We start from the raw sequence: 57,119 nt of genomic DNA, 5'->3' as shown, positions 1-57,119 counted from the left end.
CCGCATCCCGGTGACCGACCCCACACCCGTCTACCCGCACTCACTCCTGTGGCGCCGCGACAACCCTCACCCCGCGCTGGCCACCCTCCGCACCCACCTCGCCGCCACGGCGGCCGGCCACGGCGCCGCCGAGACCTGGGCGCCGGACTGGGTGATCCCGCGCTGAACGCCACCGCCCCGGCGGACCGGGAGGCGGGAGCATGGGAAACGCGCGGCGCGGGGCGGCTGAGACACCCCCCGGACACCCCGCTCGCGGCGCTCGCCGAAGTCAGCGGCGAGCACCGCGTACGGAAGGGGGGTCGCCGAGAACGTCAGGCCCGGCGGGCCACGGCGGCGATGAGGGGCTGGACCAGGCGAGCGGCCAGCGGGCCGAACGCCGCCAGGATCAGAACGTAGGCCGCCGCGAGCGGCCCGAGATCGGGATGTGCCCCGGCTGCGACCGCGAGACCGGCGATCACGATGTTGAACTCACCGCGTGGGATGAGCGCGATGCCGGCTCGCACCCGGCCTTCCCGTGCGATGCCCGCCTTCCGGGCCGCGTACGCACCGGTGGCCAGCTTGGTGATCATGCTGACGACGGCGAGCAGCGCGGCCAGCCCGGCGACCGGCCAGATCGCGGCCGGGTCGGTCTGCAGGCCGAAGAACACGAAGAACACCGCGGCGAACAGGTCGCGGAGCGGGGAGAGCAGCGCGCGGGCGTCCTCGGCCAGCTCGCCGGACAGGGCGATGCCCACCAGGAAGGCGCCGACGGCGGCCGAGACCTGCAGCTTCTGGGCGAGTCCGGCGACCAGCAGCGCAAGGCCGACCACCTTGAGCAGCAGGACCTCGGAGTTGGGGCTGCGCACGAACGCCTCGATGACGCGGCCGTACTTCAGGGCGACCAGCAGGACGACGCTGACGGTGGCGAGCGCGATGGCGACGGTGACGGCGCCCCCGATGAAGCCGACGCCGGCGAGCACGGCGGTGAGGATCGGCAGGTACAGCGCCATCGTGAGGTCTTCGAAGACCAGGAGCGACAGCACGACCGGGGTCTCCCGGTTACCGATCCAGCCGAGGTCGGACAGGACCTTGGCCGTGATGCCGGACGACGTCGCGTACGTGACGCCGGCCATGGCGATCGCCGCGACCGGGCCCCAGCCGAGCAGCAGGGCCGCCACCGCGCCGGGGGCGGCGTTGAGGACCAGGTCGACCAGCCCGCCCTTGGCGTTGCCGCGCAGGCTGGTGACCAGTTCGTCCGCGTTGTACTCGAGGCCGAGGGTGAGCAGCAGCAGGATGACGCCCAGTTCGGCGCCGACCGAGATGAAGTCTTCGCTGGTCGCGAGGGGCAGGATGCCGCCGGTGCCGAAGGCGAGACCAGCGATCAGATAGAGAGGGATGGGAGAGATACCGACGCGGAGGGCGAATGCTCCGAGCACGCCCAACGCGAGAACGACACCACCGAGTTCGACGAAGAGGATCGCTGTGTGCACCCGCTGCCCTACCCGTTTGCCATGATCTCGGCGACGGCCTCGGTGCCTTCTGAGCTTCCTACCACGACCACCACGTCTCCTGCCTGAAGCACGAACTCCGGTCCCGGGCTCGCGATCACTTGTCCGGCCCGCACCACGGCGACGATGGACGTCCCCGTACGGGTGCGCACCCGCGCGTCTCCCATCGGCCGCCCCGCGTACGGCGTGCCGGGCGCGATCGGGAGCTGCTCGCTGACGAGCCCCTCGACCTCCCGGTGAAGGGCGTTGAGCCGCTGTACGATCCGCGGCGCGCCCAGCAACTCGGCCAGGGCGTCCGACTCCTCGTCGTTCAGCTTGATCGCCTCGCATGCGCGGTCGGGATCAAGGCGGTCGTACACGATCAGGTCGCGGCGTCCTGTTCGGTGTGACACCACACCGATGCGCCTGCCTGCCTGCGTGACGAACTCGTGACGCAGCCCGATGCCGGGCAGCGCTGTCTGTTCGACCTCCACCGGTCTCCTCACTTCATGTCTGTCCGGGGCCTTTACCGTACCAATCCGGACAGCCTTCCTCGGTTGCACATTCGCCAGAAACCGAATCTTCCTCTGGAGCGGCGGTCTGGCTAGGCTGCGGCGCATGCCCCCCAACCAGACGTCCACCCACGAACCCGAGATCACCGCGCCGATCGATCTCTGCACCGCGGACGGGCGGCTCAACCCGGCCGCCGTCGGCTGGTCGCGCACCCCGCTGCACCGCTGCAACCTGCGCGGATGGGGCCGGACCAAGCGGTGGGAGTACTGGTGCGTGACGACGCCGACGCACCTGATCGCCGTCACCGTCAGCGACATCGACTATCTCGCGCTGAACAGCGTCTACTTCCTGGAGTACGGCGGGCGCGAATACGGCAAGACCGGCATGGCCCCGTTCGCCCGCGGGGTGCGGCTGCCGGCGAGCCTGCTCGCCGGCGACGTGGCGGTGCGCGGCGCGGTGTCCGCCGAGATCCGCCACGAGGAGGGCGGCACCCGGCTGCGGGCCCGCTGCGCCACGCCGGACGGGCCGCTGGAGGCCGACCTGCTGGTCGCGCTGCCGCCGGGGCACGAGACGCTCAGCGTGGTGATCCCGTGGAGCGAGCGCCGCTTCCAGTACACGTCCAAGCACACGGCGCGCCGCGCCGAGGGGACGGTCCGGATCGGCGCGGAGACGATCGACTTCACCGGCTGGGGCGTGCTCGACCACGGCCGGGGCCGCTGGCCGTACGACACCCTGTGGAACTGGGGCGCGGCCTCCGGGGAGACCGACGGGCACGTGGTGGGCCTGCAGTTCGGCGGCAAGTGGACCGCGGGCACCGGCATGACCGAGAACGCGTTGTGCGTGGACGGCCGGCTCACCAAGATCGGCGAGGAGCTGGAGTGGACGTACTCCACCGCCGACTACCTCGCCCCGTGGACGCTGCGGACGCCGGGCTCCGACCGGGTGGATCTGACGTTCACGCCGTTCCACGAGCGGGCCGACCGGACCAACGCCGGGCTGATCGCGACCGAGGGCCACCAGTGCTTCGGCCACTACAGCGGCGTGGTCCGGCCCGAGGGAGGTGCGCCGATCCGGGTGGACGGCCTGCTCGGGTGGGCGGAGCAGGTCCGCATGCGCTGGTAGGTCACGCCGGAGGTATGTCCTGTTTAGGAAGCCGTGACCGGTGAGCAATCTCCAGTAACTACTCTCCCACCCATGTCATCACACGTACGGCGGGCGCTCACGGTCGGCGCCGCCGCCCTGGCCGCCCTCGGCCTCGCCACCCCCGCGGCCCTCGCCACCCCCGACCACACGGTGAAGATCACCGTGATGGCCAGCTCCGACATCCACGGAAACGCCCTCAACTGGGACTACTTCAAGGACGCCGAGTACGACGACAGCGCGCACAACGACATCGGCCTGGCGAAGATCTCCACGCTGGTCAAGGGGATCCGGGCCGAGCGGGGCGCGGACCACACGCTGCTCTTCGACTCCGGCGACACCCTCCAGGGCACGCCGCTCGACTACTACTACGCCAAGGTCGAGCCGATCACGGAGTCCCGCGAGATCCACCCGATGGCCAAGGCCATGAACGCCATCGGGTACGACGCGGTGACCCTCGGCAACCACGAGTTCAACTACGGCCTGCCGCTGCTGGCCACCTGGATCAAGCAGATGAAGGCCCCGGTGCTGGGCGCGAACGCGGTGTCCGCGACGACCGGCCAGCCCGCGTACCAGCCGTTCATCATCAAGACGATGAACGTCAAGGGCGACAAGCCGATCAAGGTGGGCGTCCTCGGGCTGACCAACCCCGGCGTGGCCATCTGGGACAAGGCGAACGTCGAGGGCGAGCTGAAGTTCCTCGACCTGGTCGCCACCGCGAAGAAGTGGGTGCCGGTCATCCGCAACCAGGGTGCCGACGTGGTCCTGGTCACCGCGCACGCGGGCGACAGCGGCCTGTCCTCCTACGGCTCAGACCTCCCGGTGGAGAACGCCGCCGCCCTGGTCGCCGAGGAGGTGCCCGGGATCGACGCGGTCCTCTTCGGCCACGCCCACAACGAGGTGCCGCAGCGCTTCGTCGTCAACAAGGCCACCGGCAAGCAGGTGCTGCTGACCGAGCCGAGCAAGTGGGGCCAGCGGCTGTCCGTGGTGGACTTCACGCTGACCAAGCAGCGCGGCCAGTGGTCCGTCACGACCAAGTCGTCCACCACGCTCAACGCGAACACGGTGGCCGAGGACCCGGCGATCGTCACGCTGATGAAGTCCCAGCACGACGCGACCGTGGGCTACGTCAACCAGGTGATCGCCCAGTCCAAGGAGAAGCTGTCCGCGGCGGAGTCGCCGTACAAGGACACCGCGATCCTGGACTACATCCAGAAGGTGCAGACCGACCTGGTGAGCAAGGCGATCGCGGGCACCCCCGAGGCGTCCCTGCCGGTGCTGTCGATCGCCGCGCCGTTCAGCCGCACGGCCGTCTTCCCCGCCGGCCCGGTGAGCGTCCGCGACATGGCCGGCCTGTACGTCTACGACAACACCCTGCTCGGCGTCACGATGACCGGCGCCCAGATCAAGGACTTCCTGGAGTACTCCGCGAAGTACTTCGCCCAGGTGGCCCCCGGCGCGCCCGTGGACGTCGCCACGCTCACCAACGCGGGCGGCACGCCGGACTACAACTACGACCAGCTCTCGGGCGTCACGTACGACATCGACATCTCCAAGCCGGTCGGGCAGCGCATCGCCGGCCTGTCGTACCAGGGACAGCCGGTCGCCGCCGACCAGCGCTTCGTGGTGGCGATCAACAACTACCGGCAGTCCGGCGGCGGCGGCTTCCCGCACGTCACCACCGCTCCGGTGGTCTACAACGCGCAGGTGGAGATCCGGCAGGCGCTGATCGAGTACGCCGCCGCGTCCGGCACGATCGACCCGGCGACCTTCGCCGAGGCGAACTGGAAGCTGGTCCGCGAGGGCGTTCCGGTCTTCTGACCGATCCCGGAACTACGGCAGGACGCCGCCCTCGTCGAGGATGACCTGGGCGAGCGCGTCCGCGGCGTCGAGGCGGCCAAGTGACTTGGCCGCCCACGCCATCGCGGCGCGGTCGCCCGGGTTGCCCAGCAGGGCGTTCAGCTCGGCGAGCAGCAGGTCCGACCCCGGCCGGTCCTCCAGGATGGCCCGGGCGGCGCCCGACTCGGCCAGATAGCGGGCGTTCTGCCGCTGCTCGTCCCCGGCGGACGGCACCAGCGGGATGAGCACGGACGGCTTGCCCACGGCGGTCAGCTCGGCGATCGTGCCCGCCCCGCTGCGGGAGACCACGATGTCGGCGGCGGCGAACACGTCCGCCAGCTCGCCCCCGATGTACGGCACCGGGTGGTAGCGCCGCCGCAGCTCGGCGGGGAGGCGCGCGGCGGCCTGCGAGAGCTGGTCGATCCAGCCCGCGCCGCACTGGTGCAGCACCTGGGACCGGGTGAGCAGCGAGGGCAGGATCTCCTCGATCATCCTGTTGATCTGGCGGCTGCCCTGGGCGCCGCCGGTGACGTAGATGAGCGGCAGGCCCGGCGTGAGGCCGAAGTGCTCCCACACGGAGGCGGCGTCACCGTGCACGAGGTGCTGCCGGATCGGGTTGCCGGTGACCACGGCGCGCTCGCGGGCCCGCCGCGGCAGGTGGTCGATCGAGGACGGGTGGGTGAGCGCGATCCGCGAGGCGAACCTGGCCAGGATCCGGTTGGCCAGGCCGAGCGCGGTGATCTGCTCGTGCATCACCAGCGGCCGGCCGAGCATCCGGGAGGCCAGGCCGATCGGCACGCACACGTACCCGCCGGTGGACAGCACGACGTCCGGCCGGTAGCGGGCCGCGATGACGGCGGCCTGGGTCAGGCCCACCGGGATCCGGAACATGTCGGCGAGGTTCGACGCCAGCTCGCGGATGTTGGGTCGGCGGCGCAGCTTGCCCGCCTTGATCGCCCGGAACGGGATGCCGTTCTCGGCACTGACCCGGGCCTCCAGGCCGTCGGCCGTGCCCACCCACAGCACGTCGAGGTCGTATCCCGCCGCCGTGGCACGTTCCCGGACCGCCCCGATGGTGGTCAGCGCCGGGTAGGTGTGCCCGCCGGTCCCGCCCCCGGTGACGAGCAGCCGCAGGCTTCGTCGGTCTCCGGCCATCATCCCGTGTGTCCTCTCAACGGTGTCCACAATTGCGGAGCACCACTTTTCCACGAATGCGGCCATGCCCCGACATCAGAGACCGAACGGCCCCCGCGACTGCTGCTCCCTGAACACGCTCGGGGCGACCCCCACGCGCCGCGTGAAGAGCCGGGTAAAGTATCCGGGATCGTCGTACCCGACCCTGCGGGCGACCGCGGCCACCGCGAGGTCGGTGCCGGCCAGCAGCTCCTTGGCCTGGTTGAGACGGATCGCCAGCACGTACTCCTTGGGGCTGCACCCGGCGCTGCGCCGTACGGCGTCGCGGAGATCGTCGACCCGCATGGACAGGCGGCGGGCGTGCTCGGGCACCGACAGCGGCAGGCAGGCGTCCCTGGCCAGGCTCTCCAGCACCGGGTTGCCGTTGGGGTCGTGGTCGGCCCGGCTGCGGCGCAGGGTCACCAGCAGCTCGTGGACGGCGGCGGAGGTCTCGACCTCCATGTGTGGGCCGCCGCGGCGGCAGGCCGCGGCCATCTTCTTGACCACCAGGTGTGCGGGCTCCGCCGACGACAGCGGGACAACCGCCTCCTCCGGGTCGAGGAACCCCAACTCGCCATAAGCGGCGACGGATGGGCCGGTGAAGTCGGCGAAGCACTCCGACCAGCCCGGCTCGTACGGGCCGTAGTGGTGCTCCACGCCGGGGAACAGCCACAGGAGCACGGGGGCGGCCACGTCCACCGGCGGCCGGCCGTCCCAGGAGAACCAGCCCTGGCCGGACAGGACGATCACGGCGACGTGGTGGTCGAGGACGCGGGGGCCGACGGCGGGCAGCCGCCCCCGCTGGGTGCCGACCGCCAGGCAGGCGAGCCCCAGCCGCCGGTGGACCGGACTCGGAGTGAGGTAGTGCCACCAGTGCTCCCAGGGCTCCTGCCCCTGCACCCAGTCGACGGGTCCAACAGGACGCCGCGAATTGTCCATGGTCGCCCCCACCCGGCCCTCGGCAAGCTCGTGTCCCGGGGATCGTAATGAGGCTGAATGACGATCCCGTCACGAACCGAGGGGGATCGTCCGTGGGGACTTTCACAATCGAGGACGGCGTGTTCCGGCTGAACGGCGAGGAGTTCCGCCTGCTCTCCGGCGCCATGCACTACTTCCGGGTGCATCCGGACCAGTGGTCGCACCGGCTGGCGATGATGCGGGCCATGGGGCTCAACACCGTTGAGACCTATGTGCCGTGGAACCTGCACGAACCGCGTCCGGGCATGTATCGGCACCTGGACGACCTTGACCGCTTCCTTGGCGCGGCGGCGGACGCGGACCTGCACGCGATCGTGCGGCCGGGACCGTACATCTGCGCGGAGTGGGACAACGGCGGCCTGCCGTCGTGGGTGACCGGCCGGCTTCGGACGAGCGACCCGGAGTTCCTCGCCCACGTGGACCGGTGGTTCGCCCGGCTCCTCCCCCGCGTCGCCGAGCACCAGATCACCAGGGGCGGAAACGTGCTCATGGTCCAGGTGGAGAACGAGTACGGCTCCTACGGCACGGACGCCGCCTACCTGCGCCACCTCGCGGACGCCATGCGCGGGTCGGGGATCGACGTCCCGCTGTTCACCGCGGACGGAGCCGAGGACCACATGCTGACCGGCGGCTCCCTCCCCGGCGTGCTCGCCACCGCCACGTTCGGCTCCGACCCCGCCGCGGCGCTCGACACCCTGAGGCGGCACCGGCCGGACGACCCGCTGGTCTGCATGGAGCTGTGGATCGGCTGGTTCGACCACTGGGGGCGGGGGCGGGTCACCCGGGACGCGGCCGAGGCCGCCGCCGTGCTGGAGGAGGTGCTGGCGGCGGGAGCGTCCGTCAACATCTACATGGCGCACGGGGGGACGAACTTCGGGACCTGGGCCGGGGCGAACCGCGACCTGGAGACCGGCGCCTACATGCCCACGATCACGTCGTACGACTACGACGCTCCCATCAGCGAGAGCGGCGCGCCAACGGAGAAGTTCCGCCGGTTCCGCGACGTGCTGACGCGCTACAACCCCGCGCCGGAACCCCCTCCCGCGCTGCCCGTGCTTCCCCCGGCCACTGTGCGGCTGACGGAGTCGGCGGCGCTGCTGCCCGTGCTGCCCGCGCTGGCGGGACCGCCCGTCGCCGGCCCGACGCCCCCGTCGTTCGAGGACCTCGGGCTCGACCACGGCCTGGTGCGCTACCGGGTGGAGGTCCCCGGGCCGCGCGGGCCGTACCCGCTGGTCGTGGACGGCCTGCACGACCGGGCCCACGTCTACGTGGACGGCGTCCGCGTGGCCGTGCTGGACCCCGTGGGCCAGAAGGAACACCGGACGGTGGAGGTGTCCGGCCCGGCCACGGTAGAGCTGCTGGTCGAGTCGCTCGGGCGGTTGAACTACGGCCCGCTCATGGGCGAGCGCAAGGGCGTCACCGGCGGGATCAGGCACGAGCGACAGTATCTGCACGGCGTGACGGCGGAGGCGGTCCGGCTCGGCGACCTTCGGTTCGGCGACGCGGGCGAGGTCCCGTTCCGGTCCGGTACGGCGGCCGCCGTGCCGGCCTTCTTCCGGGGCACGGTCACGGTGGAGGAACCGGCCGACACGTTCCTCGCGCTGCCGGGGTGGGGGCACGGCTACGTCTGGGTCAACGGCTTCTGCCTGGGCCGCTACTGGTCGATCGGGCCGCAGCACACGCTCTACGTCCCCGGCCCCCTGCTGCGGACCGGGGACAACGAGATCGTCGTCCTGGAGCTGGATGTGGCCGGGGAGCCCGTCGTGGAGCTGCGGCCGGAGCCCGACCTCGGGTGAGGCCGGGCGTCGCGGGCACCGTCAGAGCTTGACGCTTCCGGCGGCGAGGTCGGCCTTCCAGAAGCGCTGCAACGACACGAAGGCCAGGATGACGGGGACGATCGAGATGAGAGCGCCCGTGACGACGGCGTCGCGCAGGAAGCCGGTGCGGATGCCGTGCCACTTGACCAGGCCCAGGGTGACGGGCCACAGGGCCTGGTCGTTCAGCACCATCATCGGCAGGAAGAAGTTGTTCCAGATCGCCACGAACTGGAACAGGAACAGCGTCACCAGCGCGGGCGCCATCAGCCGGATCCCCATGGTGAAGAAGATCCGCAACTCTCCCGCGCCGTCGATGCGGCCCGCCTCCAGCAGCGTGTCGGGCACCGCCGCCTCGGCGTACGCGCGGGCGAGGTAGACGCCGAACGGGCTGACCATGCAGGGCAGCAGCACGCCCCACATGGTGTTCAGCAGGCCGAGCCGGCTCTCCAGGAGGTACAGCGGAAGCGTGATCAGCGGGGCGGGGATGAGGACCGCCCCCATGACGATCGCGAACACGATGCCGCGGCCGCGGAAGGGATACTTCGCCAGCGCGTACCCCGCCATGGCCGCGAGCAGCGTCGCCCCGAGCGCGCCTCCCCCGGAGTAGATCAGGGTGTTCAGCAGCCAGCGGGAGTACAGACCGCCGTCCTGCGACATCACCCGGTCGATGTTGCCCGCCAGGTGGAGGTCGCCGCCGAACCAGAGGCCGGGCGTGTCGAACAGGTCGGCGGCCGACTTGGTGGCGGACACGACCATCCACCACACCGGCAGCAGGATGTAGACGGCGACGACGAACAGGAACGCGGTGGTGAGCACCTGGGCTCGCATGGACGTTCTCATCGGTCACATCACTCCGCGTCGGGTGAGCCAGGCGGACAGCCGCAGGAAGAGGAAGGACAGCGCGCCGGCGAGCAGGGCGAGCACGATGGCGATCGCCGACCCCAGCGCGTAGTCGTTGTTGTCCAGGGCGACCTGGAGCGACCACATCAGTGGCGTGTAGCTCTTTGAGACGGCGGTGGTGACGCCGCTCAGCACGGTCGGCTCGTTGAAGAGCTGCAGCGTGCCGATGATGGAGAAGACGCCGGTCAGGATGAGCGACGGGCGGATCATCGGCACCTTGATCGACCAGGCGATCCGCCAGGCGCTCGCCCCGTCCATCGCCGCCGCCTCGCACAGCTCGCTGGGGATCGCCCGCAACGCCGAGTAGATGACCAGCATGTTGAAGCCGGTCCACGTCCACGTGACGATGTTGCCGATCGACCACAGCACCACGCCGCCGTCGAGCAGGTCGAGCCCGAACGGCGAGATCTCCGGTGTGTAGAGGAACGACCACACGATCGCCGCGATGACGCCCGGCACGGCGTACGGCAGGAAGTAGACAAGCCGGAAGAACCGCTTGAACCGGGCCGCGTGGCCGTCGAGGAGCAGGGCCAGCACCAGCGCCAGGCCGAGCATGATCGGGACCTGCACGATCCCGAACAGCAGCAGCCGTCGCACCCCGGTCAGGAAGGTGTCGTCCCGGAAGACCGCCGCGTAGTTCGCCAGGCCGGAGAAGACCCGCTCCGGCGTCCCGAACCCGAGACCCGACCGCTTCAGCTTGTACAGGCTCTCGTTGACCGCGTACCCGATGGGGAGCACGAAGAAGACGACGAACAGCGCCCCGAACGGCAGGAGGAAGATCAGCGCCGCCCGGTTGGTCTTCCTGCCGATCACCGTCGTGCCACCCCGGCGGGCCGTCTCATGTTGCTGGACTGCCATGTTTTCGCTTTCTGGAGAGGAAACGTCCCGCACGGCGGCGCCGTACGGGACGTCTCACACGACCTAGCCCTCGGTGACGCTCAGGCCCTTGTCCTTGATGGAGGCCACGGCCTTCTCCTGGACGGTTTTGAGCGCGTCGGCCAGCGTGCCGCCCTTGCTCACCGCCTCACCCACGGCGGAGTTGAAGGCGTCGTTCACGGCGGGGGTCGTCGGGCCCCACGCGAAGGTCGGCGCGACCGTCGTTGCCGCCTCGGAGAACACCTCGAAGACCGGCTGGTCGCCGTAGAACGGCCGCGGCGACTTCATCGCGGGCAGCGAGGTGCCGCCGGCAGAGGTCGGGAACAGGCCGCCGTTGACCATCAGGTCGTCGAACGCGGCCTGGTCGGTGGCCAGCCAGGTGGCGAACTCCACGGCCTCCTTGGGGTGCGCGCACCCCTTCAGCACGGCGTTGGGCGAGCCGCCGACGTTGCCGGTGACCGTCGTGCCGGGCTCCCAGGAGGGCATCGGCGCGACCGCCCACTTGCCCGAGGTCTTCGGGATCGAGTCCTCGAGCACCTTGGTCATCCACACCGCGCCGACCAGCGAGGCGATCCTGCCGTCGGTGAAGTCCTTGAACCAGGCGTCCGACCAGGCGGGCTTGACGTCGACGAGCTTCTTGTCGAGCAGCCCCTGCCAGTAGTTCGCGACCTTGAGCGTGGGCTCGTCGGTGATGCTCACCTTCCACGCGTCGCCGGCGGTGGAGAACCAGCTCGCCCCGGCCTGCCAGGCGTAGCCGCTGAAGCCGTACATGTCGTCCGGGTTGAACGACGTGAGGAAGGCCTTGGGGTCGGCGGCGTGCAGCTTCTCGGCCGCGGCGGCGAACTCGTCCCACGTCTTCGGCACGTCAATCTTGTGCTTGGCGAGGATGTCCTTGCGGTAGAACATGCCCATCGGCCCGGAGTCCACCGGCACGGCCACCTGCCGGCCGCCGAAGGTGACCGAGTTGACCGCCCACTGCTGGAACTTGGCGTTCGACTCCTTGGCGTAGTCGGTGATGTCCTCCAGCGCCCCCTCGACGAGGAAGCTGGCCAGGGTCTCGCCGCCGACCTGGGCCAGGCAGGGGGCGTTCCCGGCCTTCACCGCGCCGAGCATCTTCTGGTAGCCGCCCTTGGCCCCAGGCTCGATCTGGGCGTACTTCACCTGGATGTCCGGGTGGGAGGCGTTCCAGGCCTCGGCCGCCTTGTCGTAGCCGGGCGCCCAGCCCCACCACTCGACGGTCACCGGACCCGCGGACGCGGCCGGTCTGTCCCCACCAGCGTCGGCGCCGCCACCACCACCGCCCCCGCACGCGGCGACCATGAGGATCGCGGCCACTCCGGCGGCCACTCCGGCGCTCCGCCTCGCCTGCTGTGTGACGCCCATGACGCTTCGTCCTCCCTAGCCCACGGTGATCCGGTCAGCCGCAACCTTCACTCCGAGAGCAGGGTCCGCTCCATGGACAAACAGCGGCCGGTCCTTGCACTTTGCGCACGGCGACTTCGAGGGTCACGGAACGCACATCATCTAGCATTGCCCGGAACATCACATTTCGGGGAGGCGTCCATGGCGACCGAGGCGGACCTGCGGCATCTGCACCGCTGCGTGGAGCTGGCGGCCGAGGCGCTGGAGAAGGGCGACGAGCCGTTCGGCTCCGTGCTCGTCGCGGGCGACGGAACCGCGCTGGCCGAGGATCACAACCGGGTCGCCGGGGGCGACCACACCCGGCACCCCGAGTTCGAGCTGGCGCGCTGGGCCGCCGCGAACATGACCCCCGAGGAGCGGGCGGCGGCGACGGTCTACACCTCGGGCGAGCACTGCCCGATGTGCGCGGCCGCGCACGGCTGGGTCGGCCTGGGCCGCATCGTGTACGCGGCCTCGTCCGCGCAGCTCGTCTCCTGGCTGGCCGAACTGGGCGTCCCGGCGGCTCCGGTGCGGGCCCTCCCGATCCAGGAGGTCGCCCCCGGCGTCGTGGTGGAGGGCCCGGTCCCCGAACTCGAAGAGCGGGTGCACGACCTGCACCGCCGCTTCCACACCGCGCGCTGAACAGGGCCGCGCCACCGGTACGGTCGGCGCGGCCCCGGAGAAACGGAACGGCGAGCGGGTCAGGAGTCGGTGCGGTACCGCTCGACCTCCGACCACGGCCCCCACATGCCGGCGAGGACCCGGTCGAACACCTCGCCGTGCCGGACGTACGCCTCGCGGGCGGGGCCGGGGCGCACGCAGAGGTCGTCCTCGTCGTTGACCGACCACGGCGCGACGTCGTGGCCGAGCGCGGCGGGCAGCAGCGACGCGACACCGCGCGCGCCCAGCTCGCTGGTGAGCTGGCGGCGAACCGAACGACCGAGCACGTCGGCGAAGATCTGCGCCCACACCTCGGACCTGGCGCCGCCTCCGGCGAGCCGCCACGGGCGGTCGCCGACGTCGGCGCCGCTGGCCAGGACCCGGTCGAGCTGCACCCGGTGGTACTGCGCGACGCCCTCGATGACCGCGCGGGTGAGGTGGCCGCGACGGTGCATGCCCGAGATGCCGAGGAACGTCCCGGAAGCCGCGGGGTGCTCAGGGGCGCCGTTCACGAAGGGCAGGAACAGCAGGCCGTCCGAGCCCGGCGGCACCGTGGCCGCCTCCGCCAGGAGCTCCGTGGCCGGGACGCCCCCGACCTGGCCGTGCGGCACCGACGAGGACGACAGCCACTCGAGGTTGGCGGCCGAGGTCGGAGCGACCTCCATGGCCAGCATCGTGGCCGTGTCGGGCATCAGCGCGCTGAGGGTGACCTCGGGCGCCGGGGTGCCCGCGGGGACGACCACGCCGTTGATGGCCCACGTGCCGACGATGATCGTCACGTCGCCGAGCGCGCGGCCTCCGGCGCCCAGGGTCGCCGCCACGCAGTCCATGCAGCCCGCGATGATCGGCAGTCCCTCGGGCAGGCCGGTCAGTTCGGCCGCCCGCGCGCTCAGCCCGGCGACGATCTCGCCGGACTCGCGCAGCGGCGGGAACCGCTCCAGGTCGCTCGCGGGCAGCCCGACCAGCTCAAGCGCGGTCGCGCTGTACTCGCGGGTGTCCAGGGCCACCATGCCGAACGCGCTCGCGTCGCTGTAGTCGGCGCTCGGCACACCGGTGAGCTGGCAGGTCACCCAGTCCTTGCACGACAGCGCCCAGCGGGTGGCGGCGTACGCCTCCGGCTCGGCGTCGCGCAGCCAGCTCAGCAGCACGCTGGGCTGGGCCGCCCACGGGATGGATCCGGTCTCGCGGGCCAGGCGGAGCGCGTCCTCCTCGGCGATCTCGTCCACGATGTGCTGGGCCCGGCTGTCCGACGACGCGATCGCCGGGGCGACCGGCCGCAGGGACGCGTCCACCGGGTACAGCCCGTTGCCGTGTGCGGCCACGCCGATGCCGGCCGGGACGTAGCCGTCGGCGGCCAGCTTGCCGGCCAGATCGGCGAGCAGCGACATGACGGTGTCGGCGAGCGCGACCATGTCCACGTCGTGCCGGTGCGCGGTCACCGCGGTGCGCGGCGTGCGGGCGTGGACCACGCCGATCTCGTTGCCCTCGACGTCGAAGGCGGCGGCCTTCGACGCGGTGAGGCCGACGTCCACGCCGATGTAGCAGGGGGTCGGGTCGGTCACGGGGTCCTCCTGTCGCTGCCGCTGGATGTCGAGGTGGCCAGGACTCGGGGGCGGAAGCGGCGCAGCTCCGCCTCGTAGTCGGCGACCTCGGCGCGCGCCCGCGCCTCGTCCCACCCGAGATGCCGTACGGCGACGTCGGCGCAGGCGGGGGCGGCCGACAGGCCCATGTCCGCGCCGAGCCCGACAAGGATACGTCGTAGCAGGATGTCACCCAACGTCACGGCCCCCTCCTCGCGGACGGCCATGACGACCTCGGCGGCCAGCGCGCCGGTCTCGGCGTCCACGACCTGCGCCAGCGACGGGTCCTCGGCGGCGAGTTCGAGCACCCGGCGGGCGCGCACGCCGTAGAGGGTGAGCAGGCGGCGCGACTGCCGGCCGGAGAGCGGCGAGGAGCGGATGAAGTCCTGGGCGAACGCCTTCCAGTCGGAGGTGTCCGCGCCGGGGAACGACCGCTCCCGGGTGAGGCATCGCCGCGGGCGGCGGCCGAGCACGCGCAGCACCTCGTCGGTGACGTCCTCGGCGAGCGCGCGGTGGGTGGTCAGCTTGCCGCCGATGACGGTGAGCAGCCCCTCGTACGCGGGGGCGTGGTTGAGCACCGTGTGCCCCCGGCTGATCTTGGCGTTGTCCGACACGCCCTCCGTGTACGGCAGCGGCCGCACCCCGGCGATGCTGTACAGCACGTCGGACGGCGCGAGCCGGGCGTCGGGGAAGATCCGGTTGGTCTCCGCGAGCAGGTACTCGATCTCGGCGTCGCTGGCGACGACCTCGTCCAGGTCGCCCTCGTAGGTGAGGTCGGTGCTGCCCATGACGTACCGGCCCTGCCAGGGGAAGACGAAGATCGGCCGCTGGTCGGAGGCGGCCTCGAAGAAGATGCAGGTGTCGGGGGCGCCGGGGAACGGGTCCACGACGATGTGGCTGCCCTTGGTGCCGCCGTTGAGGCGGCGGCTCTTCACCTGGCCGTCGAGGATGCGGTCGATCCACGGCCCGGCCGCGTTGACGGTGATGGCGGCCCGGATCTCGCTCCGCTCGCCGGTGGCGTTGTCCTCGATCCGCAGGCCGCGGACCTGGTCGCCCTCGACGATCAGCCCGGTGACCGTGGTGTAGGTGAGCACGCGCGCGCCGAGGCGCTGGGCGTCGAGCAGCAGCTCGACGCAGAGCCGCTCGGCCCATGGCACCTGCGCGTCGTGGAACAGGGCCGCGCCGCGCAGCCCCTTGCGGGACAGCGTGGGCCAGCGGCGGGCGACCTTGCGCACGGAGACGCTGCGGCTGATGCCGCGCCCGCGGTTCATGGCCATGACGTCGAACGCCGCCAGGCCGAGCCTGATCAGGGGGCCGGGCCTGCTGTCCCCCTTGTAGGAGGGGATGAGCATCGGGTAGTCCCGGACGAGGTGCGGCGCGGTGCGGAACAGCAGGTGCCGCTCGCGGATGGACTCGTGCACGAGCGTGAAGTCGTAGCGTTCGAGGTACTTCAGGCCGCCGTGGATCAGCCTGCTCGACGTGCTCGACGTGCCCGCGCCCACGTCGGCGCGGTCGACGACGACGACGCGCAACCCGCGGGCGGCGGCGTCTCGGGCTACGGCGAGCCCGTTGATACCGGCTCCGATGACGGCGAGGTCGACGACGTCGTCACGTCCGGCGTGGTGGTGCGGCATGGGGTTGCTCCCGGGAATGGCGGGCGGGGGTCCCCGCCGCGGCACTGCCGATGCCGCCCGGGGACCCGCGCCCTGGAAGGGTCAGGACGCTGCGGTGCCGGCGGCCGAGCGCTCCTTGAAGAGCTCCAGGGCCTCTTCCGGCTTCAGACCGTCGTGAACGACCGCGCGCACGGCGGCGAGCATGGCGGCGGGGTGCTCGCTCTGGAAGATGTTGCGGCCCATGTCCACGCCGGCGGCGCCCTCCTGGATGGAGCGGTACGCCATGGTCAGCGCGTCCAGCTCGGGCAGCTTCTTGCCGCCGGCCACGATGATCGGCACCGGGCAGCTCGCGGTGACGGTCTCGAAGCCCTCCGAGACGTAGTACGTCTTGACGATGTGCGCGCCCATCTCGGCGGTGATCCGGGTCGCCAGCCGGAAGTAGCGGGCGTCGCGGACCATGTCCTTGCCGACGGCGGTGACGCCGAGGACGGGGACGCCGTGCCGCTGACCGGCGTCCACGAGCTTGGCCAGGTTGGCGACCGAGCGGGACTCGTGCTCGCCGCCGACGAACACCTGGATGGCCAGGGCGTCCGCGTTGAGACGGACCGCGTCCTCGATGTCGAGCGCGATGTGCTCGTCGGACAGCTCGCGCAGGATGCTCGGGCCGCCGCTGGCGCGCAGCACGATGCCGGCGCCGGTGGTGGAGGGGATGCTGGTGCGCAGCGCGCCCCGCGTCATCATGATCGCGTCGGCGTCGGGCACGAGCGGCGCGATGTTGAGGTCGAGACGCTCCAGGCCCGCCATCGGCCCGACGAAGTAGCCGTGGTCGAACGCCAGCATTACCGTCCGCCCGGTGTCCGGCCGGAAGATGCGGGACAGCCGGTTCTGCAGCCCCCAGTCCTGCGCGTGCGCGCCCTTCACGTGGAAGCCGCCCGCCGGGGCCGCGGACGTCCCGAAGTCGCGGGCGTCGATCAGGCCGTCGGTGTCAGCCATGAGTGTTGTCTCCTGTTGTTGTGGTGGTAGCGGCCGCTGTTCGCGGCCGTCTTCTGAATCGGGAGGCCGTGCCCCCGGCACGGTCACCCCCGCCGGCGAGGAAGAGGACGAAGAGCACCAGGCCGCCCTTCAGCAGGTTCTGCGCGGCCGTGCTCCAGCCCACGAGGTTGACCAGGCCGTCGAGCAGGATGAAGAAGAGACCCGCTCCCCACACGCCCACCGGCACGGCCCGGCCGCCGGAGATGAGCGTGCCGCCGATGACGACGACGGCGACGGAGTCGAGCAGGTAGCGCGTGCCGAGGTCGGCGGAGGGCGCGATGTAGGCCGCGAGCAGGGCGCCCGTCAGTCCGGCGAGCGCGCCGCTCACGAGGTACGTGGTCGCGATGACGCGGGCGACCGGGATGCCGGCCCGCTCCGCGGCCCGGCGGTTCTGCCCGACCGCGAGCAGGGAGCGGCCGTAGACCGTACGGCGCAGCAGCACGATGACCAGCCCGGTCAGGGCCGCGACGGCCACGGCGAGGACGGGAATGCCCGCCGGGCGCACGTTGAGGAGCTGCCGCAGGCCGGGGTCGGGCACCGCGGTGAAGCCGTTCGCGAGGGACAGCGTGACCGACGAGGCGACGAGCCCGGCGGCCAGCGTGGCGATGATCGGCGGCACGGACAGGCCGAGGATGGCCACGGTGCTGATGGTGGCGACGAGGACGCCGACGCCGATGCCGGCGAGGATGCCGACGGTCGCCGACCCGGTCGAGGCGGCCACCCCGACCGAGACGAACCCGGCCAGCGAGATGATCGACGCCACCGACACGTCGATGTTGCCGGGGCCTGCCGTGATGACGAGCATCTGCCCGAGCCCGACGACGACGAGGTACGGCGCCAGGGACAGCGCGAGCGACACCGTCTGGCCGCCGCCCTGGCCTGAGATGGCCATGATGATCGCCCAGACGAGCACCGCCGCGGCGAAGCCCCAGATCCACGGGCGCGAGACGATCGTGCGGATGTTCATCGCAGCACCTTCCCGACCACGACGCGGCCGGCGAGCACGGCCAGGACGATCACGCCTTGCACGGCGGACTGCATGTTCGACGGCACGTCGAGCAGACTGAGGACGACGCTGACCAGTCCGAGCGTCACGCCGCCGATGGCCACGCCCCAGGGCACGGCGCTCCCGCCGAAGAAGGAGCCGCCGCCGAGGATCACCGCGGCCACGGTCATGAGCTGGTAGCTGGTGGCCGACGACACGTCCCCGCCGCCCGTCTGGGAGGCCAGGACGAGGCCGGAGAGCACGCCGAGCGCGCCCGCCGTCGTGTACGCGATGACGCGGGAGGCGAGCGGCCGCATCCCGGCCCGCTCGAGCGCCACCGGGTTGCTGCCCAGGCCGCGCATCCGCACGCCGAGCCCGCTGCGCGAGCTGAGCAGGTACACCACCAGGGAGACGACCAGGATCGGCAGCAGCGGCGCGGGGAACCCGGCGGGCGCCCACGAGCCGAACGACGCCAGCCACTCGGGGGTCGAGCCGCCGGGCGTCGGCAGGATGAACAGGCCGAGCCCCAGCCAGACGAACGAGGCGCCGAGGGTCGCGATCAGCGACGGCACCCGGCGCAGGTGGATGAGCGCGCCCAGCACCGCGTACGCGGCGACGAGGCCGGCCAGGGTCAGGACGCCGAGCAGCGGCGACGTCACCAGCATGGTGGCCGACACGACCGTGACCAGGCCGACGAAGTTGCCGATCCCGAGGTCGATGTCGCCGACCGACATGAGCGTCATCTGGGCTTGGGCCGCGATGACGAGCGGCACGGTCGCCGACAGCACGAGCGTCAGGCCGCCCACGCTCAGCACGTCCGACTGCAGCGAGGCACAGACCGCGACCATCGCGGCGAGGGCGACGGCGCTGACCACGGCGGGCGCCGTGCGGCGCATCCTGGCCCGGGACGGCAGGGCCGACGCGAGGAGCTCACTCATTGCTCTGCTCTCCATCCGACTCGGACTCGGCGAAGGAGACGGCGATGATCCGTTCCTCGGAGATCTCTTCGCCGACCAGCTCGGCGACCACGCGGCCGGCGCGGAACACGTAGACCCGGTCGCAGTGGGCCATCTCCGCGTTCTCGCTGGAGTACCAGACGACGCTCCGGCCCTGCGCCGCCTCCTGCCGGATCAGCGCGTACAGGTCGGTCTTGGTGTGCACGTCCACGCCGCGGAAGGGGTCGTCGAGCAGCACGAGCTCCGCCGTGGAGGCGAACGCCCGGGCGACGATGACCTTCTGCTGGTTGCCGCCGCTCAGTTCGGTGATGCCGGCGTCCGCGCCACCGCGGATCGCCAGCCGCTCGACCCAGTCGCCGACGGCCGCGCGCTCCTCGGCCGGGCGGCGCAGGCCCTGGCGTGCGAGGCCGCGCATGGCGGTGACGATGAGGTTCTCGGCGACGCTCCACAGGGGCAGCACGCCGGAGCGCTGCCGGTCGCCGGGCACGTACGCGCGGGTGCCGACCACCGTGGTGTCGCGCCGGACAGGGCGCCACAGGCGTTCGAGCACCTCCTGCTGGCCTTGCCCGGCCAGCCCGGCGAGGCCCACGACCTCGCCGGCGCCGACCCGCAGGGAGACCTCGCGCAGGCCGGGTCCGGTGGCGCCGCGCAGCTCGGCCACGACCGGCCGGTCGGCGCCGTCTCCGGCGGCTCGGGCGGCGGCGCGCTCCCGATCCGAGGGGACCGCGACATGCGCGCCCATCAGTTCCAGCACGTCCTGCTCGCCCAGCCCCTCGGCGAACCGCTCGGCGGTGACCGCGCCGTCGCGCAGCACGGCGACGCGGTCGGCCACCGAGAGGACCTCCCGGATGCGGTGCGAGATGAGCAGCACGGCGGTGCCCGCCGCGGTCAGCGTGCGGACGTAGTCGTACAGCGAGCGCGCCGCGTCGGGGCCGAGTGACTCGGTCGGCTCATCCAGGATGAGCAGGTCGAGCCGATCCACCAGGCTGGCCCGGGTGATCTCGACCATCTGGCGCTGGGCCAGCGACAGGTCCTCGACCCGGTCGCGCGGCGTCACGCCGTGGCCGGGGAACATCTCGTCGAGGCGGCGGCGCACGGCGTCGCTCGCGGCCCGCCGCCAGCGCAGGCGCGGGAGGCAGTGCCGCGACGACACCCAGATGTTCTCCGCCACCGTGAGATCGGGGCAGAGCGAGGTCTCCTGGTAGGCCATCCGCACCGCGCGGAAGTCCTGCGCGCGCGGTCCGGCCGCGCCGGAGACCTCCTTCCCGTGCACCAGGACCGCGCCCTCGTCGCAGGCCTCCAGTCCGGCGAGCACGCGCATCAGCGTGCTCTTGCCGGCTCCGTTGTGGCCGACGAGCCCGAGCACCTCTCCCGCGCGGACCTCCAGGTCCACGCCGGTGAGCGCCCGGGTGCGCCCGTACGTCTTGGTCACGCCCTTGGCGATGACGACGGGCTCGCCGGCCCGCGGTCCCCGGTTGTCCACGTGCATGCCCTCCTGTGCGTACTCCAGGTCAGCCGGCGGCCGTCGGGATCGGCGGCTGCACCGGCTCGCCGCCGGTCTTCACGGCCTCGACCTGCTTCTGGAACAGGTCGCGGGTCCACGGCCACGCCGCGTACTCGTCGGGCTTGAGCGCGGCGGCCCAGGCGTCGCGGTCCTTCTGCTCCACGAGGACGATCGGGAAGGTCAGCTGCTTCGGCACGTCCTTGCCGTCGAGCAGGTCGAGGGCCTCCCACAGGGCGGCGACCGACTGGCCCGGGTCGGACATGACCGCGACCGAACCGTTGTCGATCTTGTTGTCCTTCCAGTAGTTCAGGGCGCGTCCGTTGGTCTCGAACGTCACGGCGGGCACCGGCTTGCCGGCGGTGGCGAACGCCTGGGCGACGCCGTAGCCGTCGCCGCAGCCGATGACGCCGTCGACCTTGGGCACGCTGGACAGCACGCCGAGCACGGCCTTCTGCGCGGTGGCGCCGTCACACATGCCGGTCACCGTCGCGGCGGTCTTCACGTCGGCGTACTCGCCGAGGATCTTCTTGGTGGTGTCGAACATCTCGGCCTCGGGCTGCGAGCCGACGACGCCGCGGCTCACGATGACGTTGCCCTTGCCGCCGATGCCCTCGAGGAGCGGCTTCGCGGCGTAGGTGGCCCAGTCGACGAAGCTGTTCTGCAGCACGTACGCGCACGGGGCGTCGATCGCGGAGTCGAACACCACGACCTTGACGCCGGCGTCGCAGGCCTGCTGGATGACCGGCTTGAGCGCGGTCGGCGAGGACGGGTCGATCAGCAGCGCGTCCGGCTTCTGCAGGAGCAGGCTCTTGATCTGCGCGACCTGCTCGGTGGCCGAGTTCTCACCGGGCGCGTTGACGACCTTGTACTTGCTGATCAGGCCGTCCTGCTGCGCCTGCGTGGCCGCCGCCTCGAACTTGGCGATCATCGTCTGCCGCCAGCCGTTGCCGATGAAGCCGTTGCTCAGCGCGATGAACGGCTTGTCGCCGCTGCCGCCGGAGCTCGCCTTGTCACCGGAGGCGTTGTCGCCGGAGCCACAGCCCGTGGCCAGAACCGCGAGGGCGGCGATGGTCGCCGCGGAGGCCGCGCGCCAGGGCCGGCGAGAGGTACGGATACGCATCGTGTCTCCAGAGAGAGCAGGTCCGCCGTAGCGGGAGAAGTCGAAAGCCGCGGGAACGCATCACTCGCGAGAGAGCGGGATGTCATTACAGGCCTGTAGTGACAAGCAAACTAAGCCGACGTTACGGAGCTGTCAAGAGAGAGTTTCCTGGGCCACACGAGCTGGGCAATGCAGGATAATCTTCACGACAGGTTCGACAGCCTGTCATGACAGGCTGCCGGGCATGGCATGCTTCCAGAAGCTTGCCTCCAAGGAGGGGACCCGTGACGATCACCTATCCGCGCCTCAACCGCGACGGGGCGGAGCCGCTGTGGATGCAGCTCATGCGGGCCTTACGGGCGGAGATCGAGAGCGGCGAGCTGGGCCCGGACCAGCCACTGCCGTCCGAGGCCGAGCTGAGCGACATGTTCAGCGTGTCCCGCACCGTCGTACGCGAAGCCCTGCGGGAACTCGTGCAGCAGCGCCTCATCTACAAGATCAAGGGGCGCGGCGCCTTCGTCTCACCGCGCAAGACGGAGCTGCGGTTCGTCGGAACGACGTCCGGCTCCGCCGACGATCTGCGGGAGTCCGGACGCCGGGTGACCACGCAGACCATCCACCAGTCGCTGGGCCAGGCGGACGAGCGGGAGGCCGCCCTCCTCCGGATCCCGCGCGGCGAGGAGGTCGTCCGGCTGCGCCGGCTCCGCTGCGTGGACGGCCAGCCGTGGCTGCTCGTCGACACCGCGCTGCCCGCCCGCCTGGTCCCCGGCCTGGAGCGCGCCGTCCTGGAGAACCAGTCCCTGTACGACGTGCTGCGGCGGCGGTACGGCATCGAGCCGGCGGCCGCGGACCGCTGGATCGAGGCGGTCTTCCCCGACTCCGAGGACGCGGCGCTGCTGGAGGTCTCCACCTCGACGCCGCTGCTCGGCATCGAGTCGGTCGCCTGGCTGGACGACAACACCCGGTTCGAGGCGTACTACGCGCTGCACCGCAGCGACCAGACCCGGTTCTACGTCGGCATCCGATGAGGGGCGTTCGGCCGGGTCACTCCACCTCCACCCAGCCGAGCGCCCGCTCCACCGCCTTCTTCCACCCGGCGTAGCCCTCCGCGCGCTGCTCGTCCGTCCAGGTCGGCAGCCAGCGGCGGGCCTCGTGCCAGTTCTTCCTCAGGTCCTCGGTCGAGCTCCAGAAGCCCACGGCCAGCCCCGCGGCGTACGCGGCTCCGAGCGCGGTGGTCTCGGCCACGACCGGCTTGGACACCGGCACGCCGAGAATGTCCGCCTGGAGCTGCATGCACAGGTTGTTGGCGGTCACGCCCCCGTCCACGCGCAGCACGTCGAGGGCCACCCCCGAGTCACGCTCCATCGCCTCGACGATGTCGCGCGTCTGGTAGCAGATCGCCTCCAGGGCGGCGCGCGCGATGTGCGCGTTCGTGTTGAAGCGGGACAGCCCGACGATCACGCCGCGCGCGTCCGAACGCCAGTACGGCGCGAAGAGGCCGGAGAAGGCGGGCACGAAGTAGACGCCCCCGTTGTCGCTCACCTGCCGGGCCAGCGCCTCGCTCTGCGCCGCCCCCGAGATGATGCCGAGCTGGTCGCGCAGCCACTGCACGGCCGAGCCGGTCACCGCGATCGACCCCTCCAGCGCGTACACCGGCGGCTCGGCGCCGAAACGGTAGCCGACCGTGGTGAGCAGGCCGTGCCGCGACCGCACCGGGTCTCCGCCGGTGTTGAGCAGCAGGAAGTTGCCCGTGCCGTAGGTGTTCTTGGCCTCGCCGGGATCGAAGCAGACCTGGCCCACGGTCGCCGCCTGCTGGTCGCCGAGGTCGCCGGACAGCGGCACCTCCCCGGCGAGCGGCCCCCAGCGCCGGGTCATGCCGTACGCGTCCGGGTTGGACGACGGGAGGATGCGCGGCAGCATCTCGCGCGGCACGTCGAAGAACGACAGGAGCTCCTCGTCCCAGTCCAGCGTCTCCAGGTCCATCAGCATCGTGCGGCTGGCGTTCGTGGGGTCGGTGACGTGCGCGCCGCCGTCGGTCGCGCCGGTGAGGTTCCACAGCAACCAGGTGTCGGCGGTGCCGAAGATCGCCTCACCCGACCGGGCGTCCTCGCGCACGCCCTCGACGTTCTCCAGGATCCACTGGATCTTCGCGCCGGAGAAGTACGTCGCCGGGGGCAGCCCGGCCCGGCGCCGGATCACGTCACCCCTGCCGTCGCGGTCCAGCGCGGCCGCGACACGGTCGGTCCGGGTGTCCTGCCACACGATCGCGTTGTAGTACGGCCGCCCCGTCCGCCGGTTCCAGACCAGCGTCGTCTCCCGCTGGTTGGTCACCCCGAGCGCCGCAAGGTCGGACGCGGCCAGCCGCGCGCCGCGCAGCGCCGTCTCGATCACCGCCCGGGTACGCTCCCAGATCTCCGTCGGGTTGTGCTCCACCCATCCGGCGCGCGGGAGGATCTGCTGGTGTTCGAGCTGGTGCCGGGCGATCTCGTTCCCGCCCCGATCGAAGATCATGAACCGGGTGCTCGTGGTGCCCTGATCGACCGCTCCGACGAAGTCCGCCATGGCATGTCGCCCCCTCTGCCGCGCGCCTCACCAGGTCAGATGCCCTCGTTCTCGGTGGGGACACGGCCCACCTCCAGCCCCGTGACCGGCAGGAACCGGGCGATCAGGAGCCGGTAGAGGCCCGCGCCCACCACGCCGCCGATGAGCGGGGCCACGATCGGCACCCAGAAATAGAGCTCCCCGTATTGGTCCCGCCATGCCGTCGCGTACCCGGTGATGAACGACGCGAGGCGCGGGCCGAAGTCGCGCGCCGGATTGATGGCGTAGCCCGCGTTGGCGCCCCACGCCATGCCGATCGCCACCACGATCAGCCCGATGACGACCGGGAACAGGTTCGCCCCCGGCGCGACGTTCAGCTCGTCCACCACGGCGAAGATCAGGAACAGCAGGATCGCGGTGCCGATCACCTGGTCGCGGAACGCGCCCCACAGAGGCACCGGCAGCGACCCGTTGCCCGGCAGGGTCGAGAACACGAACTGCGTCTTGAGCGTGCGGCCCGGATCGACCGTGGTCAGCACCTCGTCGTAGTTCCACCGCACGAGCAGCGCGGCGACGAACGCCCCCAGCGTCTGCGCCGCCGTGTACGGCAGCACCTTGCGCCAGGCGAAGCCCTTGAACACCGCGAACGCGAGTGTGACGGCCGGGTTGAGGTGCGCGCCGCTGATCCGCGCCGCCGTGTAGACGCCGAAGGTGACGCCGAGCCCCCACGCCCACGAGACGCTGTCGTGGTTCCCGAGACCGGCGGCGACGACCTGCGCGACGACGCCCGTGCCGAACAGGATCAGGATCAGCGTGCCCGCGAACTCCGCGGCCAGCTCCGCGACCAGCCTCGGGGCCTTCGCGTGTGCAGCCACGTCTTCCCCTCCGGTTGCGGCGGCCCCGGCGCCCTCGCCCTCTACTGATCTCCGCGTACGAACCGGCGGACACGGCCCACCACCTCAAGAGTCCGTCCATATGGCATAAAAGTGAGAGACAAGAGACTCGGGAGCTCATGGGCACGGACGGACCCTTCTGGCGGGCCATCGCGGTGTACCGCGTCGCCTCGCTCGCGTACGCCGCGCTGCTGCTCGCGGCCTCGGGAGACTACCGGCGACCCGCCCTCGGGTGGCTCATCCTCGGCGTGATGGCGCTCTGGACGGCGGGGGCGACGGCGGCCTACCGCGTCGCGCGCGGCCGGGCGCTGCTGCTGATCGACCTGCTCGTCACAGTGGGCTGCCTGCTCGCCTCGCCGTACGCGCAGGGGCCCGAGGCCGAGCTCGGGGGCGTCGTGCCGATCACGGCGACCTGGATCGGCGGCCCCGTGCTGGCCTGGGCGGTGCACGGAGGACGCCGCGTCGGCGTCGCGGCCGGGGTCCTGCTGTCGACTGCCGACCTGTGGGTGCGCGGCCTGCGCGGCTTCGACCTCCTCGTCCCCCTCAACGGGTCGGCGCTGCTGATCCTGGCCGGGGCCGTCGTCGGCCACGTCGCCCGGCTCACCGAGCAGGCCGAGCGGCGGCTCCAGCGGGCGGTGGAGATGGAGGCGGCCGGCCGGGAGCGGGAGCGGCTCGCCCGCGGCATCCACGACTCCGTCCTCCAGGTGCTGGCCCTCGTACAGCGCCGCGGTCTGGAGATCGGCGGCGAGGCCGCCGAACTGGGACGGCTCGCCGGAGAGCAGGAGGCGGCGCTGCGCGAGCTGATCCGTGCCGACCCGTCCCCCGCCGGCGGCTCGGGACTCTCCGACGTCGGCGTCCTGCTGCGCCGGCTCGGCTCCGCCTCGGTGACCGTGGCCACGCCCGCGACACCGCTGCTCCTGCCCGCGAGATCGGCCGGGGAGGTCGTGGCCGCGGTCGCCGCCGCCCTGGACAACGTGCGCCGGCACTGCGGCGAGGGCGCCCTGGCCTGGGTCCTCGCGGAAGGGGACGGCGGCTCCGTCACCGTGACCGTACGCGACGACGGCCCCGGCATCCCCGCCGGGCGCCTGGCCGAGGCGGAGGCCGCCGGCCGGCTCGGCGTCGCCCAGTCCATCCGCGGCCGGATCGCCGCCCTCGGCGGCGCGGTGGACGTCTGCTCCGTCCCCGGGCAGGGCACCGAGGTCGAACTGACCGTGCCCACGGCCTCCACGGGCCCCGCCCGGCCGTCCTACAGTTACGGTCGTGAACGGTCTGCGGGTGATGGTGGTGGACGACCACCCGATGTGGCGCGACGCCATCGCCCGCGACCTCAGCGAGGCCGGCTGCGACATCGTGGCGACCGCGGGTGAGGGACGCCAGGCGCTCCGGGTCGCGGCGGCCGTACGTCCTGACGTGGTCGTCCTCGACCTGCGGCTGCCCGACCTGTCCGGGGTCGAGGTGGCCCGCGGGCTGGCCGCCTCCGCGCACCCGCCGCACGTGCTCGTGCTGTCGGCGAGCGGCGAGCAGGACGACGTCCTCGACGCGGTGAAGGCGGGCGCCTCCGGCTACCTGATCAAGTCCGCGAGCCGCGAGGAGTTCCTCCAGGCCGTACGGCGCACCGCCGAGGGCGACGCCGTGTTTACCCCTGGCCTCGCCGGGCTCGTCCTCGGGGAGTACCGCAGGCTCGCCACGCAGCCGCCGCCCGACGACGGCCCCCGGCTCACCGACCGCGAGACCGAGGTGCTGCGCCTGGTCGCCAAGGGGCTCTCGTACAGGCAGATCGCCGAACGGCTGGTGCTCTCCCACCGCACCGTGCAGAACCACGTGCAGAACACGCTGAGCAAGCTGCGGCTGCACAACCGGGTCGAACTGGTCCGTTACGCGATCGAGCGCGGGCTGGACGAGGAATGAGAGCCCGAGGTCACACGCCGTCCACCTTGTACGGGTCGTGCTCGGACAGGAGCTTCTCCAGGCGCGCCTGGTCCACCCGGCTGTGCATGTTGCCGAGCTCCTGCCGGTCGCGCACGCACTTGGCGAGCGCGAACGCCGTCGTCACCGTGTACATCACCCCGATCCCCAGGAACGCCCGCACCCACGGGCTGACCGGCAGGTACGCGATGCCGACCGCGACACTGGTGAGCGCGATCCCGAACGAGATGACGCACTGGGTGTAGTAGGCGGTCGTCATCGTGGGCTGGATGGGCTTGGTCTTCATGCCTCCGATGGTCCGCCCCGCCCCGGCCTCCGCGCCTGAGTACGACTACCCGACTCCGTCTGAGTACTTCACCCGGGCGTGGGTCGTTCCCGGCCTTCTGCCTGGGGAGGCGGCTGGATATCGTGGCTGGTCGTTCTGCCGGGCGACGCGGGCGGTCCAGTGGCGTGCCGGGGCTGCTCGGTGTCAGCAGCAGCGCTCTCCGACAACTTGAAGATCAACCACACCCCGGCGGGTGACGGCAGAAGTGGTCCCCACCTCGGCCGTCACCCATTCGACTCACTGGACGTCGTGTGCCCGTGAGGCGATGCGGTACGCGCGGATCACGGTCTGTTCGACGGTGTCGCCGTCGCCGTCGGTGGAGGTGGCGCGCAGGGAGACGAAGCCTTCCTTCCCCGGATGACGCAGGAGGACCCGGGCGCCATGGACCCTGGCCGGAACCCAGGTGGCGCCGTCATCGTAGGAGACCTCCACCTTCAGCTCGCGTGAGCCGGTAGCCTTGCTGCCCGGCTGGGGCTGAACGGTGACCGGGATGGTGAAGGCGACCCCGGCAGGCGCGGTGTTGAGACGGTCAAGGTCGGGAGAGAAACGCACAACCGAGATCGGCAGGCGCTCCTCCGCCTGGACGGCGCCTGAGGAGAAGGTCCACACGGCCGAGACCCGAGTGGAAAGCGTTGCCGGGGCACCGCGTTCGGCTTCGGCCTCCAGCCGGTATCGCGCCCGCCCGGGCGAGACGGGGAAGTCGGCCAGGAGGGACCGCTGGGAGCCGACGAGCACACCGTCGCGGTACAGGGTGGTGCGCTCAGCATCCGCGAACGACCAGCCGAGCGTGCCCCGCCCGTCGCCGAACATCCACAGGTCGGTGGAGATGACGTCCTCCCTGCGGATCAGCGCGTCGCGGAACTGCTCGCTGGAAGGTAGCGAAGGGCCGAACACACCCCGGTTCCATCGCTCGGTGGTGACGGTGCCGGGCCGGTAGCCAAGGACAGCGGATTCGAAGTGGTTGACGCGGTCCGGAGTCGCCTCCCACAGGAAGTGCTGCCAGCGGATGCCGCCATCAGTGTTGACGCGCACCCTGCGGACGGCGGGTATCGCGAAGTCCTCCGGGATCACGTCGGACGGGAAGGCGCTGTCAGGGGGCATCGCCCTCCCGGACGTGAAGCCGGTCGCGCCGGGCAGGTGGCCCGCGTAGTCCATGTCGACGGTCGCCAGGCTCTTCGGGTCCACCGCTCGCCGGAAGCCGGTGACCAGGCGTCCGGGTTCGAACCAGGCCGCCCGGTAGACGTCGGCGCCATCGGTCCAGGAGCCGGCCACCTGGGTGAGCATTCCGTCATAGGTATCGCCCGGCCCCAGCTGGGCGGTGAAGGCGCGGTCGAAGCTGCGGCTCATCCAGCCCCGGTGCCGTCGGCCGGTGGCCGTCTCGGTCCGGTAGACGACCTTGGAGTGGGTGGGGGTGGCGTTCGGCGTGGGTGGCGGCACCTGGATGGGCTTGCCCAGGCGGGCGTCGGCCTCGACGGTCCGCGGCGCGTCCAACCTCACCTGGGGATCGACGAGCAGGGTGACTCCGGCCTCGTCCACGATGGTGGTGTCCACCAGCCACGTCCCCTTGGGCAGACGCACGGTGTGGACACTCGGCCCGCCGAGGACGGTGATCGGCTCTTGGTCGGCGTCCAGCCGTCTGATCTCCATCTCGTAGTAGCTCGCCGGGTTGCCGGCCCGATCGGTCTGCCGGATCGTCAGGTCGTAGCTCTCGACCTCCTTCTCGACCCCGACCGGGGTGCTCACCTGGACGCCGTCGGCGCCGGTGGCCACGATGTAGTCGCTCACCAGGCCGTCGGATACGTCGGCGCGGGTGTCGGCGGTGACGTTCGCCTCGGCCTCACCACCCGGCGGCACAGTCAGCGTGGCCGGGCTGACGGCGAAGACCGTCCCGGTCCGGGCCCGCAGGCTGAGCGTGACCGGCGCGGATGTCGGATTGTGATAGACCACCTTCTTCGTGACCGGCTCGTCGTCGTGGTGCGGCCACCGCATCAAGCCGAAGCCCAGCGACGGCGGATGCGCGGTCAGCGTCTGCGTCGTGGCCCGATCGGCGTCCACGCGGCCCGCCCCCTGAGCGAAGACGCCGAGCCCGGAGTTCGGGCGGGCGGAGGCCATGAGCGCGGACTTCAGCGCCTCCCCCTTCCACTCCGGATGGAGACCCGCCACCAGCGCCGCGACGCCCGCCGCGTGCGGGGTGGACATCGAGGTGCCCGACATCGCCACATACGCGCCACTACCGGGGCTGTGCTGGCTACGCGCGGCCGTGATGTCCACGCCGGGCGCGGTGAGGTCCGGCTTCAGCCCGCCGTCCCCGGCCCGTGGCCCCTGGTTGGAGAACGACGCCAGCTCGTCGGAGGAGTCGACGGCGCCGACGGCCAGCGCTGCCTCGGCCGTGGCGGGTGAGCTGACTTTCCCGCCCTCGTTTCCGGCAGCGACCACGAAAAGCGTGCCGTACTGGGCGCTCAGCGCCTCCACCCCCTGCTCCAGCGGATCCTGCTCAGGCGTGTCCTCATGGCCCAGGCTCAGGTTCACCACCCGCGCGCCCTGCTCGGCCGCCCACTGCATGCCCGCAAGGATCGCCGAATCGCGGCACCACATCGAGCCGCACACCCGCCCGTCCAACAGGTCCGCGCCCGGGGCGACGCCCCGGTAGCGCCCCTGGGAGGCGGAACCGCTCCCGGCGATGATGGAGGCCACGTGGGTACCGTGGCCGACCAGGTCCCGTTCGTCGGGCTCATCGGTGAAGTCCTTGCGCAGGCTCACCTTGCCGACCAGGTCGGGGTGCGCCGCGTCGATCCCGCTGTCCAGGACCGCGACCTTCACCGCCGCCCCGGTCAACCCCCTGGCCCAGGCCGCGGGCGCTCCGATCTGCTGGACGCTCTTGTCCAGCGAGACCCGCCGCACCCCGTCCAGCCAAACCTTCCCCTCGTTCCCCAGGGTGGCGGTGAGCTGCGTCCAGAAGCTGACCGCCCGCGCCCGCTCCTCACGTACGGCATAGCCGTCAACCGCGGCCAGCGGCACTATCGCCGAACCCCCCGCCAGTGCCCTGGGCTTGGCCATCCCGGTGACGATGAGCGGCAGGTGGTCACGGCGGCCGTCGTGACCCGCCCGCAGCAACGCGTCGACGTCGAACAGCCGCGGATCCAGCCGTCCCGCCCCCAGCAGCGGCACGGCGTCGCTGGGAACCACCCGCCGCCGCCCGTTCTCCTCCTCGGTGAGGAAGGCGACGTCCTCCCGTCCTTCACCGGGGTCGATCATCACTCCGCCCCCGGACAGGACGGTCACCCGATCACCGGTGATCAGCGTGACGGCCCGCCCGTCCGGCCCCGTCCGCGCGCCCGCCGCGGGTAACGGATGGGCGGCCAGTATGACCAGGGCGAACGCTGCCGCCACCGTTGTTCTCAGTCGCATACGATGCTCCAGATCGCGGACAATGGATCACTACCTATCCGCCGATCGGCGAGATGTTCTTCGCATCAGGGCCCGGCACCGGGCGCGGTGTCTCGGGTGTGGGTCGTTCCCGGCCTTCTGCCTGGGGAGGCGGCTGGATATCGTGTCCGATGTGTCAGGACCCCGTACGCCTCTCCCCGCCGCCGACCTGGCCCGGACGGTCGTGTTCGCCGCCTTCATCGCGGTGCTCGGCATCTTCCCCGGGTTCTACGTCGGGACCTCCGGCGTGCCCATCGTGCTGCAGAACGCCGGCCCGCTGCTGGCGGGGGCCGTCCTGGGCGCGCGGCGCGGCGCCGCGTCGGTCGTGCTGCTGCTCGCGCTGACCGCGATCGGCCTGCCGCTGCTGTCCGGCGGGCGCGCGGGGATCGGCCCCTTCCTCGGCCCGAGCGGCGGTTTCCTGCTGGGCTGGATCCTGTCGGCGCTGGTCGTCGGCCTGATCGTGGAGCGCGCGGCGCGTCCCCGGCTGCCGGTGCTGCTCGCGGCGGGCGCCGCCGGGCTCGCCGCCGACTACCTGATCGGCGTTCCGTTCCTCGGCCTCTACACCGGCGACCTGCCCGCGGCCGCGACGCAGTCGCTGGTCTTCCTGCCGGGCGACGCGGCCAAGGTCGTGACGGTGGCGCTGATCGCCGCCACCCTGCACCGTGCCCTGCCCGGACGGCTGGCCGGATCGGCGCAGCGGGCTCGATGACCTTCGCCACGCCTCCGGTCCTCGGCCCGGCCCGGGTCCCGTACGCGCTGCTCGCCCGGGCGCACGGGGCCGCGCGGCTGCTGGCCGAGCGCGGGGTCGGCGCGGGCTCGCGGATCGCCGTCGACGTCGCGGACCCGTGGGACGCGCTGGCGTGGTTCCTCGGCGCGGACCTGCTCGGCGCCGCCACGCTGATGGTCGAGCCGGCGTGGACGTCGCGCGAGCGCGCGGCGGTGCTCGCCGACGCCCGCCCGCACCTCGTGGTCACCGGCACGCCGGCCCCGGCCGCCCACGGGATCACGCCCGCCGGGGACGACGACACCTTCTTCTACCTGCCGACGACCTCCGGCAGCAGCTCCCGGCCCAAGGTACTCATCCGCACCCGCGGGTCGTGGCTGCGCAGCTTCGCCGCGCTCGGCCGCCTTCCCGGGCCCGTGCTGATCCCCGGGCCGCTCAGCTCGTCGCTGTTCCTGTTCGGCGCGCTGCACGCGCTGTGGTGCGGCCACGACCTGCGGCTTTCGCCGCGCTGGGACCCGGAGGCCGCCGCCGGGGCCGCCCGCGACGCCGCCGCCGTCCATCTGGTCCCGGCCATGCTCGCCGGGCTGCTCGCCGCACTCGACCGGCGGCCGGACCTGCGGGCGGCCTGCGCGCTGCGCACGGTCGTCTGCGGCGGAGCGCACCTCGGCGCCGAGACGCGGGAGCGGTTCGCCCGGCTGCTGCCGGACACCGAGCTGATCGAGTACTACGGCTCCGCCGAGCACTCCCTGATCGCGATCCGCCGCGAAGACGACGGCCTGCGCCCGGTCCCCGGCGCACGGCTCGACATCCGTGACGGACTGCTGTGGGTGAACTCGCCCCTGGCGTACGGCGGCCGCCTCCGCGACGGCGAGCTCGAACCGGACGGCGCCGGATGGTCCACCGTGGGCGACCGGGTCGAACTGGACCCGTCCGGCTGCCTCGTGGTGCGCGGCCGGGCCGGGGCGGTCGTGTCCAGCGGCGGCCGGCTCGTGTCCGCCGAGGAGGTCGAGGCGGTGCTGCGCGGCGTCCCCGGGGTGGCGGACGTGCTCGTCACCGGCACCCCGCACCCGGCGCTCGGCGCGATCGTCACCGCCGTCGTCGAGGTCGGCGCGGACGCGCGCCCGGCCCTTCGTGACCTGCGCGCCGCCGCCCGGACCGCGCTCGAACCGGGCAAACGGCCGCGCCGCTGGCTGGCGACGCGCGCGCTCCCCCGCACACCGTCCGGCAAGCCGGCCCGCGCCGCGATCACCCGCCAGTTGCGGGACGGCACCCTCCCGGCCGAGCCGCTGCGATGAACGACGACCTCACCCCCGTGGTCGTCGCGGCGCGGCGCACCCCGATCGGCAACGCGGACGGCGCGCTGCGCCGGTACGCCGCCGACGAGCTGGCCGCCCCGGTGCTGCGCGCCGTGCTCGACGACGCGGGCTTGGACAGCGTGGACGACGTCGTCCTCGGCAACGTCTTCGGTCCCGGCGGCAACCCGGCCAGGATGGCGGCCCTGCGCGCCGGGCTGGGCGAGGGCGTCCCCGGGATGACCGTGGACCGGCAGTGCGCCAGCGGGCTCGCCGCGATCGTCCTCGCCGCCGCGATGATCCGCGCCGGGGAGGGGCGGGCGTACCTCGCCGGGGGCGTGGAGAGCGCCTCCACCGCGCCGATCCGGGCGTGGCGTCCCGAGTCCCCCGGCGAGCCGCCGCGCCCCTACGCGCGGGCGCCGTTCGCCCCGGCCGAGATCGGCGACCCGGACATGGGCCCGGCCGCCGACCTGGTGGCCACCGAGGCGGGCGTCTCACGCGAGCGGCAGGACGCCTTCGCCGCGCGCAGCCACGCCAGGGCCGTCGCGGCCGTACGGGACGGCCGGTTCGCGGCCGAGCTGGTCCCGATCGGCGGCGTCGAGCGGGACGAGCGGCCCCGCGCCGGGTTCACGGTGGAGCGCCTCGCCCGGTTCCGGCCCGCGTTCACCCCCGGCGGCACCGCGACGGCGGCCAACTCGTGCGGCATCAACGACGGAGCCGCCGCCGTGCTCGTGGTGAGCGAGACGCTCCGCCGCCGGCTCGGACTGCCCGGCCTGCGGCTGACCGCCTCGGCGACCTCGGCCGTCGATCCGAACCGGCTCGGCCTGGGCGCGGTCCCGGCCATGAAGACGGTGCTCGGCCGCACGCCGGACGTCGTCGAGTTCAACGAGGCCTTCGCCGGGCAGACGCTCGCCTGCCTGGACGCCGCCGGCATCGACGAGCACACGGTCAGCCCCGACGGCGGCGCGATCGCGCTCGGCCACCCGTGGGGCGCGTCCGGCGCGCTGCTCGTGGTGCGGCTGTTCGCCACCCTGGTCCGGGTACGCGGCGCGGGCTGCGGCCTGTCCGCGCTGTCGGCGGGCGGAGGCGTCGGCGTGGCCGCGATGTGGGAGGCGGTGCGGTGATCGAGTTCGAGGACGTCGGGCACCGCTACGGCGAGCGGGTCGTGCTGTCCGGCGTGGACCTGCGCCTGGCCGAGCGGCGGGTGGCGTTCGTCGGCGCGAACGGCTCCGGCAAGTCCACGCTGGCCCGCATGATCAACGGCCTGGTCCTGCCGGCCTCCGGACGCCTCCTGGTCGACGGACTCGACCCGGCCCGCCAGGGCCGCGAGGTGCGGCGGCGGGTCGGGTTCGTCTTCACCAACCCCGACAGCCAGATCGTGATGCCCACGGCGGGCGAGGACGTGGCATTCTCGCTGCGCCGCTCCGGGCTCTCCCGCCGGGAGCGCGCCGAGCGGGCGGCCGAGGTGCTGGCCGAGTACGGCCTGGCCGGCTACGCCGATCATCCCGCCCACCAGCTCTCCGGCGGCCAGAAGCAGCTGCTCGCGCTGTGCGCCATGCTCGCGCTCGACCCCGCCGTGCTCGTCTGCGACGAGCCGACGACGCTGCTCGACCTGCGCAACAAGAGGCGGTTCGCCGAGATGCTGACCGGTCTGCGGCAGCAGGTCGTGATGGTGACCCACGATCTCGACCTGCTCGACGGCTTCGACCGCGTCGTCGTGCTCGACGGCGGCCGGGTCGTCGCGGACGACGAGCCGGGGCCGGCGCTGCGCCACTACCGCGCGCTCGTGACATGACGGCGGGCGGATGGTACGAGCCCGGGTCGAGCCCGGTGCACCGCGTGCCGGCCGGCTGGAAGTTCGCCGCCCTGCTCGCGTTGGCGGCGGCGGTGTTCGCGCTGCGCTCCCCCGTCTGGCTCGGCGGGATCTGCGCCGCCGTCGTCCTCGCGTACGGCGTGGCACGGGTCTCGCTCCGGCGCTGCGCGGGGGTGGCCCGCTCGCTCGGGGTGCTGGCGGCGTTCGTGTTCGCGGTGCAGTGGTGGCTGCTCGGCGCGGATCGGGCGCTGGTGGTGTGCCTGCGCGTTGTGACCGCCCTGGCCGCGGCGAACCTGTTCACGATCACCACCAGGATCGACGACGTGGTGGCCGCGGTCGAGGGCGGGCTCGGGCCGCTGCGGCGGTTCGGGGTCCGGCCGGACCGGATCGGCCTGATCGTCGGCCTCACCCTGCAGGCGGTGGCCGCGCTGTCCGCGATCGCCGCCGAGGTGCGGGAGGCCGCCAGGGCGCGGGGCGCGCAGCGGTCGGTCACCGCGTTCGCCGTGCCGTTCCTGGTCCGGACGCTGCGGCACGCGGACGAGCTGGGCGAGGCTCTGGCCGCCCGCGGGGAGGGCGACCGCTAACGTCGCGGACGGGTGTGTCTCACCCGCGCAGCGTCCGCCAGATCACGGCCGGGCGGGCCAGCGCCGACGGCGGATCGATCAGCCCGGTCACCCGGGTGAAGGCCTCCGCGACCCGCCAGTCCCGCGCGGCCGCCCGCCGCATCCTGCCGAGGTAGGCGTTGAGGACGCGGCTCGCCACGGTCTTCTGGTTCCCGGCCTCCCGCAGGGCCAGATCCGCCCCGGTCGAGAGCTGCCACGGCGGGTCGAGCGCCTTCGCGACGGCGGCGAAGTACCGGCCGGCCAGGTCCCGGGTCCCCTCGCGCAGGCAGTCGCGCAGCGCGAGCGCGTCCAGCGCCCCCACCGACATGCCCTGGCCGTAGATCGGGTTGAAGTGGCAGATCGCGTCCCCGGTGACCAGGAGCCCCTTCGGGAACCGGCCCAGCCGCTCATACCTGCGCCGGACGCTCGTCGGCATCCTGGCCACGCCGATCTCACCGAGCGCCTCGCCATCGCGTACGGCCGCGGCCACGTCGGGCGGAAGCACCTCGTCGACCCAGGCGAGGAAGTCCTCGGGGTCGGCCGGCGGGCGGACGCCGGCGCTGCCGCCCAGCGTCACCAGCCAGCGGCCGCCCTCCACCTCGCAGAGGGCCGCGCCCTTGAGCGTTTCGGGGGACGTGCCGACGAGGACCATGCGGTCGCCCTCCACCGCCCCGTCGGGAAATCGCACGTACCGGGTGGCGTAGGCGACCTCGACCCGGATCGTGTCTTCCTCCGGGCGGTCGAACCCCAGCGCTTCCAGCCAGGCGGGGGTGCGCCCACCTCGGCCCATCGCGTCGACCACGAGGTCGGCGGGCAGCTCGCGCTCCCCGTCCGCCCCGGCGACTCTCGCCCCGACGACCTCGTCTCCCCTGGTCAGCACGCCGGTGACCTGGACGCCGTCCTCGATCGCCACGCGATCCAGCGCCCGTACCCGTCGCCGGAGGTGCCCCTCCAGGAAGGGCCGGGTCGCCGACACCCCGATGTCCCCGGTCGGCGCCCGGGCGAACTCGCGGCCTCCCATGATCATGCGGACGTGCGCCGGGGCGTACGGCACGGCGCCCGCCGTGATCATCTCCTCGGTCACGCCGGGAAACAGCTCCTCCATGATCTGGAGGCCCCTGGCGAGCAGGGCGTGGGCGTGAAAGCTCTGCGGCACGCCCCTGCGCGGCCCATCGACGGCCAGCGCGTCCCGCTCGACCAGCGTCACCCGGTCGTAGAAATCGATCAGCACCCGGGCGGCGAGCAGCCCGCCGATTCCCGCTCCCAAGACGATGGCATGGTCACCGGCCCGTGGCGTCATAAAACGGATCTTGCCGGAAAAATCACCAAAGATCGAGATCTGACCGGACGACGATCTCAAGACCCATAACCATCAGGACAGGGGCAGGTAGGCGGAGCCCCGAAAGGAAGCCTCCATAAAGGGGATTTCCGCCCACAGGAAATCCCCATTGTCAAACGGAACACCGGGCCGTACATGGGCGCACACGCGTAGTGGCCGAAAAGGCACGGCGACGGGATCGCCCTTCAGGTCCGGAAACCCTGCAGAGCCCGCCGCAGCGCGGCGAATTCCGCGGACGGCGTGATGCCGGGGATCCGCGATATCGAGTCGACGATCAACGCGTTCTGCCGCATGCAGGCGGGATCGACCGGCCGGTCGATCCGCCAAGACATCCCACTGGGCTGAAGGTGGGGATCCTGACCGCTGTCCACCAAAGCGATCGGCCCCACATCCAGGTCGGCGCCGTCGATGTGGTGAAGCCGCACGGTGACCACGGCAACCCACGGGGTCATGCCCACCTCCTTCGAATCCGGCCCGATCGTCACCGCGAGACGGTCGTTCTCTCCAGGTTTCACCGCGAATGGAGGAGCCATGACCTTGGTTGTGGAGAACGGTGGCTTCTTCGCGATGGGTATCTCGATCTCGTAGTTCGCCGCCACCTTCAACGGCCCTCCCTCGGGCCAGCAGCCCTCCAAATGTTCAGACTGCATCACCTGCACGCTTATCCGGGTGACGAGGGCCTCACCGCTGCCGCGATTTCGGAGCGATATGTCGACGAGCGGTCCTTGGAGATCGTCGGACTTCCTCGTCCCCGTGTTCACATCGCTTTCCTCTCCGGACAGCGACGTGAAATACGCGGATACGTTCGACAGCTCCAGTAGTCCCCGTCGAGCCGCCTCCTGTTCCGCCACCGCCGCCTGCTTGTCGCCGCTGCGGGCGGCATCACAGGACGCAACAAGCGCGAAGATGCTGATGACCAGGGATAACAGCCCGATCCCGATGCCGACGGCTCCCAGCAGCGTATTGGGCGCCCGCCAGCCTTCCGTCTCCGACACGTCGTCCGCCCTCCTCTTCTCAGAAACGAATCACGGATTCCACGACGGCGGGAATCCTTCAAAATAGTCAGTCCGACAGCGCGACCCCGTCTCTCATACGGAACGCGTCGATCGACTGCCGCATCCCGCCGCCGAGATATACGAGATCTCGCCCGAGCAGGATCTGCGAGTCCTTGTTGACGGGACGGGACCAGATTTCGCCACCGTCGTTCGTGTCAACCGCGATGAGTTTCGCACTCTGCGAAATGGTTACCATGAACGCCATTCCGGAGGGGGCCAGGGCGATCTCGTAAACTCCCTGCGACAATCGCAGAGCCCATTTCTCCGCGCCGCTGCGAGGAGCGAGACCCCATATGGGGTACTTCCCGTCCCGGTCCGGGCCGTTGACATTCACCAGGAGGGCCCCATCGTTCAGGCGGAAGTCCGGTGACAGGTCGGGGCTCGGCAGTGAGCGTGACCACACGGTCTTTCCCGTACCGACGTCAAGCGCGACCAACCTGCCCTCCGCAGTGAGGTAGACCATCCCTTGCGCGCTGAACGCGGCGGATCCCATGCTGGCGAACGCGCGCTTCCACAGGATGTGCCCCGTCGAAGCAGGCACGGCGTAGATCTCTCCTCCCAAGGAAGCCGCGAGAGGGTTCGCCAGACCCTCAGAGTCGTGACCGTCGGGAAACTCATAGGCCCTTACCTGGATCAAATCCTGGTCTGCGGTGAATTCCACCGAACTTGTTTCCGGCAGGGGGAGTTCCCAGAGCACCCGCCCTGTCTCCGGGTAGAGTCCGATCACGCCGGACGGGCCGGATGATCTGGTGGCGATCAGGATGTCGCCCACCGTCGCCATGAACCTTGCCGCGACACCGATGCGCCACCGTACCCCGCCGGTCCGCGCGGACACCCCGTACACCGAGGTCAGGGTCGCCACAACCAGCGTCTCGCCCACCAGCTTGATCTCGACGACATGGTCCCCGGGTAGCGGGCGACGCCAGAGCGGCCTCCCGTCGGCGGCGCACAGCGTGTGCAGTTCGGACGCCTCGCCGCTGGCCGACGACAACCAGACCGCCGCGAACACCCGACCTGCCGAGACAGCCAGATCCGGGTAGGAGGAGACAGGGCCGACGGGCCGGCTCCACAGCAGGCGCCCCGTTTCGGCGTCCCGCAGCCAGACGACACCGTTTTCGTCATCGCCCGTACCGATGAGCCACCCATCGACGAAGATCGGCAAGGGCCCCGCAAACTCTACCGGCCATTCCACCGCCTCCCGGGACGACGGCTTGGACACAGGCCAGGACGGACAGCGATGACGGGCGACGACGTCTCCGCCGCCGTTCAAGCACGAGGAGGCCGACCCGGCGACAAACCACCCAAGAACCGCTCTCCTTGGTATGCCGCTAAAAGCGGGACCGATGCCCGTGCCTGATTTTCTTCTCGAATTCTGCGACACCGGCTCGACCCGTCGACTCTCCCGGCGATAGCGGCGGAATTAAAGAGATCGCACACGCTATCATCCAATTCGGATACGAGTAAAGACAGCTTGTTTATGTGCAAGTCCGATTCCGCCCCACGACTCGCCCGAAACAATGAGAAAGGAACTCCGACCGGAGCGCCCTGCACTACATTCGTAGATCGGTTTCGGCGGTAGCGGCCGAAAAGCGCCCGGCCCTGATGGCGCCGCCGGAAGTCCGACCAGGCCAGGGCATGATCGCCCATCCAGGCAGCAGGCAGGAACGGTCGCGCCGTCCCCGGGCGCGACGTCCACCTCGGCGCCAGATGACCATGGACCTACCTCGTCGCCCCCGCTGCTGGCGTGACCGTCATGCCAGCCAGATCGCATTGTGACGGGGCCGAAACGGGGGAACATCGGACGCGCCCCCGCCTACGTCGCCTCCCGCATTGGCGAGCTTGCGGATCTCGGCAAGCTGGTCACGGAGCCTGCGACGTTCCCTGCGCTCATCAAGGTTCGCCCACTCGCCCACCTCACTGCCACGCCCGAAAACGGCGAGATAGGAATAGCAGTCGTGGCGGAAACGCATCCTCCTGGGGCGCGGACGCCGCCCTTCGGCCGCCGAACGCCGCAGTTCCCCGACCGGGTAGCGCAGATCGACGACCATGACGGAACGCAACAGGACGACCGGGTGACCTCCCTGGCGCCGGACCTCGCCCAGGCGATGGGAGCGGATGTGATGCGCGGTGCGGGACATGAACGACCTCCAGCACCGCCGAGTACCTCTCGGCGGCCCTAAAGAAAGCCGCTCCGCATCGGTCGCATGGGCATGATCGTAACCTCAGCCTTCATTGACGCCCATCGAAACGTCCGCCTCCCGCCGCCACGCCGAGCGCGACGGTCACCTCCAGCCCGCCTTCCGCGAGCGCGCGGGCCTCCAGCGTGCCGTGGTGGGCCTCGACGATGGCGGCGACGATCGACAAGCCCAGCCCCGCTCCCTCGCCGGTGGCCCTCCTGCCGCCTTCCAAACGCTGGAAGGGCTTCAAGAGGGTGCCGACCTGGCTGGGAGGGATCACCGGGCCGCTGTTGGAGACACGCAACGTCGGATACCCGGCCGTCACACCGGTCACCACCGTGATCCAGCCGCCGCGTACGTTGTGCCGTACGGCGTTGTCCAGCAGGTTCCCGACCAGGCGCTCGACCAGATCGCGGTCGCCGGATCCGGGAGCCGGGCGGAGCTCGGACTCGACACGCAGGCCCCGATCTCCGCGTTGCCCGACGGCCTGCTCCGTGATCGCGGCCAGATCGAAGGGCTCCCGGCGATGTACCCCCTGCTGGCCGCGGGCGAGGGTGAGCAGCGCCGCGATGAGCCGTTCCTGCTGCTGTCCTGCGGCCAGCAGCCGTTCCAGTACGGCCCGCAGTGACGCGACGTCGATCTCCGGGTCGGCCAGCGCTACCTCGATCATGGCCTGCTGCAGCGTCAGCGGAGTACGCAACTCGTGGGAGGCGTTCGCGACGAACCGCCGCTGCGCCGTGAACGCGGCCTCCAGCCGATCGAGCAGCCCGTCGAACGTGTCGGCCAGCTCCTTGAGCTCGTCGTCCGGCCCGGACGCGGCCAGCCGCCGGTCGAGCTGATCTGCGGTGATGCGCCGTACCGTCGCCGTCATGTCGCCGAGGGGACGCAGCACGCGCCTGGCCATGAGCCAGCCCAAGAACGTCGACGCGAACGCCATGACCGCCAGCGCGATCACGGAGTTGACCAGCAGCCGTCGCAGCGTCACCACCTGCTGCCCCTCGATCTGGGGCGTCTCGGTCAGCGGGCCGTTACCGCCGGGTGAGACGGGCGCGACCGGCGGTCCCGAGAAGGGCGAATATCTGACGAGAAAGTAGGTGAGGGCGGTCAGCAGAACCGCCGCCGCCAGGAACAGACCGCTGTAGAGCAGGGTCAGGCGCAGCCGTACCGTCCACCTCATATCCGGTACCCGGCCCGCGCGACCGTCTCGATCAGCGGGGGATCGCCGAGCTTGCGACGCAACCGGCTGATCGTCACCTTCACGGTCTGGCTGAACGGATCGGCGAACTCGTCCCATCCCCGCTCCAGGAGCTGCTCGGCGGAGACCACCGCGCCCTGTGCGGACAGCAGCAGCTCCAGCACGGCGAACTCCTTGGGACTCAGCGACAGCCGGCGCCCGTCCCGGGTGGCGATCCGCGTCGCCGGATCCAGGCGCAGGCCGCCGTGTACGAGCACCGGCGGCAGGACCTGGCGCGACCGCCGGGCCAGCGCGCGGATCCGGGCGACCAGCTCGGCGAAGGCGAACGGCTTGGCGAGGTAGTCGTCCGCCCCGACACCGAGCCCGGTCACCTTGTCGTCGATCGACCCCGCCGCCGTGAGCATCAGCACACGCGCCGGATAGCCGGTCCTGACCAGCGTCCCGCACACCTCGTCGCCGTGCAGGCCGGGCAGATCCCGGTCGAGGACGACGACGTCGTAGTCGTTGACCGACGTACGGTCCAGCGCCGCGCGGCCGTCCAGCGCCACGTCGACGGCCATGCCCTCCCGGCGCAGCCCCGCCGCCACCGTCAGGGCGAGCTCCTCGTGGTCTTCGACCATCAACACCCGCATGATCCCTCAGGATGGCCCGCCATCGGTTACAGCGGGGTAACCGCCGGCGTTCCCGCCCGGTAACCGCCCATCGGCTTCCCTGGTGACAGCGACAGAAGCCGACGGAAACGGAGAAACAACCATGACCGGCTCGAAGATCAGGAACGCGATCCTCGCCATCGTCGTCCTCGGCGTGGGCGTCGGCGCGCTCAGCTCCGCCGCGCCGTCCGCCGCGTCCGGCGACGGCGGCAAGGCGTTCACCTCCTGTATGCGCGCGCACGGCCTGCCCGATTTCCCCGACGTCGCGGTCTCGGCGGACGGCCTGATCAACCTCGACATCAAGGGCGAGCGCGTCGACGCCCTGTCCGCCAAGTACGGGGCCGCGGTGAGTGCCTGCGAGCCGCTGCTGCCCTCCGGCGCCGTGCTGCCGAGCAGGCCCCACGCCCCCTCCGCCCCTCCGCTCACCCCGTCCGCTACTTGAAAGACATCCCAGGAGCTTGAATGTCAAGCCGTAGCACTCTGGACGTGATGCGACCAAGCGGTTGCTTCGTCGTAGAGCGTGCCGGTTTTCAGGCAGCCGTGCAAGATGCCGACGAGCCGGTTGGCGAGCTGGCGCAGGGCGGTGTTGTAACCGACTCCACGGGCGCGTTGCTTGTCGTAGTAAGCGCGGGCACCGGGCGAGGCACGCAGCGCCACCGAGGCCTGGGCCATCAGGGCATCGATGAGCCGGTCGTTGTGTACGAACCACTCTTCTTCTTGCCCGAGGCCCGGGTGATAGGACTGGTGCCCGCGTAGTTCTTTCGGGCTTTGGCGCTGGCATAGCGGTCACGGTCGTCGCCGAACTCTGCGAGCACCCGGGCGCCGAGGATCGGTCCCAGCCCGGGCTGGGAGACGATGATCTCAGCGGCCGGGTGCCGGCCAAAACACTCCTCCACCTGCCCCTGCAGGGTCTTGACCTGCTGGCCGATGACGACCAGGACCGCGACCAATGCTCGTACCGACATCGCATAGGCCGTGGCGACCACCTCGGGCTGGCCCAGATGCTCGGTACGCAGCGCCGCCTGGATCTCGCCGGCTCGTGCGGCAAGGTCGCCGCGGCGGCGGGCGCGCTTGAGGGCCGCACTGATCTGGCCGACTGTCAGTTTCGCGGCCGAGGCAGGGTCAGGGGCCTTGGCCAGCAGATCGAGGGCCTCTGCGGCGTCCAGATCCTCAAATGCGGTCAGGGCAGCGGGGAAGTACTCGCGCAGCGCATGCCGCAGCCGCTGCCCGGCTCGGGTCCGTTCCCAGATCAGCGTCTTGTGGGTGCGGGCGACGACCTTGATCGCCTCCGCTTGCGCGCTGTCGCCGGCGATCGGGCGCAGCTGGTGGGAGTCGGTGCGGACCATGTCGGCCAGCATGTGCGCGTCGGCCGCGTCGCTCTTGGCGCCCGAGGTGCCCAGCCGCTCGCGGTAGCGGGCGGCCTGCAACGGGTTGACCGCGAACACCGTGTAACCGGCCGCGACCAGCGCCAGCACCCACGGACCCCGATCGGTCTCGATCCCGACCAGTACCTCCACATCCTCATCCGCGGCCTCACCGATCTGCTCGGCGATCATCGCGTGCAGCCGGGCCATCCCCGCCACGCCCTCGGGCAGGCGGGCCTTGGCCAACCGGCGGCCCGAGGCATCCATCACCTCCACATCGTGATGCGCCTCGGCCCAGTCATCCCCAACGAACAGTCGCAACAGCTCTCCCCACCCAGAACACGATCACAAGCAGCAGCCGGCGGGAGAACCATCAGCGACCTAATCAAGCAGTGCTCACACCGACACCGTCAGTGGGCAACGACATCCCAGCAGCGATCAACTCTCCCGGCCAACCAGCGGGGGCACTGTCTTTCAGCAGGACTCCAAGTCCAGGGACCAGAAGTGCTCACCCGCCGGATGGCTACCAACCACCGAGTCTGCCGCAAGGCGACTCGCTAACACTGATTAGGGACCCGGGAGCAGTCGGTACGGGCGGGATCCGACCTCTCAAGGCCGGTAATCGAACCCGATGGCAGAGAACCGATAACGAAAGCCCAGGCCGGGATGCCGGCCCGGGCTTTCGACAGGTGCGCCGTCAGGGACTCAGACCCTGCCTCCAATTAAGAGTCAGCGGTTCATCCGGCTTTCAGCGGAGCTGTGGACTTGCCCCCGAGAGTCTCCACGGCGCACCGTTGACCCTCCGATGTACTTCATACTATATATTGCATATGGATTTGGAGCACTCAGTCACGTCAGCACGGGATGTGGCCTACGCGTACCTCCGCACTGGGCTGGTGGAGGGTCGTATGCGCCCCGGGGAGATCCTCGACGACGCCACGATCGCCCAGGAGATCTCGGTAAGCAGGACCCCTGTGCGAGAGGCGCTGATCCAGTTGGAGCGCGAAGGCATGGTGACCGCCGCGCCGCGTCGCAGGCCCAGGGTTGCCGAGGCCCGGCCCGACGATTTGGCGCAGATCGTCGCCCCGCTCGGTGCGCTTCAGGCGCTGGCCGCCCAGCTCGCCGCGCCGTACGCGACGGACGATGACGTGGAGGCCATGCGCGGGCATAACAGCGAACTCCTGCAGGCGGTCCAGGCCGACGACATCATGAGGGCCCGCCTGGCGGACATGGCTTTCCACCGCGTGTTGGTGAACAGGGCGGGCAACAGGTTCCTCACCTCCGGCATCGACTCACTGGAAATGCACACCAGTCGCGTCGTGTCGCTCTACTTCCGCAACCGCGGACCCGATGGGCAGTCCGCGCGCGAGCACGCCGAGATCATCCAGGCCGTCCTCGACCATGACGCGGGCGCGGCGGCCAAGGCCACGCGCAGCAACTACCTGCGGGGGCTCAGCCTGGCCGGCGAGGAGGACGCATGACGGCCCGCTCCGTGGCCAGGGTCATCGAGGATCTGCGAGCGGATCTCCGCACCCACCCCGACGCCGTCAACCTCTCCTCCGACACCCAGACCAGGCCCACCAGCGGCATGCGCCAGGCCATCGCACAGGCGGTCGTCGGGGACGAACAGACCCGCTCCGATCCGACGACCCTGGCCCTGGAGGAACGGGTCGCCGACCTACTCGGCCATGAGGCGGCCGTCTTCCTGCCCTCGGGCACCATGTGCAACGAAATCGCGGTGCGGCTACACGTGGGTCACGCGGGCGACGAGCTCCTCGCCGAGGCGACGTCCCACCTCATCAACGCCGAGGCCGGCGGCCCCGCGGTGTTGTCCGGCGCGGTACTCACTCCCATCCAGGGCGAACGCGGTGTCTTCACCGGCGAACAACTGGCCGGCATGATCCGGCCGCCAGGCAACCGGTACACACCGGTCACCCGGCTGGTGTGCGTCGAGCAGACCGCCAACGCGGGTGGCGGGCGAGTCTGGCCCCTGGACGTCATGCAGCGAGTCGTCGAGGTCGCCAAGGAGAACGGGATCCGCACCCACCTGGACGGCGCGCGCCTGTTGAACGCCTCGATCGCCTGCGGGGTCGAGCCGCGCCTGTACGCGAGCCTCTTCGACACCGCCTGGATCGACTTCTCCAAAGGCCTGGGCGCGCCGGTGGGCGCGGTGCTGGCGGGCAGCACGAGCCTCATCGAACAGGCCTGGCGCTACAAGCAGATGTGGGGCGGCGCCCTGCGCCAGTCGGGCCTGCTCGCCGCGGCAGCCCTCTACGCGCTGGACCACCACGTCGAGCGACTGGCCGCGGACCACGCCAACGCCAGGATGCTGGCGGAGGGGTTGGCCGGCATCGATGGGATCGACATCGACCCCTCACACGTGGAAACCAACATCGTCTACTTCGAGGTCGATGACGCCCCTGGCTTCGAGGCGGGGCTCACCGCTCGTGGCGTGCTCGTCGGCGCCAAGGGACGCCGCCGCGTCAGGGCCGTCACCCACCTCGACATCACGGCGGACGACGTCGCCACCGCGATAGCGGCGGCCAAGGCGGTCATGGAGGAACGACGATGACGCACACGGACCCGAGGCCGGACTCGGTGGCCAACCTGCCCCGCCTGGCCGCGCTCTTCGCGGAGGCGGGAGTGGACGCGCTGGTGGCCTCCAGCGTGGAAAACGTCATCTACCTCACCGGCTACGAGCACTGGCCGCTGCACGTCTTCCGCGAGCACAACGTCTTCGCCGTGATTCGGGCCGATGGGCGCCGAGCCCTGATCGCCCCCCGCAATGCGGGCGAGTACCTCGCTATGTGCCCACCCGACGACTGCGACCTGTACACCTACGGCGACTTCTTCGTCGCGTCCGCGCCCTTCGAGGAACTCTCGGCGCTGGATCGTGCGCTGGTGGCCATCAGACAGGAGCCCGCGCACGAGGACACGGCGGGCCGGGCGCTCCACCGGGCCCTGCGCGATCTGGGCATCGACGGCCGACGGGTGAGCGTCGACGGTCAGGCGATGGACGCGAGCACGCGGGCGCGGCTGGCCGAGAGCCTGCCTGCAGTCGCCGACGTGGACGGCACCCAGTTGATGCGCGCCGTACGGCGGGTCAAAACCGAGGCCGAGGTCGAGCGACTGCGCACGGTGGCGACCGCCACCGAGGGCGCGATGCGCTTCATGCTGGACAGCGCGACGGTCGGCGACTCCGAGTTCGACCTGGTCCGCCGCTTCGAGCACGCCGCGATCGATCGTGGCATCCAGCCGGGGCACTGTGAGACCAACATCGGCGAGCGCGCCGGCGGCTGCTATCCACCCGACCGCGATGTCCGGGTCAGGACTGGGGTGGCGATCCGATCCGACTGCGGCGGGCGCTACCGCGGCTACTGGGCCGACACCGGACGCAACAGGTTCGTCGGCGACGTACCCGGCGACCTGGTCAAGGCGCTGAACGCGACACGAGCCGGCATGGAGACCCTGGTCGAACTGGTCAAGCCGGGCGCAGTCGTCTCCGAAGTGGCGGCGGCGGGCATCGAGGCGGTCCGCCGGGCGGGGCTGCCCGAGTACCGGCGCCACCACGTCGGGCACGGGATCGGCCTGGAGATGTACGAGCACCCGATCCTCACCCCCCGGCCGAACGGCGAGCGACGCACTCTGGTTGAGGGTGAGGTCATCAACCTCGAAGTTCCCTTCTATGCGGTGGGAATCGGCGGACTCCAGCTTGAGGACACCGTCGTCGTCACCGCGGGCGGCGCCAGGTTCCTCACGTCCGGTCCCCGAACGTGGGCGCCGTGAGCACGCTGCCGGGCCGCGTCCTGGTCACCGGAGCCGCAGGCGCCATCGGCACGTCGCTGCGCGGCACCCTCCTTCGCAAGATCCCTCATGTGCGCCTCTCCGACCTCCGGTCCGTCGGCCGGACGGCAGCGCACGAGGAATTCGTCCAGGCCGACCTCACCGATCTCGACCAGGTCAGGGCCGCCGTGCACGGCATGGACGCTGTCATTCACCTCGGCGGCATCGCCGACGAGACGGACTTCGCCGTCCTCAAGGGGCCGAACCTTGACGGCGTCTACAACATGTTCGAGGCCTGCCGGCTCGAGGAAGTGCCGCGGGTCGTCAACACCAGCTCCAACCGCATCACGGGGTTCCACCTCGCGAACCGGACGCTCGACGGTCTGGAGGCCGTGCGGCCGGACGGTCTGTACGGCGCGGCCAAGGCCTTTGGGGAAGCCCTCGCGAGCCTGTACGCCGATCGTTTCGGCCTCGACGTCGTCTCAGTGCGGGTCGGCTCCTTTGAGGAGCAGCCGTCAGACCCGCGTCATCTGCACACCTGGTTGAGCCCTTCCGACGCGGCCAGGCTCTACGAGGCGTGTCTGGCGGCTCCGGCCGGCATCGGCCACGTCACGATCTACGGGGTTTCACGCAACACGCGCTCGTGGTGGTCGCAGAGCGCGGCTGCCCGGGCCCTCGGATACCGGCCGGAGGACGACGCGGAGCAGTTCGCGGACCGATTCCAGCCGTACACCGAGCCTTATCAGGGGGGTCAGTACACGCACTACGAATACGGCGGTTGGGCCGCCAGGCCAGGCGCCGACCGTATTCCTTGATCGAAGTGGAGCGCGTCATGCTCACCAACCCCACCCAGCCGACCGCTACCAGTAGGACACGCGTGGTCGCCGCTGGGGCGGTCGGCACCACGCTCGAGTGGTACGACTTCTCCGTCTACGCGGCGCTGGCCACATGGATCGCCGCCGGCTTCTTCCCCGCCGACAACCCTGGCGTCTCGCTGCTGAGCGCCCTGGCCGTGTTCGGTGTCGGCTTCCTGTTCCGCCCCCTGGGGGCCGTCGTCTTCGGTCACATCGGCGACCGGTACGGGCGTAAGGAGGCGCTCGGGCTGACCATTATCGTGATGGGCCTGTCCACCGCCCTGCTGGCGATCGCGCCCACCTATGCGGCCGCCGGCGTTCTCGGCCCCGTGGTTCTGCTCGTGGCCCGTTGCGGGCAGGGCTTCTCCAGCGGCGGGGAGTTCGCGGGCGGTGCGTCCTTCCTCATCGAGCACGCGCCCGAGGGCCGCAGGGGCTTGTACGGAGCGATCCATTACATGGCGCTCATCGGCGGCAACCTGATCGGCGCGGGCATCGTCGCGGCACTCAGCTTCTCCCTCAGCGAGGAGCAGATGCAGACCTGGGGCTGGCGGGTGCCGTTCGTCATCGGAACGGTCGCGGCCTTCGCGGGCGTCTACATTCGCCGCCGCCTGGGTGACACCCCGGTCATGGAAGGGGCCAGGAAGCAGGACGACATCGCCCGTTCCCCCTTCGCCGAGGCGCTGCGGACCGATGGGCGCGCCGTTCTGCGGGGGATCGGCCTGGTCGTCGGGTTCACCGTCATGAGCTACACCTACGTCAACATGCAGTCCTTCATCGTCACCGTCTCCGACCTGTCGCAGGGCGCGGCGGTAGCGCTCTACAGCCTCTCGCTGGTCGTCCAGCTCTGCTTGATCGGTCTGTTCGGCCGCCTGTCCGACCGCATCGGCCGCAAGCCCGTGCTCATCGCGGGTGCCACGCTGATGGTGGCCACCACGTACCCGAGCTTCCTGCTCATCTCCTCGGGCTCCACCATCGTGATCCTCGCCGGACTGACGCTCATGGCGGTGTCCATCGCTGTCTACGCCGGCCCCTTCACCACCGTCATCACCGAACTGATGTCCAGGCGCACCCGATTCACGGCCCTTGCGGTGAGTTACGGCTTCGCGGTGGCTGTCTTCGGCGGTACGGCGGGCTTCGTGGTGGCCTGGCTTCGCCAGGAGCTGGACTCGGTTTTCGCCCCCGCCCTGTTCGGCACGGTGGCGGCCGTCATCACCCTCGCCACCACGCTGACCACCCGAGAGACGCGTCTGGTCAGGCTCGAAGACTAGGAAAGGCCCGAGATGTCGAACGACGCGACGGTCATGACGATCGGCGGCCCCTTGCCCGCCAGTGACCTGGGCATCACCCTCATGCACGAGCACCTGTTCATCAACCAAATGCGGGAGCAGCGCCGGACGGGGCTCGTCAACGACCTGAACATGATCCGCCACGAGGTCGGCAGGTTCGTGACGGCGGGCGGCGGCACCATCGTCGAGCTGACGGTGGCGGAGCTGGCCGACGGCGCCGCCCCCGACCCGGCGGGCGCTCACACGCGCGAGCAGGCCGGCACCGGATGCTCGTCCGGCAGCACCCGCCCCATCGCGAACGTGACGGCGCTGGCCGAAGTCGCGGCCAGAACCGGAGTCCACCTCGTGCTGGGCACCGGCCACTACCGCGACCCCTACCTGGACAAGGAGTGGTTCGACCGGCACTGCGCCGATCGGATCGCCGATGAACTCGTACGCGACATCAGCGAGGGCATCCCGGAAACCGGCGGGGTCCGCGCCGGCATCATCGGCGAGATCGGCGCCGACAAGTGGTACCTGTCGGCGGCCGAGGAACGCTCCTTCCGCGCCGCCGCCAGGGCGCACCGCCGTACCGGAGTGCCGATCACCACCCACGCGGCGCGGTGGCCGGTGGGCCTGACCCAGCTCGATCTGCTGTGTGGGGAAGAGGAGGTGCCGCCCGACCGCGTGATCATCGGCCACGTCGACACGGTGAAGGCGCCCCTGGAGTACGCACTCGAGCTGGCTCGAAGAGGAGCCTGGGTGCAGTTCGACAACCTGCGCTCCCGCCGCCCCGAAGATCTCGACCACCTGGCCTCCCGCGTCCTCGGCTTCGCCAGAGCAGGACGGCTGGACCAGCTGCTGCTCTCGCACGACCTGTGCACCACCGCCGACTGGCCGGACGAGGGCGGAGTCGGGCTCACCCACCTGCTGACCACGGTCAAGCGGCATCTGACCGCCGCGGGCCTTGACGAGAAGGAGTTTGACCAACTTCTGATCGACAACCCGCGCCGCGCCCTGAGCGGCACGTGATGGACGCTGCCACGGCCGTGGTCGCGGCGCTACGGCAAGCGGGCGTCCCGGTCGAGACCGGCACCCGGCGGCTTGCGGAGTACTCCTACGACGCGTCCAACTACCGCGTGCGCCCCGTCGCCGTCGCCTTCCCCCGCAACGGCGAGGACGTCGCCCTGATCTTGCGGCACTGCCATGCCGCGAAGCTGCCCGTGATCGGCCGCGGCGGCGGCACGTCCATGGCGGGCAACGCGATCGGCGCGGGGCTGGTCATCGACTTCTCCCGGCACCTGACCAGGGTGCTGGAGATCAATGAGCAGGAGGCGACAGCCCGCGTCGAGGCCGGTGTCGTGCTCAGCGACCTGGCACAGCACGTGGAGGCCGCCACCGGCGGGCGTCTCACCTTCGCACCCGACCCCTCCTCCAAGACGAGGGCCACCATCGGCGGCGCCGTCGGCAACGACGCCTGCGGCAACCGCTCCGTACGACACGGCAGGACCTCCGACCACGTGATCTCCCTGGACGTGGTCACCGCCGACGGGGTACGGCTGAGCGCGCAGCGGCACGGGCTGACCGCGACCGACCCGCAGGACCCGTTGGCCGTACGCCGGGCGGCCGAACTGTCCACCCGGCTCGGCGAGCTGGCACACCGCCACCTGGCCGCCCTGCGCACGGAACTGAGCAGGATCCCGCGTCAGGTCTCCGGCTTCCACCTGGCGCACCTGCTGCCGGAGAACGGCTTCGACGTGGCGCGATCCCTTGTCGGCAGCGAGGGAGCGTGCGCGCTCGTGGTCGCTGCCACGGTCAGGCTGGTTCCGGTCCCGCGGGCCGTACGACTACTGTGCCTCGGCTACGCGGACGTGGTCGAGGCCGCCAGGGACGTCGAGACGATCCTGCGATACCGGCCCGTCGCCGTCGAGGGGATGGACGAGGCCATCGTGGACACGATGCGGCTGCGCCGCGGGCACGACTCCGTCCGCGGCCTGCCCGAAGGCAGATCCTGGCTCTACGTGGAGCTGGACGGCGAGGACGACGACACCGTCACCTCGCTCGCGCACGACCTGCTGGAGGAGCTGAGGACGGCCGGACGGCTAACCGGCGGGCACATCGTGGACGCCGCCGACCGCGCGTCGCTGTGGCGGGTACGCGAGGACGGCGCCGGGCTGTCCGCGCGGCTGTCTTCAGGTGACGAGTCGTGGCCCGGCTGGGAGGACTCCGCCGTCGCACCGGAGCGGCTCGCCGACTACCTGGCCGACTTCCGGGACCTGCTGTTCGCGCATGGGCTGCGTGGCGTCTTGTACGGGCACTTCGGCGCCGGCTGCGTGCACGTCCGCATCACCTTCGACCCGCGCTCCGAAGCCGGCCGGCTGGCGATGCGCGGCTTCCTGCGCGCGGCGGCCGAACTCGTGGTGTCCCACGGCGGATCCCTGTCCGGCGAGCACGGCGACGGGCGCGCCCGTTCGGAGCTGCTCCCGCTCATGTACTCCACCGAGATGATTGCGGCCTTCGAGGAGTTTAAGAGCATCTGGGACCCTACCCAGCTGTTGAATCCGGGCACGATCGTGCACGCCGGCAGCCTCACCGACGACCTGGCCCTGGCCGACGTGCCCGTACGGCACTGGCCGACATCGTTCGACCTCACTCCTGCGCCGGCCGGCGATCCGTTCGTGCGCGCCGTGCAGGGATGCGTGGGAATCGCCCGCTGCCGCAGCACGTCCCAGGGCTTCATGTGCCCCAGTTACCGTGCGACCCGCGACGAGAAGGACTCCACCCGCGGCCGGGCTCGGGTCCTGCAGGACATGCTCCGCGGCGCCGTGGGGTGGCGTTCCGAGGAGGCGCGCGAGGCGCTGGACCTCTGCCTGTCCTGCAAGGCGTGCTCCAGCGACTGCCCAGCGGGTGTGGACATGGCGACCTACAAGTCGGAGTTCCTCGATCACTACTACCGCGGCAGGCCGCGGCCCGTGGCGCACTACTCGCTGGGGTGGCTCCCGCAGTGGCTGCGACTCATCGGGCGTGTCGCTCCCGCGGTGAACGCGCTCCTGGCCACGCCCCTCGGCCCGGTCATCGCCAGGCTCGGCGGCGTCGCTCCCCGGCGAGTGCTGCCCCGGTTCGTCGCCGAGCCGCACCTTCGCCGCCACGTCCCCGGTGACCACGACCCCGGCCGGCACGGCGATGTCGTGCTGGTCGTGGACACCTTCACACGGGGTTTCCGGCCCCAGGTGGCGAGCGCGGCCCAGCGGGTCCTACGGTCCGCGGTGGACTCCGTCGAGTGCCGGAGCGACGTGTGCTGTGGCCTGACCTGGATCTCCACCGGACAGCTGCGCGCCGCGAGGAAACGGCTGACGAAGGCGGCCGGGCTCCTCGACGACGGCACCGACCGGCCGATCGTCGTGCTCGAACCAAGCTGTGCGGCGGCCTTCAGGAAGGACCTGCCCGAGCTCGTCAGCACGGACGCCGCACGCAGAGTCGCCGCCCGCGTCCGCAGCTTCTCCGCCATGGTGGCCGAGCTCGCCGAGAACGGCTGGCAGCCCCGCAGGCCAGATGACCGGGCGCCGGCCGGCGTGACGGTGCAGCAGCACTGCCACGAGTACGCGATCTTCGGGGCGGCCCAGCATCGGCGCGCCCTCCAGGCCGTCGGCGTGACCACCATCCAGGAGTCCGGCGGATGTTGCGGCGTGGCGGGCAACTTCGGCTTCGAAGCCCGCCACTTTGAGATGAGCATGCGGGTCGCTGAGCAGTCGCTGGCCCCCGCCCTGCGCGCCACGCCCGGCCTGCCGGTGCTCGCCGACGGGTTCAGCTGCCACATGCAGGTGCGACAGCTCGACCCCGATAGGCAGACCATGCACTTGGCCGAGCTCATCGACCCCATGAACGAAAGGCAGCAGCCATGATCACGCACGGCCTGTTCATCGACGGCTCGTGGGGCCCCTCGGCGTCCCGGCGGACCTTCGGAGTGGAGAACCCGGCGACCGGTCAGACCATCGCCCAGGTCGCCGACGGCGACGAGGCGGACGCTCTCCGAGCGATCGAGGTCGCCGGTGCGAGGCAGCGCGACTGGGCACGGACCGCGCCGCGCGAGCGCGGCGAGATCCTCCGCCGCGCCTACGAGATCATCGTCGACCGCGCAACCGAACTGGCCGCCCTCATTACCGCCGAGATGGGCAAGCCGCTGGCCGAGGCGTACAGCGAGGTGATGTACGGCGCCGAGTTCTTCCGCTGGTTCGCCGAGGAGGCGGTCAGAATCAGCGGTGACCACATGCTCAGCGGAGACGGCCGCACCCGCATCCTGGTGACCAAGGGGCCCGTCGGGCCCTGCGTGCTCGTGACGCCGTGGAACTTTCCGCTCGCCATGGGCGCACGCAAGATCGGCCCGGCCGTCGCCGCCGGCTGCACCATGGTGTTCAAGCCGGCCGAGCAGACGCCGCTGACTTCGCTGGCCCTGGTGGGCATCCTCGCCGAGGCAGGGCTGCCTGCGGGAGTGCTGAACCTCGTGACGACGACCGACCCCGGCAGCGTGGTCGGCCCGTGGATGCGCAGCGGCATCGCACGGAAGATCAGCTTCACCGGGTCGACCGAGGTCGGCAAGGTGCTGCTGACCCAAGCCGCGGAGAACGTGATGCGCTCCTCCATGGAGTTGGGCGGCAACGCGCCTTTCCTCGTCTGCGCGGACGCCGACCTCGACCGCGCCGTCGAGGGCGCGATCGTCGCGAAAATGCGCAACATGGGCGAGGCATGCACGGCCGCGAACCGGCTTCTCGTCCACCGGTCGGTGGCCGAGAGGTTCAGCGCCGAGCTTGGCAGGCGCATGTCCGCTCTCAAGGTCGCCGACGGCGCGACGCCGGGGGCCGAGGTCGGCCCGCTTATCGACCAGGCCGGGCTGGGAAAGGTCGAGCGACTGGTGGACGACGCGGTCCGCCGAGGTGCGTCAGTCGTCGTCGGTGGGTCGCGGCTGGACGGCCCCGGATACTTCTACGCGCCCACAGTGCTGGCCGATGTGCCGAGTGACGCCGCGCTGATGTCCACGGAGATCTTCGGCCCGGTGGCGCCGGTCATTCCTTTCGACGACGAGGAGGAGGCCGTACGCCTGGCCAACGACACTGAGTGGGGGCTGGTTGGATACGTGTTCACCAGGGACATCGACCGGGCTTTTCGCCTCGGCGACGCTCTGGAAGTCGGCATGGTGGGGATGAACACCGGCCTGGTCTCCAATCCGGCGGCACCGTTCGGCGGCGTCAAGCAATCCGGTTTGGGCAGGGAAGGCGGACGGGTGGGAATTGAGGAATACCTGGAGTGCAAGTACCTCGCCATTCCGTGTTCCTGATGGCACTCAGTGCGGCTACTTTGTGGTCGAGTTGCGCGCGGCATCCGCGTCGCGAAGGTCCTGGTCCTCCCGCATCATGATCAGGCATGATGGTGGGGAACCGATCACGAAAGCCCAGGCCGGGATGCCGGCCTGGGCTTCTCGCTGGTACTCCGACAGGAGCTCGAACCCGTCCTCCGATTAGGGAGTCAGCGGTTCATCCGGCTGTCAGCGGAGCTGTGGGGGAACGAAGGTCGACCACTCCGCTCCCCCACCACGCGCCTACTTCAGCCTGATGGTCGTGAGGTGGCTGCTGCCGTCATCGAGCTTCAGTTCAAACTGGCGGCAGGATCCACCCCAACCGCGGTCGGTCTTCCACACGTAGTTGTACTGGCCGTCGTCGTAGCCGAGCTTGGAGTTCCCGGGGCCGCTGGTCGGCTCGGCCGGACCGGTCGCCTTCCCGGTGTCGCAGGTCACCGGCCGGGAGACCGGGTAGCCGGACGCGATCACGTCGGTGCCACGGTCACCGCCGAGGCCGAACTTGATCGGTACGGCGCTGCCGGCCTTGCCGTCCATCGTCTCGGGGAAGTAAGCGTGCCAGGGGTAGACGACCTGGTAGGTCGCCTTCCGGTCGGCGACGTTGCCCGCGTTGTCGGCGGCCTTCACGGTGAACTCGTGGAAGCCGGCGGCGGAGGTGTCGAGCGGACTGCCGTCGGGCACGGTGCCGGTGCACGTGGCCACCCCGGACAGGTTGTCCTCGCACCGGTACGACGCGGTCGCCGCCGTCCCGAGCGTGAAGACCGCGCCATCGGCGGGCGTGGTGAGGGAGATCGTCGGCTTGGTGAAGTCGACGGTCATCTTCACGGCTCGGTCACCGGCGATCGACACGCCGCGCTCGGTCGCCGTCCGGCCCTCGACGGTGGTGGTGAAGTCGCAGGTGGCATGCGGGAGCACCGCCTGCAGCCGGCCGTCGGCCCCGGTCGTGCCCAGGTCGCGCGGGCCGCTGCCGCAGTCGGCCCGCACCGGCGCGCCCGCCACCGGCTGGTCGGCGTCCGAGGTCGCGGACACCGTCACCGCGTTCAGCGCGTTGTGCGCCACGGCACCGCCCACGACATCAAGGGTGATCTGCAGCCGCTCGGGGCTGATGTTGTCCATCGTGTCCGTGGGCTTGTGGTACTCCGGCTCCGTGACGTACGTCCCGCCGGTCGGACCGCAGACAGCCGGCGGGGCCGGCGGCCGGTAGTCGAGCCAGATGAACAGCGACGACGGGATGCCCACGTCGTAGAACGCCTGGTGGTCGCTCTGCCCGAGCCTGCAGTTGCGCAGTCCGTCGAACCCGGCGCGCGCGGCCGCGTCGTACGCCTCCTGGACCACGAAGTTCGACTTGCCGTTCGGGGTCAGCGCCCACAGCCGGGCCGGCTCGTACGGCGTGCCGACCATGTCCATCTGCCACTCGCCGACGAACCGGGCCTTCTCCGCCGCGGTCAGCGTGTTGACGTACGCCCGCGCGCCGAGCAGGCCGCCCTCCTCACCGCCGAAACCGCCGATCCGCAGCTCCTTGTCCAGCGGATACTGGCTGAGCACCCGGGCGACCTCCAGGGAGACGCCGTTGCCCGAGGCGTCGTCGTGAGCACCGGGCGCGCCCAGCACCGAGTCGATGTGCGCACCGACCATGACGATCGGCGCGGTGGTGCCGGTCGGGTCCCCGACCGCGTGCCGGATGCCGATCACGTTGGTGCCCATCGGGTTCGCGTACTGGTTCGTCGCGATCCGCAGCGTCAACGGGCCCTTGTCCAGGAGACCCCTGATCCAGGTGTGGTGCGCGCTTCCGCCACCGATCACCGGGATCCCGGGCTGGGACGTGGTGAGAGTGAACGACGGCGGCGCGGAGTTGCCGGTCGGGTAGGCCAGGATGACCGCGCTCGCCCCCCGGTCCGCCGCGTTGGCCACCGCGGTGTTCCGGATCGAGGCGGTGCTGTTGTAGTCCATCAGCACGATCTTGCCCGCGGCGTCGGCGGGGAAGTCCGCCGCGGACTGGCCGGTCCCGGCGTAGACGACGCGCCCTTCCACACCGGCGTCGCCGGTGAACTTGCCGCTGGCGGAGGCGTACATCTGCCAGTTCGGTCCACCGGGCAGGTCGGCGTTCGAAGACGTGACCTTCGCTACTTGCTTGGTCGAGACCGGACCCCACTGCTGGTAGGTCACCTCGAAGCCATAGGACTTGAGGAGGCCGCCGATGTACTCCGCGCCCTCCCTCTCCTGCGGGGTGCCGTTCAGCCGGGGGCCGATGTCCACGGCCAGGTGCCGGATGTGATTGACGGAGTTGGCCGAGTCGAACTGGTCGACGATCTCGCGGTCATAGCCCGTCAGCGACGCACTCTTCGCAGCGGGTGCGTCGGCCGACACGTCCGCGCTGGAAGCGCCGGACGCGCCCTGAGCCTGAACGCCACCGACGGCGGCGGACACGGTCCCGAAGGCCAGTGCCGCAGCCAGGCCGCCGGCGATGGTAAGTCGTCTGAGGAGTGGGGGGTGATTGAGCGAACTCCTCACGGAGAACCTCCTGGTACTGGCGGACACAGAAGTCCGCGTGGCGTCCCCGCCGGTCGGGGTACGAAGGCGGGGACAGGTTCGCGATTAGTATCAGGCAGGCAAAGAAAGGGTCAAGAGGTCCTATAGCGCCCGACAAGTCCAGACCCGGCCCGATCCGCCAGACGCTCAGCCCCCGTCTGGCCGTTGCATCCCGCCGCGCTCAGATGAGGCTTGAGGCCGAAACGCTCACGGCGTAGATCCGGCAGAGGAACCCGCTGTCTTCTGGTCGAACTCGTCACGCAGGATGGAGAAGAGGAGCTGGTCGTGCCAGCGCCCTCCCCGCCATTGGGCGCGCCGGACGATGCCCTCCAGCCGGAATCCGACCTTCTCCAGGCAGCGGACCTCCGCCCTGTTCTCCGGATCGGTGGTCGCCTGGACGCGTTCCACCCTGGTGTGCGCGAACAGTTGACGCGCTCCCCGGGTTGAAGGCCGGGGATTCAGTCCGTGCCGCGCGATCACGCGG

General features: G+C 71.1%; 49 protein-coding genes and 1 pseudogene (2 of these 50 only partly in view). 22 read left to right on the top strand and 28 right to left on the bottom strand.

Annotated features, from left to right (window positions below):
• On the top strand, positions 1–166 hold the end of the coding sequence (locus ACQP1V_RS09635; protein ID WP_433421080.1) for a LysR family transcriptional regulator. 770 nt of this gene lie to the left of the window's left edge; 166 of the gene's 936 nt are visible here — the last part of the coding sequence; the start codon falls outside the window, past its left edge; the stop codon is at positions 164–166.
• 145 nt (positions 167–311) lie between these two features.
• On the opposite strand, the gene ACQP1V_RS09630 is transcribed toward ACQP1V_RS09635, so the two are convergent.
• Both ACQP1V_RS09630 and ACQP1V_RS09625 read right to left on the bottom strand, forming a co-directional pair.
• Positions 312–1,469, bottom strand: coding sequence for a cation:proton antiporter (locus ACQP1V_RS09630; RefSeq protein WP_067135742.1), 1,158 nt, complete (start codon positions 1,467–1,469; stop codon positions 312–314).
• Positions 1,470–1,477: 8 nt separating this feature from the next.
• A complete protein-coding gene (locus ACQP1V_RS09625) occupies positions 1,478–1,960 on the bottom strand; it encodes a cation:proton antiporter regulatory subunit (protein WP_067135740.1) in 483 nt (160 codons plus the stop codon).
• Between the two features lie 124 nt (positions 1,961–2,084).
• Between ACQP1V_RS09625 and ACQP1V_RS09620 the strand changes: the two genes are divergently transcribed.
• Positions 2,085–3,101 (top strand): DUF2804 domain-containing protein, encoded by a 1,017-nt coding sequence (locus ACQP1V_RS09620; protein WP_433421076.1) that lies wholly within the window; start codon positions 2,085–2,087, stop codon positions 3,099–3,101.
• Positions 3,102–3,173: 72 nt separating this feature from the next.
• Positions 3,174–4,940 (top strand): bifunctional metallophosphatase/5'-nucleotidase, encoded by a 1,767-nt coding sequence (locus ACQP1V_RS09615; protein ID WP_433421073.1) that lies wholly within the window; start codon positions 3,174–3,176, stop codon positions 4,938–4,940.
• A 12-nt stretch (positions 4,941–4,952) separates the two neighbouring features.
• On the opposite strand, the gene ACQP1V_RS09610 is transcribed toward ACQP1V_RS09615, so the two are convergent.
• Both ACQP1V_RS09610 and ACQP1V_RS09605 read right to left on the bottom strand, forming a co-directional pair.
• Entirely contained in the window at positions 4,953–6,116 is a 1,164-nt protein-coding gene (locus ACQP1V_RS09610) for a UDP-N-acetylglucosamine--N-acetylmuramyl-(pentapeptide) pyrophosphoryl-undecaprenol N-acetylglucosamine transferase (RefSeq protein WP_433421070.1), read from the bottom strand.
• Positions 6,117–6,188: 72 nt separating this feature from the next.
• Entirely contained in the window at positions 6,189–7,070 is an 882-nt protein-coding gene (locus tag ACQP1V_RS09605; protein WP_433421068.1) for an AraC family transcriptional regulator, read from the bottom strand.
• Positions 7,071–7,162: 92 nt separating this feature from the next.
• Here ACQP1V_RS09605 and ACQP1V_RS09600 point away from each other — a divergent pair, with 92 nt between their 5' ends.
• Positions 7,163–8,905 carry a beta-galactosidase gene (locus tag ACQP1V_RS09600; RefSeq protein WP_433421065.1) on the top strand — a complete coding sequence of 581 codons (1,743 nt, stop codon included), beginning with the start codon at positions 7,163–7,165 and terminating at the stop codon, positions 8,903–8,905.
• 21 nt (positions 8,906–8,926) lie between these two features.
• Here the strand turns inward: ACQP1V_RS09600 and ACQP1V_RS09595 are convergent, their stop codons facing one another.
• The 3 genes from ACQP1V_RS09595 to ACQP1V_RS09585 form a co-directional block, all read right to left on the bottom strand.
• Positions 8,927–9,754 carry a carbohydrate ABC transporter permease gene (locus ACQP1V_RS09595; protein WP_433421062.1) on the bottom strand — a complete coding sequence of 276 codons (828 nt, stop codon included), beginning with the start codon at positions 9,752–9,754 and terminating at the stop codon, positions 8,927–8,929.
• A 15-nt stretch (positions 9,755–9,769) separates the two neighbouring features.
• Complete coding sequence (locus tag ACQP1V_RS09590; protein ID WP_387412950.1) at positions 9,770–10,684, bottom strand: carbohydrate ABC transporter permease; 915 nt, start codon at positions 10,682–10,684, stop codon at positions 9,770–9,772.
• Between the two features lie 63 nt (positions 10,685–10,747).
• Entirely contained in the window at positions 10,748–12,085 is a 1,338-nt protein-coding gene (locus ACQP1V_RS09585; protein ID WP_433421059.1) for an ABC transporter substrate-binding protein, read from the bottom strand.
• 180 nt (positions 12,086–12,265) lie between these two features.
• On the opposite strand from ACQP1V_RS09585, the gene ACQP1V_RS09580 reads away from it, so the two are divergent.
• Complete coding sequence (locus ACQP1V_RS09580; protein ID WP_433421056.1) at positions 12,266–12,745, top strand: nucleoside deaminase; 480 nt, start codon at positions 12,266–12,268, stop codon at positions 12,743–12,745.
• Positions 12,746–12,804: 59 nt separating this feature from the next.
• Here ACQP1V_RS09580 and ACQP1V_RS09575 read toward each other — a convergent pair whose 3' ends face one another.
• The 7 genes from ACQP1V_RS09575 to ACQP1V_RS09545 all read right to left on the bottom strand — a co-directional run bounded on the left by ACQP1V_RS09575 (position 12,805) and on the right by ACQP1V_RS09545 (position 21,553).
• Positions 12,805–14,325, bottom strand: a complete 1,521-nt coding sequence (locus tag ACQP1V_RS09575) for an FGGY-family carbohydrate kinase (protein WP_433421053.1) — start codon at positions 14,323–14,325, stop codon at positions 12,805–12,807.
• Positions 14,322–15,977: a glycerol-3-phosphate dehydrogenase/oxidase gene (locus tag ACQP1V_RS09570; RefSeq protein WP_433421050.1), complete on the bottom strand. Its 1,656-nt coding sequence runs from the start codon at positions 15,975–15,977 to the stop codon at positions 14,322–14,324. Before ACQP1V_RS09570 ends, ACQP1V_RS09575 begins: the two co-directional genes overlap by 4 nt.
• An 81-nt stretch (positions 15,978–16,058) precedes the next feature.
• The gene (gene lsrF, locus ACQP1V_RS09565) at positions 16,059–16,949 is read right to left on the bottom strand and encodes a 3-hydroxy-5-phosphonooxypentane-2,4-dione thiolase (RefSeq protein ID WP_067135726.1); all 891 of its coding nucleotides are present in this window, start codon (positions 16,947–16,949) and stop codon (positions 16,059–16,061) included.
• Positions 16,942–17,955 (bottom strand): ABC transporter permease, encoded by a 1,014-nt coding sequence (locus ACQP1V_RS09560; protein WP_387412940.1) that lies wholly within the window; start codon positions 17,953–17,955, stop codon positions 16,942–16,944. The genes lsrF and ACQP1V_RS09560 overlap by 8 nt, the downstream gene beginning before the upstream one ends.
• Positions 17,952–18,911: an ABC transporter permease gene (locus ACQP1V_RS09555; protein WP_433421047.1), complete on the bottom strand. Its 960-nt coding sequence runs from the start codon at positions 18,909–18,911 to the stop codon at positions 17,952–17,954. Before ACQP1V_RS09555 ends, ACQP1V_RS09560 begins: the two co-directional genes overlap by 4 nt.
• A complete protein-coding gene (locus ACQP1V_RS09550) occupies positions 18,904–20,418 on the bottom strand; it encodes a sugar ABC transporter ATP-binding protein (RefSeq protein ID WP_387412936.1) in 1,515 nt (504 codons plus the stop codon). Before ACQP1V_RS09550 ends, ACQP1V_RS09555 begins: the two co-directional genes overlap by 8 nt.
• A 22-nt stretch (positions 20,419–20,440) precedes the next feature.
• Entirely contained in the window at positions 20,441–21,553 is a 1,113-nt protein-coding gene (locus ACQP1V_RS09545) for an ABC transporter substrate-binding protein (RefSeq protein ID WP_387412934.1), read from the bottom strand.
• A 263-nt stretch (positions 21,554–21,816) separates the two neighbouring features.
• Between ACQP1V_RS09545 and ACQP1V_RS09540 the strand changes: the two genes are divergently transcribed.
• Positions 21,817–22,560 (top strand): GntR family transcriptional regulator, encoded by a 744-nt coding sequence (locus ACQP1V_RS09540; RefSeq protein WP_387412932.1) that lies wholly within the window; start codon positions 21,817–21,819, stop codon positions 22,558–22,560.
• A 16-nt stretch (positions 22,561–22,576) separates the two neighbouring features.
• Here ACQP1V_RS09540 and glpK read toward each other — a convergent pair whose 3' ends face one another.
• Together glpK and ACQP1V_RS09530 are read right to left on the bottom strand one after the other, a co-directional pair.
• Positions 22,577–24,094, bottom strand: coding sequence for a glycerol kinase GlpK (gene glpK / locus ACQP1V_RS09535; RefSeq protein ID WP_387412930.1), 1,518 nt, complete (start codon positions 24,092–24,094; stop codon positions 22,577–22,579).
• Positions 24,095–24,129: 35 nt separating this feature from the next.
• Positions 24,130–24,948, bottom strand: a complete 819-nt coding sequence (locus tag ACQP1V_RS09530; RefSeq protein ID WP_433421043.1) for an MIP/aquaporin family protein — start codon at positions 24,946–24,948, stop codon at positions 24,130–24,132.
• A gap of 137 nt (positions 24,949–25,085) precedes the next feature.
• On the opposite strand from ACQP1V_RS09530, the gene macS reads away from it, so the two are divergent.
• Both macS and ACQP1V_RS09520 read left to right on the top strand, forming a co-directional pair.
• Positions 25,086–26,333, top strand: a complete 1,248-nt coding sequence (gene macS / locus ACQP1V_RS09525) for a MacS family sensor histidine kinase (protein ID WP_433421040.1) — start codon at positions 25,086–25,088, stop codon at positions 26,331–26,333.
• The gene (locus tag ACQP1V_RS09520; RefSeq protein ID WP_433425792.1) at positions 26,245–26,874 is read left to right on the top strand and encodes a response regulator; all 630 of its coding nucleotides are present in this window, start codon (positions 26,245–26,247) and stop codon (positions 26,872–26,874) included. Before macS ends, ACQP1V_RS09520 begins: the two co-directional genes overlap by 89 nt.
• A gap of 10 nt (positions 26,875–26,884) precedes the next feature.
• Here the strand turns inward: ACQP1V_RS09520 and ACQP1V_RS09515 are convergent, their stop codons facing one another.
• Positions 26,885–27,178 carry a YiaA/YiaB family inner membrane protein gene (locus ACQP1V_RS09515; RefSeq protein ID WP_387412924.1) on the bottom strand — a complete coding sequence of 98 codons (294 nt, stop codon included), beginning with the start codon at positions 27,176–27,178 and terminating at the stop codon, positions 26,885–26,887.
• A gap of 276 nt (positions 27,179–27,454) precedes the next feature.
• Entirely contained in the window at positions 27,455–30,625 is a 3,171-nt protein-coding gene (locus ACQP1V_RS09510) for a S8 family serine peptidase (RefSeq protein WP_433421038.1), read from the bottom strand.
• Positions 30,626–30,776: 151 nt separating this feature from the next.
• On the opposite strand from ACQP1V_RS09510, the gene ACQP1V_RS09505 reads away from it, so the two are divergent.
• Genes ACQP1V_RS09505 through ACQP1V_RS09485 form a run of 5 tightly spaced genes read left to right on the top strand, consistent with a single transcriptional unit; the run spans position 30,777 to position 35,056 of the window.
• The gene (locus ACQP1V_RS09505) at positions 30,777–31,352 is read left to right on the top strand and encodes a biotin transporter BioY (RefSeq protein ID WP_433421035.1); all 576 of its coding nucleotides are present in this window, start codon (positions 30,777–30,779) and stop codon (positions 31,350–31,352) included.
• Positions 31,349–32,662 (top strand): class I adenylate-forming enzyme family protein, encoded by a 1,314-nt coding sequence (locus tag ACQP1V_RS09500; RefSeq protein ID WP_433421032.1) that lies wholly within the window; start codon positions 31,349–31,351, stop codon positions 32,660–32,662. Before ACQP1V_RS09505 ends, ACQP1V_RS09500 begins: the two co-directional genes overlap by 4 nt.
• Positions 32,659–33,783 (top strand): thiolase family protein, encoded by a 1,125-nt coding sequence (locus ACQP1V_RS09495; protein WP_433421029.1) that lies wholly within the window; start codon positions 32,659–32,661, stop codon positions 33,781–33,783. The genes ACQP1V_RS09500 and ACQP1V_RS09495 overlap by 4 nt, the downstream gene beginning before the upstream one ends.
• Positions 33,780–34,454 carry an energy-coupling factor ABC transporter ATP-binding protein gene (locus ACQP1V_RS09490; protein WP_433421027.1) on the top strand — a complete coding sequence of 225 codons (675 nt, stop codon included), beginning with the start codon at positions 33,780–33,782 and terminating at the stop codon, positions 34,452–34,454. The genes ACQP1V_RS09495 and ACQP1V_RS09490 overlap by 4 nt, the downstream gene beginning before the upstream one ends.
• A complete protein-coding gene (locus tag ACQP1V_RS09485; protein WP_067135703.1) occupies positions 34,451–35,056 on the top strand; it encodes an energy-coupling factor transporter transmembrane component T family protein in 606 nt (201 codons plus the stop codon). Before ACQP1V_RS09490 ends, ACQP1V_RS09485 begins: the two co-directional genes overlap by 4 nt.
• 19 nt (positions 35,057–35,075) lie before the next feature.
• Here the strand turns inward: ACQP1V_RS09485 and ACQP1V_RS09480 are convergent, their stop codons facing one another.
• From ACQP1V_RS09480 to ACQP1V_RS09455, 6 genes are all read right to left on the bottom strand, one after another.
• Positions 35,076–36,374, bottom strand: coding sequence for an FAD-dependent oxidoreductase (locus ACQP1V_RS09480; protein WP_433421022.1), 1,299 nt, complete (start codon positions 36,372–36,374; stop codon positions 35,076–35,078).
• A gap of 224 nt (positions 36,375–36,598) precedes the next feature.
• Complete coding sequence (locus ACQP1V_RS09475; protein WP_433421019.1) at positions 36,599–37,408, bottom strand: hypothetical protein; 810 nt, start codon at positions 37,406–37,408, stop codon at positions 36,599–36,601.
• 67 nt (positions 37,409–37,475) lie between these two features.
• Positions 37,476–38,687, bottom strand: a complete 1,212-nt coding sequence (locus ACQP1V_RS09470) for a PQQ-binding-like beta-propeller repeat protein (protein ID WP_433421017.1) — start codon at positions 38,685–38,687, stop codon at positions 37,476–37,478.
• Between the two features lie 532 nt (positions 38,688–39,219).
• Positions 39,220–39,606, bottom strand: a complete 387-nt coding sequence (locus ACQP1V_RS09465; RefSeq protein WP_433421014.1) for a hypothetical protein — start codon at positions 39,604–39,606, stop codon at positions 39,220–39,222.
• Between the two features lie 91 nt (positions 39,607–39,697).
• Positions 39,698–40,822, bottom strand: a complete 1,125-nt coding sequence (locus ACQP1V_RS09460; protein ID WP_433421011.1) for an ATP-binding protein — start codon at positions 40,820–40,822, stop codon at positions 39,698–39,700.
• Positions 40,819–41,472, bottom strand: a complete 654-nt coding sequence (locus ACQP1V_RS09455; RefSeq protein ID WP_433421008.1) for a response regulator transcription factor — start codon at positions 41,470–41,472, stop codon at positions 40,819–40,821. Before ACQP1V_RS09455 ends, ACQP1V_RS09460 begins: the two co-directional genes overlap by 4 nt.
• 121 nt (positions 41,473–41,593) lie before the next feature.
• Here ACQP1V_RS09455 and ACQP1V_RS09450 point away from each other — a divergent pair, with 121 nt between their 5' ends.
• Positions 41,594–41,932, top strand: a complete 339-nt coding sequence (locus ACQP1V_RS09450; protein WP_433421005.1) for a hypothetical protein — start codon at positions 41,594–41,596, stop codon at positions 41,930–41,932.
• 23 nt (positions 41,933–41,955) lie between these two features.
• On the opposite strand, the pseudogene ACQP1V_RS09445 reads toward ACQP1V_RS09450, so the two are convergent.
• Positions 41,956–43,121 (bottom strand): annotated as a pseudogene (locus ACQP1V_RS09445) (IS110 family transposase).
• A 563-nt stretch (positions 43,122–43,684) separates the two neighbouring features.
• Here ACQP1V_RS09445 and ACQP1V_RS09440 point away from each other — a divergent pair.
• Genes ACQP1V_RS09440 through ACQP1V_RS09405 form a run of 8 tightly spaced genes read left to right on the top strand, consistent with a single transcriptional unit; the run spans position 43,685 to position 54,088 of the window.
• Entirely contained in the window at positions 43,685–44,335 is a 651-nt protein-coding gene (locus tag ACQP1V_RS09440; protein ID WP_433421002.1) for a GntR family transcriptional regulator, read from the top strand.
• A complete protein-coding gene (locus tag ACQP1V_RS09435) occupies positions 44,332–45,426 on the top strand; it encodes a threonine aldolase family protein (RefSeq protein WP_433420999.1) in 1,095 nt (364 codons plus the stop codon). Before ACQP1V_RS09440 ends, ACQP1V_RS09435 begins: the two co-directional genes overlap by 4 nt.
• Positions 45,423–46,640 (top strand): M24 family metallopeptidase, encoded by a 1,218-nt coding sequence (locus ACQP1V_RS09430; RefSeq protein WP_433420996.1) that lies wholly within the window; start codon positions 45,423–45,425, stop codon positions 46,638–46,640. The genes ACQP1V_RS09435 and ACQP1V_RS09430 overlap by 4 nt, the downstream gene beginning before the upstream one ends.
• Positions 46,637–47,452 carry an NAD-dependent epimerase/dehydratase family protein gene (locus tag ACQP1V_RS09425; RefSeq protein WP_433420993.1) on the top strand — a complete coding sequence of 272 codons (816 nt, stop codon included), beginning with the start codon at positions 46,637–46,639 and terminating at the stop codon, positions 47,450–47,452. Before ACQP1V_RS09430 ends, ACQP1V_RS09425 begins: the two co-directional genes overlap by 4 nt.
• 17 nt (positions 47,453–47,469) lie before the next feature.
• A complete protein-coding gene (locus tag ACQP1V_RS09420) occupies positions 47,470–48,759 on the top strand; it encodes an MFS transporter (RefSeq protein WP_433420990.1) in 1,290 nt (429 codons plus the stop codon).
• Positions 48,760–48,771: 12 nt separating this feature from the next.
• Positions 48,772–49,788 carry a phosphotriesterase family protein gene (locus ACQP1V_RS09415; protein WP_433420987.1) on the top strand — a complete coding sequence of 339 codons (1,017 nt, stop codon included), beginning with the start codon at positions 48,772–48,774 and terminating at the stop codon, positions 49,786–49,788.
• Positions 49,788–52,658 (top strand): FAD-binding and (Fe-S)-binding domain-containing protein, encoded by a 2,871-nt coding sequence (locus tag ACQP1V_RS09410; protein WP_433420984.1) that lies wholly within the window; start codon positions 49,788–49,790, stop codon positions 52,656–52,658. Before ACQP1V_RS09415 ends, ACQP1V_RS09410 begins: the two co-directional genes overlap by 1 nt.
• Complete coding sequence (locus tag ACQP1V_RS09405) at positions 52,655–54,088, top strand: NAD-dependent succinate-semialdehyde dehydrogenase (protein WP_433420981.1); 1,434 nt, start codon at positions 52,655–52,657, stop codon at positions 54,086–54,088. The genes ACQP1V_RS09410 and ACQP1V_RS09405 overlap by 4 nt, the downstream gene beginning before the upstream one ends.
• Positions 54,089–54,349: 261 nt before the next feature.
• Here the strand turns inward: ACQP1V_RS09405 and ACQP1V_RS09400 are convergent, their stop codons facing one another.
• The 3 genes from ACQP1V_RS09400 to ACQP1V_RS09390 all read right to left on the bottom strand — a co-directional run.
• Positions 54,350–56,533, bottom strand: coding sequence for a PxKF domain-containing protein (locus tag ACQP1V_RS09400; RefSeq protein WP_433420978.1), 2,184 nt, complete (start codon positions 56,531–56,533; stop codon positions 54,350–54,352).
• 309 nt (positions 56,534–56,842) lie between these two features.
• The gene (locus ACQP1V_RS09395) at positions 56,843–57,043 is read right to left on the bottom strand and encodes a GNAT family N-acetyltransferase (protein WP_433420976.1); all 201 of its coding nucleotides are present in this window, start codon (positions 57,041–57,043) and stop codon (positions 56,843–56,845) included.
• 68 nt (positions 57,044–57,111) lie between these two features.
• A protein-coding gene (locus ACQP1V_RS09390; protein WP_433420973.1) for an RNA-guided endonuclease InsQ/TnpB family protein crosses the window boundary here: on the bottom strand, positions 57,112–57,119 show its end. The gene runs 1,189 nt beyond the window's last position; the window shows 8 of its 1,197 coding nt (coding positions 1,190–1,197); the start codon falls outside the window, past its right edge — the gene reads right to left on this strand; its stop codon occupies positions 57,112–57,114.

The sequence above is a fragment of the Microtetraspora malaysiensis genome (genome assembly GCF_050947145.1).
Classification (GTDB): domain Bacteria; phylum Actinomycetota; class Actinomycetes; order Streptosporangiales; family Streptosporangiaceae; genus Microtetraspora_A; species Microtetraspora_A malaysiensis.
The sequence above is the reverse complement of the archived record's forward strand: the minus strand, read 5'-3'. Positions and strand labels throughout refer to the sequence as shown.

Bases quoted from the DNA above. Each gene is read 5' to 3' on its own strand.
- ACQP1V_RS09410 (WP_433420984.1), top strand. From the start codon at position 49,788: ATGGACGCTGCCACGGCCGTGGTCGCGGCGCTACGGCAAGCGGGCGTC.
- ACQP1V_RS09420 (WP_433420990.1), top strand. From the start codon at position 47,470: ATGCTCACCAACCCCACCCAGCCGACCGCTACCAGTAGGACACGCGTG.
- ACQP1V_RS09615 (WP_433421073.1), top strand. From the start codon at position 3,174: ATGTCATCACACGTACGGCGGGCGCTCACGGTCGGCGCCGCCGCCCTG.
- ACQP1V_RS09570 (WP_433421050.1), bottom strand. From the start codon at position 15,977: ATGCCGCACCACCACGCCGGACGTGACGACGTCGTCGACCTCGCCGTC.
- lsrF (WP_067135726.1), bottom strand. From the start codon at position 16,949: ATGGCTGACACCGACGGCCTGATCGACGCCCGCGACTTCGGGACGTCC.
- ACQP1V_RS09500 (WP_433421032.1), top strand. From the start codon at position 31,349: ATGACCTTCGCCACGCCTCCGGTCCTCGGCCCGGCCCGGGTCCCGTAC.
- ACQP1V_RS09580 (WP_433421056.1), top strand. From the start codon at position 12,266: ATGGCGACCGAGGCGGACCTGCGGCATCTGCACCGCTGCGTGGAGCTG.
- ACQP1V_RS09440 (WP_433421002.1), top strand. From the start codon at position 43,685: ATGGATTTGGAGCACTCAGTCACGTCAGCACGGGATGTGGCCTACGCG.
- ACQP1V_RS09510 (WP_433421038.1), bottom strand. From the start codon at position 30,625: ATGCGACTGAGAACAACGGTGGCGGCAGCGTTCGCCCTGGTCATACTG.
- ACQP1V_RS09515 (WP_387412924.1), bottom strand. From the start codon at position 27,178: ATGAAGACCAAGCCCATCCAGCCCACGATGACGACCGCCTACTACACC.
- ACQP1V_RS09480 (WP_433421022.1), bottom strand. From the start codon at position 36,374: ATGACGCCACGGGCCGGTGACCATGCCATCGTCTTGGGAGCGGGAATC.
- glpK (WP_387412930.1), bottom strand. From the start codon at position 24,094: ATGGCGGACTTCGTCGGAGCGGTCGATCAGGGCACCACGAGCACCCGG.
- ACQP1V_RS09520 (WP_433425792.1), top strand. From the start codon at position 26,245: ATGGTGGTGGACGACCACCCGATGTGGCGCGACGCCATCGCCCGCGAC.
- ACQP1V_RS09590 (WP_387412950.1), bottom strand. From the start codon at position 10,684: ATGGCAGTCCAGCAACATGAGACGGCCCGCCGGGGTGGCACGACGGTG.
- ACQP1V_RS09620 (WP_433421076.1), top strand. From the start codon at position 2,085: ATGCCCCCCAACCAGACGTCCACCCACGAACCCGAGATCACCGCGCCG.
- ACQP1V_RS09605 (WP_433421068.1), bottom strand. From the start codon at position 7,070: ATGGACAATTCGCGGCGTCCTGTTGGACCCGTCGACTGGGTGCAGGGG.
- ACQP1V_RS09450 (WP_433421005.1), top strand. From the start codon at position 41,594: ATGACCGGCTCGAAGATCAGGAACGCGATCCTCGCCATCGTCGTCCTC.
- ACQP1V_RS09460 (WP_433421011.1), bottom strand. From the start codon at position 40,822: ATGAGGTGGACGGTACGGCTGCGCCTGACCCTGCTCTACAGCGGTCTG.
- ACQP1V_RS09430 (WP_433420996.1), top strand. From the start codon at position 45,423: ATGACGCACACGGACCCGAGGCCGGACTCGGTGGCCAACCTGCCCCGC.
- ACQP1V_RS09550 (WP_387412936.1), bottom strand. From the start codon at position 20,418: ATGCACGTGGACAACCGGGGACCGCGGGCCGGCGAGCCCGTCGTCATC.
- ACQP1V_RS09560 (WP_387412940.1), bottom strand. From the start codon at position 17,955: ATGAACATCCGCACGATCGTCTCGCGCCCGTGGATCTGGGGCTTCGCC.
- ACQP1V_RS09610 (WP_433421070.1), bottom strand. From the start codon at position 6,116: ATGATGGCCGGAGACCGACGAAGCCTGCGGCTGCTCGTCACCGGGGGC.
- ACQP1V_RS09405 (WP_433420981.1), top strand. From the start codon at position 52,655: ATGATCACGCACGGCCTGTTCATCGACGGCTCGTGGGGCCCCTCGGCG.
- ACQP1V_RS09595 (WP_433421062.1), bottom strand. From the start codon at position 9,754: ATGCGAGCCCAGGTGCTCACCACCGCGTTCCTGTTCGTCGTCGCCGTC.
- ACQP1V_RS09545 (WP_387412934.1), bottom strand. From the start codon at position 21,553: ATGCGTATCCGTACCTCTCGCCGGCCCTGGCGCGCGGCCTCCGCGGCG.
- ACQP1V_RS09585 (WP_433421059.1), bottom strand. From the start codon at position 12,085: ATGGGCGTCACACAGCAGGCGAGGCGGAGCGCCGGAGTGGCCGCCGGA.
- ACQP1V_RS09485 (WP_067135703.1), top strand. From the start codon at position 34,451: ATGACGGCGGGCGGATGGTACGAGCCCGGGTCGAGCCCGGTGCACCGC.
- ACQP1V_RS09495 (WP_433421029.1), top strand. From the start codon at position 32,659: ATGAACGACGACCTCACCCCCGTGGTCGTCGCGGCGCGGCGCACCCCG.
- ACQP1V_RS09555 (WP_433421047.1), bottom strand. From the start codon at position 18,911: ATGAGTGAGCTCCTCGCGTCGGCCCTGCCGTCCCGGGCCAGGATGCGC.
- ACQP1V_RS09465 (WP_433421014.1), bottom strand. From the start codon at position 39,606: ATGTCCCGCACCGCGCATCACATCCGCTCCCATCGCCTGGGCGAGGTC.
- ACQP1V_RS09435 (WP_433420999.1), top strand. From the start codon at position 44,332: ATGACGGCCCGCTCCGTGGCCAGGGTCATCGAGGATCTGCGAGCGGAT.
- macS (WP_433421040.1), top strand. From the start codon at position 25,086: ATGGGCACGGACGGACCCTTCTGGCGGGCCATCGCGGTGTACCGCGTC.
- ACQP1V_RS09455 (WP_433421008.1), bottom strand. From the start codon at position 41,472: ATGCGGGTGTTGATGGTCGAAGACCACGAGGAGCTCGCCCTGACGGTG.
- ACQP1V_RS09415 (WP_433420987.1), top strand. From the start codon at position 48,772: ATGTCGAACGACGCGACGGTCATGACGATCGGCGGCCCCTTGCCCGCC.